This window comes from Cognatiluteimonas weifangensis (assembly GCF_003416885.1).
In the GTDB taxonomy this organism is placed as follows: Bacteria; Pseudomonadota; Gammaproteobacteria; order Xanthomonadales; family Xanthomonadaceae; genus Cognatiluteimonas; species Cognatiluteimonas weifangensis.
This window is the reverse complement of the sequence record NZ_QVPD01000004.1, coordinates 111,324-167,908: the sequence shown is the minus strand read 5'-3', so window position 1 is coordinate 167,908 and position 56,585 is coordinate 111,324. Positions and strand designations below refer to the sequence as shown.

At 70.6% G+C, this 56,585-nt stretch carries 50 protein-coding genes and 1 tRNA gene (1 of these 51 only partly in view); 32 read left to right on the top strand and 19 right to left on the bottom strand.

Translation table 11 applies throughout. From position 1 onward, the window contains the following. Together rlmN and ndk are read right to left on the bottom strand one after the other, a co-directional pair. A protein-coding gene (gene rlmN / locus D0Y53_RS05500; RefSeq protein ID WP_117202328.1) for a dual-specificity RNA methyltransferase RlmN crosses the window boundary here: on the bottom strand, window positions 1–64 show its beginning. It extends 1,133 nt beyond the left edge of the window; only the first 64 of its 1,197 coding nucleotides appear in the window; it begins with the start codon at window positions 62–64; its stop codon lies beyond the left edge, outside the window. Between the two features lie 70 nt (window positions 65–134). Next, a complete protein-coding gene (gene ndk / locus D0Y53_RS05495) occupies window positions 135–560 on the bottom strand; it encodes a nucleoside-diphosphate kinase (RefSeq protein WP_117202205.1) in 426 nt (141 codons plus the stop codon). Window positions 561–867: 307 nt separating this feature from the next. On the opposite strand from ndk, the gene D0Y53_RS05490 reads away from it, so the two are divergent. The 9 genes from D0Y53_RS05490 to D0Y53_RS05450 all read left to right on the top strand — a co-directional run bounded on the left by D0Y53_RS05490 (window position 868) and on the right by D0Y53_RS05450 (window position 10,481). Then, window positions 868–2,112, top strand: coding sequence for a sugar phosphate isomerase/epimerase family protein (locus D0Y53_RS05490; protein WP_117202204.1), 1,245 nt, complete (start codon window positions 868–870; stop codon window positions 2,110–2,112). Window positions 2,113–2,117: 5 nt separating this feature from the next. Continuing rightward, window positions 2,118–2,615, top strand: a complete 498-nt coding sequence (locus tag D0Y53_RS05485; RefSeq protein ID WP_233511671.1) for an S-ribosylhomocysteine lyase — start codon at window positions 2,118–2,120, stop codon at window positions 2,613–2,615. A gap of 14 nt (window positions 2,616–2,629) precedes the next feature. Continuing rightward, window positions 2,630–3,739, top strand: a complete 1,110-nt coding sequence (locus D0Y53_RS05480; RefSeq protein WP_233511670.1) for a sedoheptulose 7-phosphate cyclase — start codon at window positions 2,630–2,632, stop codon at window positions 3,737–3,739. A 1-nt stretch (window position 3,740) separates the two neighbouring features. Then, window positions 3,741–4,451, top strand: a complete 711-nt coding sequence (ubiG, locus tag D0Y53_RS05475; RefSeq protein WP_117202202.1) for a bifunctional 2-polyprenyl-6-hydroxyphenol methylase/3-demethylubiquinol 3-O-methyltransferase UbiG — start codon at window positions 3,741–3,743, stop codon at window positions 4,449–4,451. A 2-nt stretch (window positions 4,452–4,453) separates the two neighbouring features. Further along, window positions 4,454–5,350: a UbiA family prenyltransferase gene (locus tag D0Y53_RS05470; protein WP_233511669.1), complete on the top strand. Its 897-nt coding sequence runs from the start codon at window positions 4,454–4,456 to the stop codon at window positions 5,348–5,350. A gap of 124 nt (window positions 5,351–5,474) precedes the next feature. Next, the gene (locus tag D0Y53_RS05465) at window positions 5,475–6,104 is read left to right on the top strand and encodes a TetR/AcrR family transcriptional regulator (protein ID WP_117202325.1); all 630 of its coding nucleotides are present in this window, start codon (window positions 5,475–5,477) and stop codon (window positions 6,102–6,104) included. A gap of 23 nt (window positions 6,105–6,127) precedes the next feature. Continuing rightward, the gene (locus D0Y53_RS05460; RefSeq protein ID WP_117202201.1) at window positions 6,128–8,500 is read left to right on the top strand and encodes a 3-hydroxyacyl-CoA dehydrogenase/enoyl-CoA hydratase family protein; all 2,373 of its coding nucleotides are present in this window, start codon (window positions 6,128–6,130) and stop codon (window positions 8,498–8,500) included. Between the two features lie 127 nt (window positions 8,501–8,627). Further along, window positions 8,628–9,833, top strand: a complete 1,206-nt coding sequence (locus D0Y53_RS05455; protein WP_117202200.1) for an acetyl-CoA C-acyltransferase — start codon at window positions 8,628–8,630, stop codon at window positions 9,831–9,833. A 15-nt stretch (window positions 9,834–9,848) separates the two neighbouring features. Beyond that, window positions 9,849–10,481 (top strand): hypothetical protein, encoded by a 633-nt coding sequence (locus tag D0Y53_RS05450; protein ID WP_147319011.1) that lies wholly within the window; start codon window positions 9,849–9,851, stop codon window positions 10,479–10,481. Window positions 10,482–10,506: 25 nt separating this feature from the next. Here D0Y53_RS05450 and galU read toward each other — a convergent pair whose 3' ends face one another. From galU to cmk, 8 genes are all read right to left on the bottom strand, one after another. Further along, a complete protein-coding gene (gene galU, locus D0Y53_RS05445) occupies window positions 10,507–11,421 on the bottom strand; it encodes a UTP--glucose-1-phosphate uridylyltransferase GalU (protein WP_117202198.1) in 915 nt (304 codons plus the stop codon). After that, complete coding sequence (locus tag D0Y53_RS05440; protein ID WP_117202197.1) at window positions 11,421–13,325, bottom strand: polysaccharide biosynthesis protein; 1,905 nt, start codon at window positions 13,323–13,325, stop codon at window positions 11,421–11,423. The genes galU and D0Y53_RS05440 overlap by 1 nt, the downstream gene beginning before the upstream one ends. After that, the gene (locus tag D0Y53_RS05435) at window positions 13,322–14,323 is read right to left on the bottom strand and encodes an MraY family glycosyltransferase (RefSeq protein WP_233511668.1); all 1,002 of its coding nucleotides are present in this window, start codon (window positions 14,321–14,323) and stop codon (window positions 13,322–13,324) included. Before D0Y53_RS05435 ends, D0Y53_RS05440 begins: the two co-directional genes overlap by 4 nt. Before the next feature lie 2 nt (window positions 14,324–14,325). After that, a complete protein-coding gene (lapB, locus tag D0Y53_RS05430) occupies window positions 14,326–15,504 on the bottom strand; it encodes a lipopolysaccharide assembly protein LapB (protein WP_117202195.1) in 1,179 nt (392 codons plus the stop codon). Window positions 15,505–15,506: 2 nt separating this feature from the next. Continuing rightward, window positions 15,507–15,761: a lipopolysaccharide assembly protein LapA domain-containing protein gene (locus D0Y53_RS05425; RefSeq protein WP_117202194.1), complete on the bottom strand. Its 255-nt coding sequence runs from the start codon at window positions 15,759–15,761 to the stop codon at window positions 15,507–15,509. A gap of 93 nt (window positions 15,762–15,854) precedes the next feature. Continuing rightward, on the bottom strand, window positions 15,855–16,157 hold the full coding sequence (locus D0Y53_RS05420) for an integration host factor subunit beta (protein WP_117202324.1): 303 nt from the start codon (window positions 16,155–16,157) through the stop codon (window positions 15,855–15,857). Window positions 16,158–16,232: 75 nt separating this feature from the next. Next, window positions 16,233–17,933, bottom strand: coding sequence for a 30S ribosomal protein S1 (rpsA, locus tag D0Y53_RS05415; protein WP_117202193.1), 1,701 nt, complete (start codon window positions 17,931–17,933; stop codon window positions 16,233–16,235). A gap of 171 nt (window positions 17,934–18,104) precedes the next feature. After that, window positions 18,105–18,809 (bottom strand): (d)CMP kinase, encoded by a 705-nt coding sequence (gene cmk, locus D0Y53_RS05410; protein ID WP_117202192.1) that lies wholly within the window; start codon window positions 18,807–18,809, stop codon window positions 18,105–18,107. Window positions 18,810–18,941: 132 nt separating this feature from the next. Between cmk and ykgO the strand changes: the two genes are divergently transcribed. The 5 genes from ykgO (at window position 18,942) to D0Y53_RS05385 (ending at window position 23,034) form a co-directional block, all read left to right on the top strand. Next, window positions 18,942–19,067, top strand: coding sequence for a type B 50S ribosomal protein L36 (gene ykgO, locus D0Y53_RS05405; protein ID WP_005913193.1), 126 nt, complete (start codon window positions 18,942–18,944; stop codon window positions 19,065–19,067). A gap of 173 nt (window positions 19,068–19,240) precedes the next feature. Further along, entirely contained in the window at window positions 19,241–19,567 is a 327-nt protein-coding gene (locus D0Y53_RS05400; RefSeq protein WP_117202191.1) for a hypothetical protein, read from the top strand. A gap of 127 nt (window positions 19,568–19,694) precedes the next feature. Next, window positions 19,695–20,807 carry an agmatine deiminase family protein gene (locus tag D0Y53_RS05395; RefSeq protein WP_117202190.1) on the top strand — a complete coding sequence of 371 codons (1,113 nt, stop codon included), beginning with the start codon at window positions 19,695–19,697 and terminating at the stop codon, window positions 20,805–20,807. Window positions 20,808–20,924: 117 nt separating this feature from the next. After that, on the top strand, window positions 20,925–21,809 hold the full coding sequence (locus D0Y53_RS05390; RefSeq protein WP_117202189.1) for a carbon-nitrogen hydrolase: 885 nt from the start codon (window positions 20,925–20,927) through the stop codon (window positions 21,807–21,809). Next, window positions 21,802–23,034, top strand: a complete 1,233-nt coding sequence (locus D0Y53_RS05385; protein ID WP_117202188.1) for a TraB/GumN family protein — start codon at window positions 21,802–21,804, stop codon at window positions 23,032–23,034. Before D0Y53_RS05390 ends, D0Y53_RS05385 begins: the two co-directional genes overlap by 8 nt. 216 nt (window positions 23,035–23,250) lie before the next feature. Here D0Y53_RS05385 and D0Y53_RS05380 read toward each other — a convergent pair whose 3' ends face one another. From D0Y53_RS05380 to D0Y53_RS05370, 3 genes are all read right to left on the bottom strand, one after another. Then, window positions 23,251–26,343, bottom strand: coding sequence for an efflux RND transporter permease subunit (locus D0Y53_RS05380; RefSeq protein ID WP_117202187.1), 3,093 nt, complete (start codon window positions 26,341–26,343; stop codon window positions 23,251–23,253). 28 nt (window positions 26,344–26,371) lie between these two features. After that, the gene (locus tag D0Y53_RS05375; protein ID WP_117202323.1) at window positions 26,372–29,794 is read right to left on the bottom strand and encodes an efflux RND transporter permease subunit; all 3,423 of its coding nucleotides are present in this window, start codon (window positions 29,792–29,794) and stop codon (window positions 26,372–26,374) included. Between the two features lie 83 nt (window positions 29,795–29,877). Beyond that, window positions 29,878–31,020: an efflux RND transporter periplasmic adaptor subunit gene (locus D0Y53_RS05370; RefSeq protein ID WP_117202186.1), complete on the bottom strand. Its 1,143-nt coding sequence runs from the start codon at window positions 31,018–31,020 to the stop codon at window positions 29,878–29,880. A gap of 253 nt (window positions 31,021–31,273) precedes the next feature. Here D0Y53_RS05370 and D0Y53_RS05365 point away from each other — a divergent pair, with 253 nt between their 5' ends. Further along, entirely contained in the window at window positions 31,274–31,636 is a 363-nt protein-coding gene (locus D0Y53_RS05365; protein ID WP_117202185.1) for a c-type cytochrome, read from the top strand. A gap of 11 nt (window positions 31,637–31,647) precedes the next feature. Then, window positions 31,648–32,067: a c-type cytochrome gene (locus D0Y53_RS05360; RefSeq protein WP_117202184.1), complete on the top strand. Its 420-nt coding sequence runs from the start codon at window positions 31,648–31,650 to the stop codon at window positions 32,065–32,067. Window positions 32,068–33,138: 1,071 nt separating this feature from the next. Here the strand turns inward: D0Y53_RS05360 and D0Y53_RS05355 are convergent. Together D0Y53_RS05355 and D0Y53_RS05350 are read right to left on the bottom strand one after the other, a co-directional pair. After that, window positions 33,139–34,818 carry a hypothetical protein gene (locus D0Y53_RS05355; RefSeq protein ID WP_117202183.1) on the bottom strand — a complete coding sequence of 560 codons (1,680 nt, stop codon included), beginning with the start codon at window positions 34,816–34,818 and terminating at the stop codon, window positions 33,139–33,141. A gap of 24 nt (window positions 34,819–34,842) precedes the next feature. Further along, window positions 34,843–35,436, bottom strand: coding sequence for an NfuA family Fe-S biogenesis protein (locus D0Y53_RS05350; RefSeq protein ID WP_117202182.1), 594 nt, complete (start codon window positions 35,434–35,436; stop codon window positions 34,843–34,845). A gap of 112 nt (window positions 35,437–35,548) precedes the next feature. Between D0Y53_RS05350 and D0Y53_RS05345 the strand changes: the two genes are divergently transcribed. Then, entirely contained in the window at window positions 35,549–35,890 is a 342-nt protein-coding gene (locus D0Y53_RS05345; protein WP_117202181.1) for a 4a-hydroxytetrahydrobiopterin dehydratase, read from the top strand. 80 nt (window positions 35,891–35,970) lie between these two features. Here the strand turns inward: D0Y53_RS05345 and D0Y53_RS05340 are convergent, their stop codons facing one another. After that, window positions 35,971–36,936, bottom strand: a complete 966-nt coding sequence (locus tag D0Y53_RS05340; RefSeq protein WP_117202180.1) for an RluA family pseudouridine synthase — start codon at window positions 36,934–36,936, stop codon at window positions 35,971–35,973. Between the two features lie 466 nt (window positions 36,937–37,402). On the opposite strand from D0Y53_RS05340, the gene D0Y53_RS05335 reads away from it, so the two are divergent. Then, window positions 37,403–40,450, top strand: a complete 3,048-nt coding sequence (locus D0Y53_RS05335) for an Rne/Rng family ribonuclease (protein WP_117202179.1) — start codon at window positions 37,403–37,405, stop codon at window positions 40,448–40,450. A gap of 29 nt (window positions 40,451–40,479) precedes the next feature. Here the strand turns inward: D0Y53_RS05335 and D0Y53_RS05330 are convergent, their stop codons facing one another. Beyond that, window positions 40,480–41,127 (bottom strand): response regulator, encoded by a 648-nt coding sequence (locus D0Y53_RS05330; RefSeq protein WP_117202178.1) that lies wholly within the window; start codon window positions 41,125–41,127, stop codon window positions 40,480–40,482. 1,172 nt (window positions 41,128–42,299) lie between these two features. Here D0Y53_RS05330 and D0Y53_RS05325 point away from each other — a divergent pair. Continuing rightward, window positions 42,300–42,389 (top strand) — tRNA-Ser (locus D0Y53_RS05325). Here the strand turns inward: D0Y53_RS05325 and D0Y53_RS05320 are convergent. Then, window positions 42,390–43,352 (bottom strand): LysR family transcriptional regulator, encoded by a 963-nt coding sequence (locus D0Y53_RS05320; RefSeq protein ID WP_117202177.1) that lies wholly within the window; start codon window positions 43,350–43,352, stop codon window positions 42,390–42,392. Window positions 43,353–43,482: 130 nt separating this feature from the next. On the opposite strand from D0Y53_RS05320, the gene D0Y53_RS05315 reads away from it, so the two are divergent. From D0Y53_RS05315 to D0Y53_RS05255, 13 genes are all read left to right on the top strand, one after another. Then, window positions 43,483–44,061, top strand: a complete 579-nt coding sequence (locus tag D0Y53_RS05315) for an FMN-dependent NADH-azoreductase (RefSeq protein ID WP_117202176.1) — start codon at window positions 43,483–43,485, stop codon at window positions 44,059–44,061. Between the two features lie 278 nt (window positions 44,062–44,339). After that, window positions 44,340–45,743 (top strand): oxygen-independent coproporphyrinogen III oxidase, encoded by a 1,404-nt coding sequence (hemN, locus tag D0Y53_RS05310; RefSeq protein ID WP_117202175.1) that lies wholly within the window; start codon window positions 44,340–44,342, stop codon window positions 45,741–45,743. Window positions 45,744–45,774: 31 nt separating this feature from the next. Then, window positions 45,775–46,527, top strand: a complete 753-nt coding sequence (locus D0Y53_RS05305; RefSeq protein ID WP_233511666.1) for a helix-turn-helix domain-containing protein — start codon at window positions 45,775–45,777, stop codon at window positions 46,525–46,527. Between the two features lie 177 nt (window positions 46,528–46,704). Continuing rightward, a complete protein-coding gene (gene ccoN, locus D0Y53_RS05300) occupies window positions 46,705–48,153 on the top strand; it encodes a cytochrome-c oxidase, cbb3-type subunit I (RefSeq protein WP_233511676.1) in 1,449 nt (482 codons plus the stop codon). A 10-nt stretch (window positions 48,154–48,163) separates the two neighbouring features. Then, entirely contained in the window at window positions 48,164–48,778 is a 615-nt protein-coding gene (gene ccoO, locus D0Y53_RS05295) for a cytochrome-c oxidase, cbb3-type subunit II (protein ID WP_199492002.1), read from the top strand. 3 nt (window positions 48,779–48,781) lie between these two features. After that, window positions 48,782–48,949 carry a cbb3-type cytochrome oxidase subunit 3 gene (locus D0Y53_RS05290; RefSeq protein ID WP_117202174.1) on the top strand — a complete coding sequence of 56 codons (168 nt, stop codon included), beginning with the start codon at window positions 48,782–48,784 and terminating at the stop codon, window positions 48,947–48,949. Beyond that, entirely contained in the window at window positions 48,946–49,884 is a 939-nt protein-coding gene (gene ccoP / locus D0Y53_RS05285; RefSeq protein ID WP_117202173.1) for a cytochrome-c oxidase, cbb3-type subunit III, read from the top strand. Before D0Y53_RS05290 ends, ccoP begins: the two co-directional genes overlap by 4 nt. A gap of 10 nt (window positions 49,885–49,894) precedes the next feature. Further along, on the top strand, window positions 49,895–50,185 hold the full coding sequence (locus D0Y53_RS05280) for a hypothetical protein (protein WP_117202172.1): 291 nt from the start codon (window positions 49,895–49,897) through the stop codon (window positions 50,183–50,185). 10 nt (window positions 50,186–50,195) lie between these two features. Next, window positions 50,196–51,740, top strand: coding sequence for a 4Fe-4S dicluster domain-containing protein (locus D0Y53_RS05275; RefSeq protein ID WP_199492001.1), 1,545 nt, complete (start codon window positions 50,196–50,198; stop codon window positions 51,738–51,740). Further along, window positions 51,740–52,261: a FixH family protein gene (locus tag D0Y53_RS05270; RefSeq protein WP_117202171.1), complete on the top strand. Its 522-nt coding sequence runs from the start codon at window positions 51,740–51,742 to the stop codon at window positions 52,259–52,261. Before D0Y53_RS05275 ends, D0Y53_RS05270 begins: the two co-directional genes overlap by 1 nt. 7 nt (window positions 52,262–52,268) lie before the next feature. Further along, the gene (locus tag D0Y53_RS05265) at window positions 52,269–54,704 is read left to right on the top strand and encodes a heavy metal translocating P-type ATPase (protein WP_117202170.1); all 2,436 of its coding nucleotides are present in this window, start codon (window positions 52,269–52,271) and stop codon (window positions 54,702–54,704) included. After that, window positions 54,701–54,970 (top strand): cbb3-type cytochrome oxidase assembly protein CcoS, encoded by a 270-nt coding sequence (gene ccoS / locus D0Y53_RS13245; protein ID WP_117202169.1) that lies wholly within the window; start codon window positions 54,701–54,703, stop codon window positions 54,968–54,970. The genes D0Y53_RS05265 and ccoS overlap by 4 nt, the downstream gene beginning before the upstream one ends. Next, complete coding sequence (locus tag D0Y53_RS05255) at window positions 54,960–55,685, top strand: sulfite exporter TauE/SafE family protein (protein ID WP_117202168.1); 726 nt, start codon at window positions 54,960–54,962, stop codon at window positions 55,683–55,685. The genes ccoS and D0Y53_RS05255 overlap by 11 nt, the downstream gene beginning before the upstream one ends. Window positions 55,686–55,722: 37 nt before the next feature. On the opposite strand, the gene D0Y53_RS05250 is transcribed toward D0Y53_RS05255, so the two are convergent. Then, a complete protein-coding gene (locus tag D0Y53_RS05250) occupies window positions 55,723–56,490 on the bottom strand; it encodes a helix-turn-helix domain-containing protein (protein ID WP_117202167.1) in 768 nt (255 codons plus the stop codon). Window positions 56,491–56,585 lie beyond the last annotated feature (95 nt).

Genomic DNA, 56,585 nt, shown 5'->3' with positions numbered 1-56,585 from the left:
GGTCGAAGAGGTTGGTCTTCGGCCCCGTCGCCGCGACGGCGGGGCCGGATGCGGACGCGACCATCGTGCCGCTGCCGCTGGGGATGCCGGCGGCGGAGGGATTGTCGATGGCGTCGTCGCGGATCATGCCGGGCTCAGCGGGCGTAGACGTCGGTGGCCGGGAAGAAATACGCGATCTCGATCGCGGCGTTCTCCAGCGAGTCCGAGCCGTGCACGGCGTTGGCGTCGATCGAGTCGGCGAAATCGGCACGGATGGTGCCCGCCGCGGCGTCCTTCGGATTGGTGGCGCCCATCAGCTCGCGGTTCTTCAGCACCGCGCCTTCGCCCTCCAGCACCTGGATCATCACCGGCCCGGATGCCATGAAGTCGACCAGCGCGGCGAAGAACGGGCGTTCGCGATGCACGGCGTAGAAACCTTCGGCTTCCTGCCGGGACAGGTGCTTCATCTTCGCGGCCACGACCTTGAGGCCGGCTTTTTCGAAACGCGAGTAGATCTCGCCGATGACGTTCTTGGCGACGGCATCGGGCTTGATGATCGAGAGGGTGCGCTCCAGCGCCATGGGAATCTCCGCAATTGGCGGGCGTCCATGCCGGATCGCCCGAGGATAACAGAAAAAACCCGCGTGCTGGCGCGGGTTTGGCCGATATGGCTGCGGACAATTCTAACCGAAATGCCGGCCGCCCCGCACGACCCGAGCAACCGCCAATGCACGGGCTTGATGTGAGTCATGGCGGGCCGCGGGGGCAGCCAGCAGGCTTGACGGCCGAACGGACGCCCCCGGACTGGCGTCGCGCGCTGGCATCAGGCGGATGTCCGGGCAAGCGGCCTGCAACGCTCCCTTTCCCGCCCTCTACCGCGGCCCCGGCATGATCCAGCTCAGCTACAGCACCTTCGGCCTCACCAACCTGCCCTTCGGCGAGGCCATCGATGCGGTGGCGAAGGCTGGGTATGCGGGCGTCGAACTGGGCTTCCACCGCGACCAGTTCAACCCGTTCGAGCTCACCGACGCGGATCTGGATGCGGTGAAGCGGCGACTGGACCGGGCCGGCATCGCCGCCCCCTGCGTGGCCACCGCGTCGCATTTCTTCACCCCCCAGCGGCCGCACGAACCCTCGCTGCTGACCCTCGACCTGGCCGGGCGCAAGCGCCGCATCGACCTGGTCAAGCGCGGCATCCGCGTGGCCCGGCGCCTGGGCGTGAACCTGGTGACCTTCGGCAGCGGCTTCCGCCGCGACGACCACGCGCGCAACCCGTCGCTGGACCCGCGCGAGCTGCTGGCGGATTCGATCCGCGAGTGTCTGCGCGAGATCCGCGACGACGAGGACATCACGCTGCTGATCGAGCCGGAGCCCGGCATGGTCGTCGAAACCCTGGAGCAGGGGCTGGAGCTGCTCGACATGGTCGGCTCGAAGCGCTTCGGGCTGCACATCGACATCTGCCACGCCTACTGCTCCGAAGCCGATTACATCGGCGCGCTGGCCAAGGCCGCTCCCCATGCGCGCTACCTGCACATTTCCGACGCCCGCAAGGGCTACAACCTGAAGATCGTCGAGGACGCCGAACACCTCGAGCTCGACCTGGATTTCGCCAGCTATCTGGTGTACTTCCCGGCCACCGCAGCGTTCCTGCTGGTGGATCGCCGCCATCCGCGGTACTTCTGCGACGACACACCGACTGCCGCGCAGCGCGCGCGCATCGACGGGCACCTGACCCGCGCCGGCGTGGACGCCTCGCTGCTGCAGCTGGTCGACCATGCCGGCCTCTACGCAGGCAGCTCGCCGCTGGACGACGAGATCTTCACTTACCTGATTTCGGTGCCGGGACTCTCCTACGACGTGCTGGAGCGCGCCCGTCCGGTCATCGCCTTCCTGCGCGGCGTGCGCGGCCCGGCGCTGGTGCACGAGATGGTGGCCAACACCCTGACCGGCATCGCGCATTTCCACGAGATCCCGGGCGCGGGTACGCTGGATCTGGCGGCCAGCTTCAAGGCGTTGAACGACAACGGTTTCGACGGCTTCGGCTCGGTCGAGCTGTACCACCACGTCGAGTCCTGGCAGCAGGCGCTCGACGACAGCTACCGTCACCTGGCCGCGATTCCGCAATCGGCCTGATACAGATGCCGGGCAGCGCCATCATCGACCACGAAGCGCTGGGCTGGGCGCCCGGCACCGTCGGCGAACTGGATCACCACCTGCTGAAAGCGCCCAGCGTCAAGCTGCGCGGCGCGCATCCGGGGCCGGCCGGCGACACGGTCTACTGCATCGATCTGCGTCTGCGCCGACCCAACGCCGGCGAGTCCCTCGGCAGCGCGGAATCGCACTCGCTCGAGCACTTCCTGCTGGAAGGCTTCCAGCGCCTGCTGCCGCGGCATTTCATCGGCGTGGGCGTGATGGGCTGCCGCACCGGCTTCTACCTCACCCTGCACAACGAAGGCCGGCGCGCGCGCATCGAGGACGCGCTGGAAACCATCCTGCGCGGCGTGCTGGCGGCGACCGCCGTGCCCTACGCCCGCATCGACCAGTGCGGTCACTGGCGGGACCACGACCTCGCCCGCGCCCAGGCCGTGGCGCGCGAGGTGCTGGAGCGGCGCGCGGCGTGGCGGGACATCGCGTGAGCGGGGCAAGCGGCATGCGTTGGCAGGTCAGCCAGACGCGGCGGGTCGAATATGACCTGGTCAACGTCGAGGACGTGTTCGATCCCGGCAGCGAGGCCTTGCTGTCGATGGGGCGCGTGCGCGCGGGCCGCCGCTTCGTGGTGGTGGACGAGTGCGTGTACCGGCACCACGGGCCGCGCATCCACGCTTATTTCGCCCATCACCGGATCCAGGCGCGGATCGTGCCCTTCCCCGGCGGCGAGGCCGGCAAGACGGTGGAGCGCTGGCTGGGCCTGTTGCGCGAACTGGACGACTTCCCCATCCACCGCCGCGACGAGCCGGTCATCGCCATCGGCGGCGGCGCGCTGACCGACGTGGTCGGCTTCGTGGCCTCCAGCTACCGGCGCGGCGTGCCGCACATCAAGGTGCCGACCACGTTGATGGGCTATGTCGACGCCTCGGTCGGGATCAAGGCCGGGGTGAATTTCAACGACCGCAAGAACCGCCTCGGCAGCTTCGAGCCGCCACGCCGGGTATTGCTGGACCGCCGCCTGCTGGCCACCCTAGAGCCGCGCCACCTGCGCAACGGCCTGTGCGAAATCGTCAAGCTGGCCGTGATCAAGGATGCCGAGCTGTTCGGCCTGCTGGAGCGGCACGGCGCCACCGGCCTGCGCGCGGCATTCCAGGATGCGCATGGCGGCGACATCCTCGACCGCGCCATCGACGGCATGCTGGAAGAGCTGGCGCCGAACCTGTTCGAGGACGAGCTGGCGCGCAAGGTCGATTTCGGCCACACCTTCAGCTACGGCCTGGAAACCCGTTTCGAGGACCGCCTGCTGCACGGCGAGGCGGTGCTGCTGGACATCCTGGTCTCCACCGCCATCGCGCGCCATCGCGGCCTGCTGGCTGTCGGCCACGCCGCGCGCATCCTCGGCCTGGTCGGGCGGCTCGGCATCGCGCCGGCCCTCGAACTGCTGGATGTCGAGCTGATGTGGCAATCGCTGCAAGACCGCGTCGAACACCGCAACGGCCACCAGCGCGTCCCCCTGCCCGCCGCGATCGGCGAATGCGTGTTCGTCGACGACATCGCGCGTGCGGAAATCGCCGCCTCGATCGATACCCTGAAACAATGGACCAGGCCGTAACATGAACCAGTCGCAGAATGTTGATGCCGCGGAAATCGCCCACTTCAACCGCATCGCCCAGCTGTGGTGGGACCCGGCCGGCAAGATGGGCCAGCTGCACGCGATCAACGGCCTGCGCCTGCGCTTCATCACCGACCGCATCCCGGTGGCCCATCCGCGCGTGGTCGACGTGGGCTGCGGCGGCGGCATCCTGACCGAGGCGTTGCACAAGGCCGGCGCCCGGGTCACCGGCATCGACCTGTCCGAGCTCTCGCTGAAAGTGGCTCGCCAGCACGCCGAGCGCGGCGGCCTGGACATCGACTACCGCTACATGGACGTGGAAACCCTGGCGCAGGAAGAAGCCGGCAGCTTCGACGCCGTGACCTGCATGGAAATGCTGGAACACGTGCCGCGCCCGGACCGGGTCATCGCCGCCTGCGCGACGCTGCTCAAGCCCGGCGGCGTGGCGTTCTTCTCCACCATCAACCGCACCTTCAAGGCCTTCGCTTTCGCCATCGTCGCCGGCGAATACATCCTGGGCCTGCTGCCGCGCGGCACCCACAGCTACGGCAAGTTGATACGTCCCGGCGAATTGCGCGCCTGGGCCGGTGCCGCGGGACTGGAGTTCAGCGCCGTGGCCAGCCTCATGTACAACCCGCTGACGCGCAGATTCCGCGTCGCCCCGGACCGCGAAGACATCAACTACATGGCCGGTTTCATCAGGAAGGACTGACCATGCTGCGTCGCTTCCTCGCGCTCTCGCGCTCCACCCACGGGGTGCTGGACATCGCCATGCCCGGCTTCGCGGCGCTGCTGTGGCTGGGGCATTTCCCGCCCTGGCGGGTGCTGGGACTGTGCCTGCTGACGGCGCTGGCCGGTTATACGGCGATCTATGCGCTCAACGACCTGATCGGGGTGAAGGACGACAAGGAGAAGGTCGCCGGCGGCATCAAGCCCGGCTACGCGGTGGAAGCCTCGGAGCTGCGCTACCCGCTGGCGCAGAACCTGATCAGCATGAAAGGCGGACTGGCCTGGTTCGGCTTCTGGTTCGCGGTGGCCATGGTCGGCATCTGGCTGCTGAATCCCGCGATCCTCGTCATCCTGTTCGCCGCCGCCATGCTGGAGGTGGCGTACGTCAAGCTGCTCAAGGTCACCTGGTGGCGCACGGTCGTCAGCGGCCTGGTGAAGTCGGCCGGGCCGGTGGCGGCGGTGTTCGCGGTGGTCCCCGCACCGTCGTGGGCGGGGCTGGCGCTGATGCTGGCCTGGCTGATGCCGTGGGAAATCGGCGGACAGAACATCCCGGCCGACTGGAACGACATCGAGGAGGATCGCCGCATCGGTGCGCGCACCATCCCGCTGGTGTTCGGGCTCCGCGCCGCCGGAGCGATGGTGGTCGTGCTCCTGGCATCGACGGTCGGGCTGAGCCTGCTGCTGCCACGACTGTCGCCGCTGGCGCTGGGCTGGCCGTTCCAGCTGGCCCTGCTGGCGGCGGGCGCGGTTCTGTTGCTGTGGCCGGCGCTGCGCCTCGCACGCACGCTCGACGGACGCCAGGCTGCGCGCCTGTTCGACCGTGCCAGCCTGTACCCGCTGGCGCTGCTGGCCATCGTCACCGCCTTCGTCCTGTCGCGCTGAGCACGACCGCCGCGCCGGCACGCTTGCGGAGCCAGCGGCGGCACGGATCGCTTTCCACCAGCGTCGGTTGACGCGCCGCCTGTCGTGGCGCAGACTCAAACAAGCGTTTGATTCAGGAATGACGATGGCCGCCGTTGCCCCCTTCTCGACCAAGGACCGCATCCTCGGCGCGGCCGAGGAACTGTTCGCCCAGCACGGCTTCGCCGGCACCTCGCTGCGCCAGGTCACCACCCGCGCCGACGTCAACATCGCCGCGGTCAACTACCACTTCGGCAGCAAGGAAAACCTGGTCAACGAGGTCTTCCGCCGGCGCATGGACGAGATGAGCGCGCGCCGCCTGGCGCAACTGCAGGCGGCGCTGCAGCAGCACCCCGGGGAGCTGGAGCCGGTGCTCGCCGCCTTCGTCGAACCGGCGCTGGCCATGGCCCGGGACCGCCAGGGCGGCGGCGCCTTCATCCGCGTGATCGCCCGCGCCTACGCCGAGAAGAACGATAGCCTGCGCAAGTTCCTGTCCGACCGCTACGGCCACGTGCTGCGCGCCTTCGCCAAGGCGATCGCCGGTTGCGTGCCGGGGCTGGGCAAGGAGCAGTTGTACTGGCGGCTGGACTTCCTGTCCGGCGCGCTGACCTACGCCATGGCCGATTTCGGCCTGATCAAGCGGCCGGCCGGTCTGTCCGAGGCCGCGCATCGCGAGCGCGCTGCGCGGGAGCTCATCCGCTTCGCTTCCGCCGGCCTCAAGGCCGAGACGAACTGATTTATTTCAAAGGCTTGCAAACCATGTCTAATAAACTGCTTGTACGCAGGGCCGCGGTCCTCGGGGCCGGCGTGATGGGCGCACAGATCGCCGCCCAGCTCACCAATGCCGGGGTCGACACGGTGCTGTTCGACCTGGCCGCCAAGGACGGCGACCCGAACGGCGTGGCGCTCAAGGCCATCGCCAATCTCGGCAAGCTCTCCCCCGCCCCGCTGGCGAGCAAGGCGCTGGCCGCGTCGATCGCGCCGGCCAACTACGACACCGGCCTCGCGCTGCTGCAAGGCTGCGACCTGGTGATCGAGGCCATCGCCGAGCGGCTGGACTGGAAGCAGGACCTGTACCGGCGCATCGCCCCGCACGTGGCTCCGCATGCGGTGCTGGCCAGCAACACGTCGGGCCTGGGCATCAATGCGCTGGCCGACGTCCTGCCCGAGCAGCTGCGCCCGCGCTTTTGCGGGGTGCACTTCTTCAACCCGCCGCGTTACATGCATCTGGCCGAACTGATCCCGGCCCGGACCACCGACGCCGCGGTGCTGGAGGGCCTGGAGACGTTCCTGACCACCGCACTCGGCAAGGGCGTGGTCTACGCCCGCGACACGCCCAATTTCATCGGCAACCGCATCGGCGTGTTCTCGATCCTGGCGACGATGCACCACACCGCGGCGTTCGGCCTCGGCTTCGACACGGTGGACGCGCTGACCGGGCCGGCGATCGGACGGCCGAAGTCGGCGACCTACCGCACCGCCGACGTGGTCGGGCTGGACACGATGGCGCATGTCATCAAGACCATGGCCGACACCCTGCCGAACGACCCCTGGCATGCGTATTTCAAGACGCCCAAATGGCTCGAGGCGCTGGTCGCCAAGGGGGCGCTGGGACAGAAGACCGGGGCCGGCCTCTACACCAAGCGCGGCAAGGACATCCTGGTCCTGGACCTGCAGGCGCAGGATTACCGCGCCAGCGCCGGCGAGGTCGCGCCGGAAATCGCGGCGATGCTGAAAGAGAAGGATCCGGCGGCGAAGTTCGCGGCGCTGCGCGGCAGCGCGCATCCGCAGGCGCAGTTCCTGTGGGCGGTGTTCCGCGACCTGTTCCACTACAGCGCGTTCCACCTGGCCGACATCGCCGAGACCGCACGCGATGTCGACCTCGCGATCCGCTGGGGCTATGGCTGGTCGCTCGGCCCGTTCGAGACCTGGCAGGCCGCGGGCTGGAAACAGGTCGCCGGCTGGATCGCCGAGGACATCGTCGCCGGCAAGGCGATGAGCGCCGCGCCGCTGCCGGATTGGGTGTTCGACGGCCGCGACGGCGTACACGGCGCCGAAGGCAGCTACAGCCCGGCGAAGAACGCCAAGCTGCCGCGCTCCGCCCTGCCCGTCTACCGTCGCCAGCGCTTTCCGGACCCGGTGCTGGGCGAGCGTTCCGATCCGGGCGAGACCGTGTTCGAGAATGCCGGCCTGCGTGCCTGGCACGACGGCGACGGCGTGCTGGTGGCCTCGTTCAAGACCAAGCTGCACACCGTCGACGACCAGGTGCTGGCCGGGCTGCAGGAAGCCGTCGCCTGCGCCGAGCGCGATTTTCGCGGCATGGTGATCTGGCAGCCGCGGGAGCCGTTCTCGGCCGGCGCCGACCTGGCCGGCGCGCTGGGGTTGCTGCAGGCCGGCGACCTCAAGGGATTCGAGGCGATGGTCGCCGACTTCCAGGCCACCAGCCAGCGGATCAAGTATGCGCTGGTGCCGGTGGTCGCGGCGGTGCGCGGGCTGGCGCTGGGCGGCGGCTGCGAATTCCAGATGCATTCCGCACGCACCGTGGCGCATCTGGAAAGCTACGTCGGCCTGGTCGAGGCCGGGGTCGGCCTGCTTCCGGCCGGCGGCGGGCTGAAGGAACTGGCGGTGCGCGCCGCGCAGGCCGCGGGCCCCGGCGGCGACGTGTTCGCGCAACTGAAGAAGGTGTTCGAGACCGTGGCGATGGCCAAGGTCGGCACCTCCGCGGTCGAGGCGAAGGAACTGGGGCTGCTGCGCGCGGCCGACGTGGTCGCCTTCCACGCCCACGAGACCCTGCACATCGCCCGGCAGCAGGCGCTGGTGCTGGCCGAGTCCGGCTATCGCCCGCCGCTGCCGGCGCGCCGCATCCCGGTCGCCGGCGACGTCGGCATCGCGACCTTCAGGATGCTGCTGGTGAACATGCTCGAGGGCCGCTTCATCAGCGAGTACGACTACGAGATCGCCTCGCGCATCGCCACCGTGCTGTGCGGCGGCGAGGTCGACCGCGGCGCGCTGGTGGACGAAGACTGGCTGCTGCGGCTGGAGCGCGAGCAGTTCGTCGCCCTGGCGCAGCAGGAAAAGACCCAGGCCCGCATCGCGCACATGCTCAAGACCGGCAAGCCGCTGAGGAACTGATGCAAGCGCCCGCCATTCCCGCGGAGGCCGGAATCCGGCATCCCGTTTCCGAACGACAAAGGCGCCGCGCCCGCGCTTGCGCAGGGATGGCAACGCCACACCGTCGGCCTACGAATCGAGAACAATCATGAGCAGACAGATCCAGGACGCCTACATCGTCGCCGCCACCCGCACCCCGGTCGGCAAGGCGCCGCGCGGCGTGTTCCGCAATACCCGTCCCGACGACATGCTGGCGCACGTGCTGCGCAGCGTGATCGCGCAGGCGCCGGGGATCGACGTCAACCGCATCGACGACGCGATCGTCGGCTGCGCGATGCCCGAGGCCGAGCAGGGCATGAACGTGGCGCGCATCGGCGTGCTGCTGGCCGGGCTGCCAAACACGATCCCGGCGCAGACCATCAACCGCTTCTGCTCCTCCGGCCTGCAGGCGGTGGCGCTGGCGGCCGACCAGATCCGGCTGGGCAACAGCGACCTGATGCTGGCCGGCGGTACCGAGTCGATGTCGATGGTGCCGATGATGGGCAACAAGGTCGCGCTGTCGCCGTCGGTGTTCGAGGACGACCACATCGCCATCGCCTACGGCATGGGCATCACCGCGGAGAAGGTCGCCGAAGAGTGGAAGGTCTCGCGCGAGGACCAGGACGCGTTCGCCCTGGCCTCGCACCGCAAGGCGCTCGCCGCGATCGCCGCCGGCGAGTTCCGCGACGAGATCTCGCCGCTGGAAGTCGTCGCGCGCCTGCCGGACCCGGCCGGCAATGCCGTGCGCCTGAAGAAGCTGCTGGTCGACACCGACGAGGGCCCGCGTCCGGACACCTCGCCCGAGGGCCTGGCGAAGCTGCGCCCGGTATTTCGCAACGCCCAGTTCGGCGGCAGCGTGACCGCCGGCAACAGTTCGCAGATGTCCGACGGCGCCGGCGCGGTGCTGCTCGCCTCCGAACAGGCGATCAAGGACTACGGCCTGACCCCGCTCGCCCGCTTCGTCAGCTTCTCCGTCGCCGGCGTGCGCCCGGAAGTGATGGGCATCGGCCCGATCGCGGCCATCCCCAAGGCGTTGAAGCAGGCGGGATTGACAAAAGACCAGCTCGACTGGATCGAGCTCAACGAGGCCTTCGCCGCGCAGGCGCTGGCGGTGATCCGCGACTGCGAACTCGACCCGGCCAGGGTCAACCCGCTGGGCGGCGCGATCGCCCTCGGTCACCCGCTCGGCGCCACCGGCGCGGTGCGTACCGCGACCATCCTCCACGGCTTGCGCCGGCGCAAGCAGAAGTACGGGATGGTGACGATGTGCATCGGTACCGGCATGGGCGCCGCCGGCATCTTCGAAGCGCTTTGACCTGCGCGGCTTGAGTTGCCGCGCGCGGCGGCGCACCGGCGGCATGCCTGCGGTGGGCGCGATGCCGTGTGTGCTGCGCGACGGCACCTGGCGCCGACGACGGCAACCGCGCCGCCGGCGGCGTCGACACGCACCGGCCCGCCTGCGATGCGGACGGCAGCACGCGAGTCGCCGACCGGCGGACTGGACAACCCGGCCGCTGCCGAGTTTGATGCAGCGATGGAAATCCATCGCGCCGACCCGTCCTACCGCAGCCGCACCCTGTTGCTGCTGGCTTTCACCGTCCTGTTGTGCGCCGTCCTGCTGTTGCTGCTCGAAGCCTGGCTGGGGCGGATCGACGGACAGCTGGCGCAAAGCGATCCGGATACCGTGCGGCGCTGGCTGCGCGGATTGCTTGCCGGGCTCGGCATCGGGTTGGCGGTTCCGGCCGCACTGCTGGGTGCCGGTTTGCGCCGGCTCGGGCTGGCGTCGCGGATCGAGGGCCGGTTCCCGCCCCGGGCCTGGAAAACCCTGCGCGATGTCCGCGTGTTGCGCGATGCCGCAGCGCTGCGCTGGGCACGCCGAGCCGAACGCGCCGGTCTGGCCGCGATCGCGCTGGCGGCATCGCTGTTGCTCTGGGCCGCGTGGGCCTGGTGGCGGTTCGGCTAAGTGCCCGCGCGGGCCCCACCCGCAGCTACAGCTCGACCACGCCCATCTCGCCCAGCGCGTCCTGCATCATGACGCGCGCGGCGTCGCTGAGCATCTCGTGGTCCAGCGCGTAGCGGATCGTCGCCTCGACCAGGCCGATGTGGGTGCCGCAGTCGAAGCGCGTTCCCTGGAAGCGATAGGCCAGCACCGGCTGTTCGCGCAGCAGCGCCGAGATCGCGTCGGTGAGCTGGATTTCGCCACCGGCTCCCGGCGTGGTGGCCTGCAGCAGGTCGAAGATGCGCGGCGACAGGACATAGCGCCCGACCACCGCCAGGGTGCTCGGGGCGACCTCCGGTTCCGGCTTTTCCACCATCGCCGTCACCCGCCCCTGGCGCCCGCTGAAATCCTCGGTAGCGACGATGCCGTAGCTGCCGGTCTTGGCGCGCGGCACGTCCTGGGTGGCGATCACGCTGGCGCCGGTGGCCTGCGCCACATCGGCCATCTGCTTCAGCGCCCCCGGACCGCGGTTCCAGATCAGGTCATCCGGCAACAGCACCGCGAACGGCTCGTCGCCGACGACCGGTTGGGCGCACAGCACCGCATGCCCCAGGCCCAGCGCTTCGGCCTGGGTCACGAAAACCGCCCGCACGCCATCGGGCAACACGTGGCGCACCAGTTCCAGCTGCTCGGTCTTGCCGGCACGCTCGAGCTTGTGTTCCAGCTCGTAGGCCTTGTCGAAATAATCCGCGACCGCGTGCTTGTAGCGATTGGTCACGAATACCAGCGTGTCGCAACCGGCCTCGATCGCTTCATCGACCGCGTACTGGATCAGCGGCTTGTCGATGATCGGCAGCATCTCCTTGGGCACGGTCTTGGTAGCGGGCAGGAACCGGGTGCCCAGGCCGGCCACCGGGAACACCGCCTTGCGGATGCGGCGATTGCCTTGAGGGATCTGGCCCATCATGTTTTCCGGGCGTTGCGGGCGGGAAACGCGACCACGGTGGCGGCTTCGGCCACGGCGGCGCCGGCGGGCGCGAACTCGGGGACCGTCTCGCGCAACAGCAGCGCCAATTCGTCCAGGTCGTAACGCGCGACCGCATCGCGCAGACGCGCGCTGGCTTCCGCGATGCGCTCCGCCGCGACCTCGCGCGCCTCGGCCTGCAGGATCTTGGGATGCATGGTGGGCCGGTAGCGTTCGTCGGCGTGGAACAGGGTTTCGTGCAGCTTCTCGCCGGCGCGCAAGCCGGTGTAGACGATGGCGATGTCGCGCTCGGGCTGCTTGCCGGCCAGCCGGATCATCTGTTCAGCGAGCAGCTTGATCGCGATCGGCTCGCCCATGTCCAGGGTATAGACCGCGTGCTGCGAACCGGAGGCCGCCGCCTGCAGGATCAGCTGGCAGGCTTCCGGAATGGTCATGAAGTAGCGCGTCACTTCCGGATCGGTCACGGTCACCGGCCCGCCGTTGCGGATCTGCTCGCGGAACAGCGGGACCACGCTGCCGGCCGAATCCAGCACGTTGCCGAAACGCACCGTCACCGAGCGGGTGACGCCGGGCCCGGCCAGCGCCTGGCACACCATTTCGGCCAGGCGCTTGGTCACCCCGAGCACGTTGACCGGATCCACGGCCTTGTCGGTGGAAATCAGCACGAAAGTGCCGACCCTGGCACGCTGGCTTTCCCGAGCCACCGTCTCGGTGGCCAGCACGTTGTTGCGGACCGCTTCGCGCAGTTGCGTCTGCAGCAAAGGCACCTGCTTGTAGGCGGCGGCGTGGAACACGGCCTCGGGCGAGGACTGTGCCAGTGCGTGGCGCACCGCCGCCGGGTCGCCGCAGTCGCCGAGTACCGGCACGCAGCGGATCTGGGGGAAGTCGCGACGCAATTCGGTCTCGATCGTGCTCAGCGCCAGTTCGTCGATTTCCAGCAAGGCGATCTGGCGGGCGCCGTGGCGCGCGCACTGGCGGCACAATTCGGAGCCGATCGAGCCGCCGGCGCCGGTGACCAGCACGCTGCGCCCGCCCAGCCAGCCGCGGATCGCCTTCCAGTCGGGGGTGACGGGTTGCCGGCCGAGCAGATCCTCGATCGCTACCTCGCGCAATTCGCCGGGCAGCGAGCGTCCTTCGAGCAGGTCGTCGAGCCGCGGCACCCGGCGGAACGGCAGGCCGGTGCGTTCGCAGATGGCCACGATGCGACGCATCGCCGTCGCGTCGAGCGACGGCATCGCGATCACCAGCAGCCCGGCCGCGGTTTCCGGCGCGATCCGCCCGACCTCATCGATCCGGCCCAGCACCGGCACACCCTGCAGCTGGCTGCCGTGCAGGCTGCTGGCGTCGTCGAGGAAGCCGACCGGCTGGTAGGCGCCGGTGCGCCGCAGGTCGCGCACCAGGGCCTCGCCCGCCTGCCCGGCCCCCAGGATCAGCACCCGCAACGCGGTACGGTCGGAGCTGGACAGCTGATGGTCCTTCCAGGCGCGGTACAGCAGCCGCGGCATCCCGAGCAGCGCGGTGAGCACGATCGGGTACAGCACCAGGACGGTCCGGGGCACCTGGTCGAGCCGGTTGTACAGAAACAGGCCGGCGACGATCGCCAGCAGGCCGAACACGCAGGCCTTGAGGATGTTGACCAGGTCGGGAACGCTGGCGAAGCGCCAGATGCCGCGGTACAGGCCGACCCGCCAGAACACCAGGCCCTGCGCCAGCAGCACCAGCGCGATCTCGGTCGACCAGGGCGACAGCGGCGAAACCTCTGCCCGCATCGCGTAACGGAACAGATGCAAGCCGGTCCAGGCCAGCCACACCATGCACAGGTCGTGCACGACCACGGCGACACGCGGCAAGCCGGCGCCGACCCGCTCCTTCCAGCCGATCATCCCTTGTCCTCCATGGTCCTTCCGGCCATCCCTTGCAGTCGCCACCACGCTACGCAGGCGGCGAGATACACGCCCCCGACCGAGGCCATGATAACCACTGTCGGTTGCGAGCTCGCGGCAAGCATGATCGCCCCCGCCGCGAACGTCCAGCCTGCATAGCCCGCGGTCACCCCGGCGTGCCCGCCCCTGCTCCGCGCCCAGCGCTGATAGGCGTGCTGGGTATGCGGCAACCACCAGCGTTCCCCGCGCAGCATGCGCGCGCCCAGTGTCAGCGCCGCGTCAACTGCGAATGCGCACAGGGGGAGGAGCAGGAGTGGTGCCCGCCGGCCTTCGACCCCCAGCAGCAACATCGAGACCAGCGCCGCCAACGCGAACCCGATCGCGCCGCTGCCGACATCGCCCAGGAAGATCCGCGCCCGGGGCAAGTTGTAGGGCAGGAAGCCGGCGCAGGCCGCCGCCAACGCCAGCCCCAGCCAGAACACCGGGCCATTGCCGGCGAGCAAGGCATAGGCCACTGCTGCCAGTGCCGCCTGGCTCGCCGCCAGACCATCGATGCCATCCATGAAGTTCCAGACGTTCACCAGCACCAGAGCAAGCATGAAGGCGCCCGCGGCGACCAGTGCACCGCCCCCGGCGGCAAAGATCGCCCCGGCCAAGAGCGCTGCGGCCATCGCATGCATGGCCAGGCGCAGCCACGGCGACAGCGGGCGGTGATCGTCGAGCCAGCCGATGCCGGCGACCAGCGACAGCCCGGCACCGATTGCGGCATGCAACGGCGCGTGTTGCGGATCGGCCAGCGCCAGCCATGCCAGCGCCAGCAACAGGGCCGCCACGATCGCGATCCCGCCGCCGCGCGGGGTCGGCACGGCATGGCTGCGCCGCGCTCCCGGCTGGTCGATCAAGGCGTGCTGCAATGCGTAACCACGTGCGAGCCAGGTGCCGATGAGGCCGACCGCGCAATGCAGCGCAAGCCACCCTGGCAGGCCGGCGCCGGGCACGCTCACACCACCGCGTAGTTGAGCAGCGGCTTGACCGTGCCCCATTCCTTGCAGCTGGGGCACTGCCAGTGGTGGCTGCGCGCACCGAAGCCGCAGCGGCTGCAGCGGTAGCTCGGATTGCGCACCAGCAACTGGTCGGTAATGTGCTTGAGATCGTGCAGGGTGGCGACCGGATCGGCCTGCTCGATCAGGGTCAGGTCGATCAGGGCCGCCTCGCCGCGGACCGAGGGCCGGTCCTTGAGCTGTTGCGCCAGGTAGGCGCGCGCCGAACCGGCGCCCTCATCGGCCTCGACCAGCCGGGTCAGGGCCAGCACCGGCGACACTCCGCGGTAATGCTCGGCCATCTCGGTCAGGAACGCGCGCGCACCGGTGCTGTCGCCCACGCGGGCATAGCTGGACAGCAGCGACGGCAGGATCTCTGGCAGGTAGTCGGGATCGTGGCGTGCGGCGCGCTCGAAGGCGCGGATCGCGGCGGCGTCGTTGCCGGCATCGACTTCGATGCGCCCCTCCAGCAGGCCCGCGCGTACCGCCGTGGAATCGGCGGCGTAGGCGCGCGCGATCGAGTCCCGCGCGGCGGCGATGTCGCCGGAGGCGCGCTGGCGGTCTGCCAGCTCGCATTCGAACTGCGCGACCAGCTTGCCCATCGGCTCGCCGGTCACCGCTTCATAGCGCGTGGCGTTCTCGATCGCCTTGGCCCAGTCGCGCTCGGCCTGGTAGATGCCGATCAGATGGCGCAGCGCCTGCGGCGCACGCTGGTCGATCCGAGCCAGGTCCGTGAACACCGTCTCGGCGCGGTCGAGCAGCCCGGACTTCATGTAGTCCTCGCCCAGCGCCAGCAGCGCCTGCACCTTCTGCTGGTCGGTCAGGTCGGGGCGCTGCACCAGCGCCTGGTGCAGGCGGATGGCGCGGTCGACCTCGCCGCGGCGGCGGAACAGGTGGCCGAGCGCGACCTGGGTCTCGAAGGTGTCCTTGTCCAGCTCGGCGATGTGCAGGAACAGCTCGATCGCCTTGTCGGGCTGCTCGTTGAGCAGGTAGTTCAGGCCGCGGAAATAGGTGGTGGAGAGCTTGCTGACCTGGCTGTCGCTGTGGCGCTCGCCGCCGCGACGGCCGATCACCCAGCCGCTGAGCGCGGCCAGTGGCAGCAGCAGCACGAACCAGAACCACTGGTCGAGGAAAGCCATGCTCAGCGCTCCGGCTTCGCGGCCGCGGACGCGAGCGCGCGGCGCAGGCGCTGGCGCAGCGGCAACACCACGGCTGTGGTCAGTACCAGCCCACCCACGACGACGCCGACCAGCAACCCCGCCAGCACGCTGACGCCCAGCGTCGCGCGCAGCGAGGCGATGCCCAGGTCCAGCACCACGGGCTGCGGGTTGAGTCCGCCGATGGCCAGGCCGGCGACGAGGAAGAGGATCGCGATCAGGAGGCGGATCAGGCGCATCGTTCGGCTCCGGGTGCGTGTGCGCGCCAGCTTAGCCGAGGCGTCCCGCCTTGTTCAGCCATGCCGGAGCCGGCGGCCCTGGCGCGGGACATTCTAGTCGTCGGCGGCGACCGGCATCGCGCCGCTGACGCGCTCGCGCAATTCCTTGCCCGGCTTGAAGTGCGGGACGTACTTGCCAGGCAGGGCCACCGCATCGCCGGTTTTCGGATTGCGGCCGGTGCGCGGCGGACGGTAATGCAGGGAGAAACTGCCGAAACCGCGGATCTCGATGCGTTCGCCCCCGGCGAGCGCACCCCCCATCATTTCCAGCAGCGACTTGACCGCCAGATCGACGTCCTCCGCCTTCAGATGCCCCTGACGCCGGGTGAGGATCTCGATCAGTTCGGACTTGGTCATGGACACGCGGCCGGCTCGGGTGCGGCAGACGGCCCGGCGATGGAGCGCCGGGCCGCTGCAGGGTGCCTACGGTACTTACTCGGACTTGTGCTCGAGTTGCTCGCGCAGCAGCGCGCCGAGCTTGGTGGTGCCGCTGGAGGCGTCCGCTGCGGACTTGTTGTACTCGGCCAGGGCCTCCTGGGTCTCGGCCTCGTCCTTGGCCTTGATCGAGAGCTGCATCAGCCGGCTCTTGCGGTCGGTGCCGACGATCTTGGCCTCGATCGCGTCGCCGACCTTGAGCCGCTGGCTGGCGTCCTCGACCCGCTCGTGGGCGATGTCGCGCGCGGCCAGGTAACCCTCGACGCCATCGCCCAGGTCGATGGTGGCGCCGCGGGCGTCGACTTCCTTGACCGTGCCCTTGACGATCGAGCCGCGGGCGTTGGTGGCCTGGAACTGGCCCATCGGATCCTGCTCGAGCTGCTTGACGCCCAGCGAGATGCGCTCGCGCTCCGGATCCACCGCCAGCACCACGGCTTCCAGGGTGTCGCCCTTCTTGTAGTTGCGGGCGATGTCCTCGCCGGTGGAGTTCCAGCTGATGTCGGACAGGTGGATCAGGCCATCGATGCCGCCTTCCAGGCCGATGAAGATGCCGAAGTCGGTGATGGACTTGATCTGGCCCTCGACCTTGTCGCCCTTCTTGTGGATCGCGGCGAAGGTCTCCCACGGGTTGCTGGTGACCTGCTTGATGCCCAGCGAGATGCGGCGGCGCTCCTCGTCCACGTCCAGGACCATGACCTCCACCTCGTCGCCGACCTGCACGACCTTGGACGGGTTGACGTTCTTGTTGGTCCAGTCCATCTCGGACACGTGCACCAGGCCCTCGACGCCCGGCTCGATCTCGACGAACGCGCCGTAGTCGGTGACGTTGGAGACCTTGCCGAACACGCGGGTGTTGGCCGGGTAGCGGCGGCCGATGTTGTCCCACGGATCCTCGCCCAGCTGCTTCAGGCCGAGGCTGACGCGGTTGCGCTCGCGGTCGTACTTGAGCACGCGCACGTCGAGCTCCTGGCCGACTTCCACCACTTCCGACGGATGGCGCACGCGCTTCCAGGCCATGTCGGTGATGTGCAGCAGGCCGTCGATGCCGCCGAGGTCCACGAACGCGCCGTAGTCGGTCAGGTTCTTGACCACGCCCTTGAGCACGGCGCCCTCGACCAGCTTCTCCAGCAGCGCCTCGCGCTCCTCGGAATGTTCGCTCTCGACCACCGCGCGGCGCGAGACCACCACGTTGTTGCGCTTGCGGTCGAGCTTGATGAGCTTGAACTCCAGCTCCTTGCCTTCCAGGTACACCGGGTCGCGGACCGGGCGCACGTCGACCAGCGAGCCCGGCAGGAACGCGCGGACGTCCTTGATGTCGACGGTGAAGCCGCCCTTGACCTTGCCGCTGATGCGGCCGGTGATGGTCTCGTTCTTCTCGAGCGCTTCCTCGAGTTCGTCCCAGACCATCGCGCGCTTGGCTTTCTCGCGCGACAGCACGGTCTCGCCGAAGCCGTTTTCGAGCGCGTCCAGCGCCACCTTGACGGTGTCGCCGATGCCCACGTCGATCTCGCCGGCGTCGTTGCGGAACTGTTCGATCGGGACGATGCCCTCGGACTTGAGGCCGGCGTTGATGACGACCACGTCGGAGCGCACGTCGACCACGACGCCGCTGACGATGGCGCCGGGCTTGAGCTTGGCGATGTGGGCCTGGCTCTGTTCGAACAGTTCGGCGAAGGATTCGGTGGTTGCAGGAGTCATGAAAAATCTCTGGTGGATACACGGGCCGGGGCCGCCGGCATTGGCGGTGCGTCCGACCCACCTGGGGTGTGGCGCGGCGCTTCGAAGGAAACCGGGATCGAAACTGGCGCCATGTGCGAGGTGGATGACCCGGCCGCGGTTGCGGGCGGGGGCTGGTCTGCGGCGCGAGCGCTAGTCCCGGCGTGCCGGCAACAATGCCAGCACGCGTTCGACGACCGCGGCGATCGGCAGGCCGGTGGTGTCGATGCGCACGGCGTCTTCGGCCGGTCGCAATGGCGCCACCGCGCGGCTGGCGTCGCGGGCGTCGCGGGCCAGAATCTCCCGCAGCAGACCGGCCAATGTAACGGAAACCCCTTTGTCCTTCAACTGCTTATAGCGTCTTTCCGCCCGTTCTTCGGCGCTGGCGGTGAGAAACACCTTGAACCGGGCATCCGGGAAGATGACCGTGCCCATGTCGCGGCCGTCGGCCACCAGCCCCGGCGGCTGGCGGAAGGCGCGCTGCCGGTCCCGCAGCGCCGCCCGCACCTCGGGGATGGCGGCGATGGCCGAGGCCGCGGCGCCGGCGGTTTCGGTGCGCAGTTCGTCGGTGGCGTCGTGGCCGTTGACCAGCACCCGCAGTTCGCCGTCGGCGGCCTCGCGGAAGGCGATGTCGGTGTCGAAGGCGCAGCGCACCAGCGCGCCGGCATCGTCCAGATCCAGCCCCGCCCAGCCGGCGGCGACCCCCACGGCGCGATACAGGGCGCCCGAATCCAGGTAATGCCAGCCCAGCGCGCGGGCGACCAGCCGGCTGACGGTGCCCTTGCCCGAGCCCGAGGGGCCGTCGATGGTCAGGACCGGGATCGCCGGATCGGTCGCCGGATTGGTTTCGTCGGACATGCCGCCCCCAGGGTTCGCGGGGATTGTAGCGGGACGCCTGGCCGGGTCCCGCAAGCACTTGAATGGACGAAGAAAAGCACGCTAGAATGCACGGCTTCGTTGTCCCCGCCCATTTTTTGCCGAGGTTCCGCCATGAAGGTCCTGTCCTCCCTGAAGTCGGCGAAGACCCGTCACCGCGACTGCAAGGTGGTCCGCCGTCGTGGCAAGGTCTTCGTGATCTGCAAATCCAATCCGCGGTTCAAGGCGCGCCAGCGCTGAGTTCGGCAGGTTTGCCCGCACCCCGGTGCGGGGCCCGAAAGGCCGCAGCGATGCGGCCTTTTGCATTGGCGCGCCCCGGTGGCGGCGCTGGCCCGTCGCCCTCGCCGTTGCGGCGTAGCCTGTCGCCCTGGCGATCTGCTACAACCCACGTCCACCGCTCGAGGAGTCGCGCCATGAACCGCCTTCGCACCGTTTCGCTGCTGGCCCTGTTCGCGCTTGCCGGTACGGCCACGGCCGAAACCCTGTTGATCGATCGCGTGCAGCAGGAGAACCCGGCGGCGCTGCCGACCCGCGGCATGACCATGGCCCAGGTCGAAGCCCGCTTCGGCGCCCCGGCCGGGCGCCTGGAGCCGCGCGGCGGACAGAAACGGCAATGGCCGACCATCCACCGCTGGAGCTACCCGGCCTTCACCGTGTATTTCGAGCACGGCCACGTGATCGATGCCGTCGCCAACCAGGCGGACGCCGCCGAAATCGGCCCCAAGCCGGCGATCCGTTGATGATGGCACCCCGCCCCGGCCGGAACCCGGGCCGCTCCCGTTGCGGCCCTCCCCACCGGCACCGGCGCGAACCCGGCCCACAGGCCGGCGCAGGTGCGACCGCCGCAAGCCGCGCGGCGCTGCGCCGATGACCGCATCGCTGCGTTTTCCCGCGGAATGGGAACCCCAGTCCGCGGTCCTGATCGCCTGGCCGCACGCCGGCACCGACTGGGCCGAGCGCCTGGCTGCGGTCGAGGACACCTACATCGCGCTGGTCGCCGCCATCGTCCGCTTCGAACCGGTGCTGGTCTGCGTCGCCGACGACGCCGTGGAAGCCCATGCCCGCGCCCGCCTGGTCTCGGCACGGGTCGACATGGCCCGCGTGCGCTTCGTATCCGCGCCTTACGACGATACCTGGCTGCGCGACAGCGGCCCGATCACGCTGGTCGCCGCAGGCGGCCCGCCAGCCTCCCCGTCTCCGCCGGCGGAAGAAAAGGAGCCTGCGCAGCCGGCGGCCGAGGCGCCGCGGTTCCACCTGCTCGACTTCCGCTTCACCGGCTGGGGCGGCAAGTTCGATGCCCGCCGGGACGACCGCCTGGTCGAGCGCCTCCAGCAAGCGGGAATCTTCATCAAGAGCAAGCGCCATAGCATTGATTTTGCACTGGAAGGTGGCGCAATCGAGACTGACGGGGCCGGCACGCTGCTGACCACCTGGCGCTGCCTCCACGAGCGTCACCCGCAGACGACGCGGGAGACGCTGTCGAACCGGCTCGCCGGCTGGCTCCGGCAGGAGCGCGTGCTGTGGCTGGACCACGGCTACCTCGAGGGCGACGACACCGACGCCCACATCGACACCCTCGCCCGCTTCGCCGCCACCGATGCGATCGTGTTCCAGGCCTGCGACGATCCCGCCGATACGCACCATGCCGAATTGCAGGCCATGGCCGCCGAACTCGCCGCCCTGCGCACCCGCGACGGCCGCCCCTATCGGCTGTTTCCGCTGCCCTGGCCGCGGCCGATCCACGACCACGGCCGGCGCCTGGCAGCCAGCTACGCCAACTTCCTGATCGTCGACGGTGCGGTGCTGATGCCCGCCTACGGCCTGACCGCCGAGGAAACCCGCATCGACGCCGCCGCCGCCGCAGTGCTCGCGGACGCTTTCCCGGGCCGCGAGATCGTGCCGGTGCCGTGCCGGCCGCTGATCTGGCAAAACGGCAGCCTGCACTGCCTCACCATGCAGCTGCCTGCCGGCCTGGTGTAAGGCAGGCAGTTCCTCCCGAATGCCGCCAGGCCCGTCGCGAGCAGGTCGCCGGATGCGCTGCGGCGGGTCGCGCAAACCCCGCAAGCCCGTGGCCCCACGCCCCCCTACAATGCCCGCATGACGACGAAGACACTCCCGGTAGCCCTGGTACAGGAAACCAACCACGGCGACCCCGCGGCCAACCTGGCGGTGATCGCGCAACGCGTGGCTGAAGCCGCGCGCCAGGGCGCGAAGCTGGTGCTGCTGCAGGAACTGCACAACGGTGCCTACTTCTGCCAGCACGAAGCGGTGGCCGAGTTCGACCGCGCCGAACCGATCCCCGGGCCCACCACGCAACGCCTGGGCGAACTGGCCCGGCAGCACGGCGTGGTCCTGGTCGGCTCGCTGTTCGAGAGGCGTGCGCCCGGGCTGTACCACAACACCGCGGTGGTGCTGGACGCCGACGGCCGGCTCGCCGGCACCTACCGCAAGATGCACATCCCGGACGATCCCGGTTTCCACGAGAAGTTCTACTTCACCCCCGGCGACCTCGGCTTCACCCCGATCGACACCAGCGTCGGGCGCTTGGGCGTGCTGGTGTGCTGGGACCAGTGGTATCCGGAAGCCGCGCGCCTGATGGCGCTGGCCGGCGCGGAACTGCTGCTGTACCCGACCGCGATCGGCTGGGATCCGGACGACGATGCGGCCGAGAAGAACCGGCAGCGCGACGCCTGGATCCTCAGCCACCGCGGGCACGCGGTCGCCAACGGCCTGCCGGTGCTCTCGTGCAACCGTGTCGGCCACGAACCCTCGCCACTGGAGGCCTCCGGCATCGACTTCTGGGGCAACAGCCATGTGCTCGGCCCGCAGGGCGAGTTCATCGCCGAAGCCGGCGGCGAGCCGCAGCTGCTGCTGGCCGAGGTCGACCTGCAGCGCAGCGAGCACGTGCGCCGGATCTGGCCGTTCCTGCGCGACCGCCGCATCGATGCGTACGGCGATCTGACGAAGCGTTACCGTGACTGACGCCGCCGCCGCGAACCCGGCCGCACCGCAGGACTGGCGCACGCAGCCGCATGCGCTGGTCGAGCGCGATGGCGTGCGCTACACGCTGCTGGGCACCGCGCACGTCTCCAGCAGCAGCGTCGCCGCGGTGCGCGCGGCGATCGACAGCGACGCCTTCGACACCATCGCCGTGGAGCTCGATCCGCAACGGCTGCAGTCGCTGACCGATCCCGATGCGCTGGCCCGGCTGGACCTGGTGCAGGTGATCCGGTCCGGCAAGACCGCGCTGTTCGCCGCCAATCTCGGGCTGGCTGCCTACCAGCGCCGGCTGGCCGAGCAGCTCGGCATCGAGCCCGGCGCCGAGCTCAAGGCCGCGGCACTGGAGGCGCGCGGGCGCGGGTTGACGCTGCACCTGATCGACCGCGACGTCGGTCTGACCTTCCGGCGCACCTCGCAGCGGCTGGGCTGGTGGGGCCGGGCGAAGCTCGCCGGCGGCCTGGTCGCGGCGCTGTTCGGCGACGAGGAAGTCGGCGACGCCGAGATCGAGAAGCTCAAGCAGGGCGACCTGCTGGAAGCCAGCTTCGGCGAGTTCGCCGCCGACAATCCGGCCCTGTACGACACCGTGATCGCCGAGCGCGACCGCTACATGGCCGCGCGCCTGCGCGAATCGGCCACCGCGGCCAGCGGCGCGCGCGAGGTGCTGGCGGTGGTCGGTGCCGGCCATCTGCAGGGGCTGGCGCGACACCTGCGCGAGGACACGCAGGCGCCGGCGACGGTTCGCGCCGAGCTGGAAACGCTGCGGCAGAAGTCGCCGATCCCGTGGTTCACGCTCGCCCTGGCGGCATTCGTGCTGGGCGGGTTCGCCTGGGGCTTCTGGCACGGCGGCGTCGATGTCGGCGCCGACCTGCTGCTGTACTGGGTGCTGCTCACCGGCAGCCTCGGCGCCGTCGGCTGCGCCGCGGCCGGCGGCCATCCACTCAGCATCCTCACCGCGTTCATCGCCTCGCCGGTCACGCCGCTGCATCCGGCGCTGGCCTCCGGCACGCTCAGCGCGCTGGTGGAAGCCTGGGTCCGCAAGCCGACCTACGCCGATTTCATGGCCTTGCGCAACGATGTCGCCAGCGTGCGCGGCTGGTGGCGCAACCGCGTGGCGCGGGTGCTGCTGAACTTCTTCCTCACCAGCCTGGGCACCGCCATCGGCGTGTGGCTGGGCGGCGCCAGGATGCTCGGCAAGCTCCTCGCCTGAGGGCGTTGCTTCGGGCCCGGGGGCGGGAATCGCGGCGGGGGTAGCGCGCTCGGCCCCCGTCGCCCAGATCGATATCGCGGACGCAGGCCACCCGTGGTCCTGCCTGCATGCCCACTGCGATCCCTTCCGCCGCACGGCAACCGCAGCGCCGGCCGGGCGGCGTGTCGACGCGCGCGCGGCCGGGGCGAGGCAGGGCCGGGACGGCCCCGCCAGGACTCAAACGGCGGGAGACGGAAGCGGATCGCCGCGGCGGCGGCGCGCGTGCTGCAGCAGGCGCGCGGTACCGTGGCTCAGGTCGTCCAGGATCGCGTAGATGGTCGGCAGGAACAGCAGGCTCACCACCGTCGAGAACGCCAGCCCGCCGGCGATCGCGCGCGCCATCGGGTAGTAGGCCGGGCCGTCGCCGGCCAGCTGCGTGTTGCCGATCGCGATCGGCACCATCGCCAGGATCGCGGTGCCCATCGTCATCAGGATCGGCCGCAGCCGTTCGCGTCCGCCGGTGACCAGCGCCTCGGTGCGGCCCATGCCGCGCCGGCGCAGGTTGTTGATGTGCTCCACCAGCACGATGCCGTTGTTCACCACCACGCCCATCAGCACCAGGATGCCGATGAAGGCCATGATGTTGAACTCGGTACCGGTCAGCCAGAACAGCCAGTACACCCCGAACACCGAGAACAGCACGCCGCTCATGATCGCGGAGGGGAACAGCAGCGATTCGAACACCGCCGCCATCACCACGTAGATCATCACCAGCGCGATCGCCAGGTTGAACAGCATCTGCTGCATCGCCTCCTGGTCGTCCTGGAAGCCGCCGCCTTCGAAGCTGTAACCGTAGCCGGCCGGGAACGTCAGCGACTGCAGCGTCTGCTCCATCGCCTTGCGCGCCTCGGGCATGGTCACGTCCTTGCCGAGGCTGGCCTGGATGGTGAGCGTGGTCTGGCGGTCGTTGCGCTTGATCTGGGTCGCCGCGGGCCGCAGCGTCACATCGACCATCGCCAGCAGCGGCACGCTGCGGCCGTCGGGCGCGCGCACGCTGAAACTCTCCAGGTCCTTGGCGCCGAAGTCGTCGGCGCCGGCGAAGCGCACCCATACCGGCAACTCGTTCTCGCCCTGGCGGAATTCGCGCAACGGCGCGCCGCGCAAGGCCAGCCCGACGAAGCGCGCCACCTCCTGCGCGCCGAACCCGAACGCCGCCGCGCGCTCGCGGTCCACGCGCACCGTGAGCTCGCTGCTGCTGTCGCCGGTGTCCACGCGCACGTCCTGCAGCTGCTTGCGACGCGCCAGGATCGGGACCACCTCGTCGGCGAGTTCCTGCAGGGTCCGGGTCGAATCGCCGACCAGCCGCACCTCCACCTTCTGCCCGGGCGCGCCGCCGCTGCCGGCGCCGCCCTGGTCGCCGATGCCGAGGTTGGCGCGGGCCGACTTGGGCAGGCCCTTGCGGATTTCCTCCACCAACGGGCCGGTGACCGCCGGGTCCTTGCTGTCGAACTTGACCTCGGTGCGGGCCCAGCCCTGCTCGCTGAAGCGCGAGTACACCTGGGCGACGCGGAAGCGCTCGCGGTTGGCGTCGATGTAGCGCTCGACCCGACGCACCTCGTCGGACATCTGCTCGCGGGTGTAGGAACCCTTCCACTGGTAGTAGATGTCGGCCTCGCCGGCCTCGTCGCCGCCGAACATGTTGGTCTTGGTCAGGGTCATCGGCACGATGCTGACCGCCACGATCAGCGCGATGCCCAGCACGCTCCAACCGCGGTGCTCCAGGGTCCAGCGCAGGATCCGGGCGTAGCGCTGCTGCATGCGCACGATCAGGCCGCGCTCGTCGCGCACCGCCGGCGGCGTCTTCAGCTTGGCCGACAGCATCGGGATCAGGCTGACCGCGACCAGCCAGGAGGCCAGCAGCGACACCGAGATGGTGATCGCGATCTGCGCCAGGTAGATGCTGAGGAAGTTGCGGTCGCCGAACAGCGTCGGCACGAACACGATGCAGTGGCACAGGGTGCCGGCCGACAGCGCGATGGCCACGTGCCGGGTGCCGACCACCGAGGCCAGCCGCGGCTGCCCGGGCATGCGTTCGCGCTCCTGGTAGATGCTCTCGACCACCACCACCGCGTTGTCGACCAGCATGCCGATCGCCAGCAGCAGGCCCATCATCGACAGCACGTTGAGGGTGACCCCGGCGAAGTACATGAAGCCCAGCGTGATCACGAAGCAGATCGGGATCGCCAGCGTCACCATCAGGGTCGAGGCCCAGTGGCGCAGGAAGAAGAACAGCACCGCGATCGACAGCAGCAGGCCGATGGTGCCGGCTTCGGCCAGTTCCCGCAGCGAGCTGGTGACGTTCTCGCCCTGGTTGTCGGTGACGTCGATGTCGATCCCCGCCAGCGCCGGCTCCCTGGAGATGGCCTCGACCTCGGCCAGCGCCACGCGCGACATCGCCACCAGGTTCGCGCTGCGCTCCTTGTAGATGTCCACGCCGACCGACGGGTGGCCGTCGACGCGGCGCTCGTAGGTCATCCGTTCCGGTTTCAGTCGCACCTGGGCGATGTCGCCCAGGCGCAGGCCGTCGTCGTCGATCACCAGCCCGCGCAACTGGTCCAGGTCGCTCAGCTCGCCGATCGGGCGCACCCGCAGGCGGCGCCCGGCGTCGTCGATCTGCCCGGCGGAGACCGAGAAGTTGACGCTCTGCAGCCGCGTGGTCAGGGCGTTGAGATCGAGGCCGTGCGCGGAGAGGCGATCGGGGTCGATCGCGATCTCCACCTCGTTTTCCGGCACGCCCTCCACTTCCACCCGCGCCACTCCGGGCAGCCGCTCCAGCCGGCGCTTGAATTCGCGGTCGATCAGGTCGTGCTGGCCGGTCATGTCGGTCGCGCCGGTCAGGCGCAGGCTCAACGCCGGCTGGTCGTTGGTGGACCACTTGAACACGTTGTAGCGCTGCAGGTCGTCCGGCAGCTCGCCGCGGATCGCGTCGATGCGCTCGCGCGCCTCCGAGGCCGCGATCGCCGTGTCGCGTTCCCAGTCGTTGAACATGATGAAGATGCCGGCGTTGTCCGAACGCGCGGTGGACTCCATCGACTTGATGCCGCTCATCGTCGCCAGGGTGTCCTCGACCGGGCGCAGCAGGCTGCGCTCGACCTCGTCCGGGGTGGAACCTGCGTACGGCAGCGACACGAAGATGAACGGCGGCGTGACCTCCGGGAACGATTCCAGCGGCAACCGCACCGCCGCGATCAGGCCGATCACGAACAGCGACACGAACAGCATCACCGTGGTGACCGGCCGCCGGATGCTGCGCTCGGCGATGGTGGTCATGGCGCGGCCGCCCCCGGGATCGCGGTCCTCATGCCGACCCCGCGTCGGCCAGCGGATCCTGGTCGTGCCGCAGGCGCTCGGCGGCAGCGACTGACTCCACGCGCACGCGGCGGGCGCGCTCGCGGTAGTACGCGTCCGGGCGGCGGTCGAGCAGGTCGTACACCACCGGAATCACCACCAGCGTCAGCAGCGTGGACACCAGCAGGCCGCCGATCACCGTGATCGCCATCGGCGAGCGCACCTCGGCGCCTTCGCCGAACGCCAGCGCCAGCGGCAGGAAGCCGAACAGCGTGCACAGCGTGGTCATGACGATCGGCCGCAGGCGCGAGCGCGCGCCCTCCACCAGCGCCTCGCGCTTGGCCACCCCGGCCTCGCGCAACTGGTTGACCTTGTCGATCAGGATGATCGCGTTCTTGACCACCAGCCCGACCAGCAGGATCAGGCCGATGAACACCACCACCGACACCGGCGAGCGCGTCAGCAGCAACGCCAGCACCGCGCCGACCAGCGCCAGCGGGATGGTGAACAGGATCACGAACGGATGCAGCAGCGACTCGAACTGCGAGGCCATCACCAGGTACACCAGGAAGATCGCCAGCCCGAACGCGAACAGCAGCGAGCGGATCGATTCCGCCAGCTCCTCGCCCTGGCCGCCGATGTGCATGCCGACCCCGGCGCCGAGCGGGTCGGCGGCGACCATGGCGTGGACTTCGTCGACCGCGGTACCCAGGTCGATGTCGCGCAGGTTGGCCGAGACGATCGCCACGCGCACCTGGTCGGCACGGTGGATCTCGCTGGGGCCGGTGGTGGCGACGATCTCGGCGACCGACTCCAGCCGCACCGGACGCGCGCTACCGGGATTGACGATCAGCTGGCGGATGTCCTGCAGCGAGGCGCGATCGGATTCGCGCGCGCGCACCAGCACGTCGATCTTGCGGTCGCGGAAGCTGTAGCGGGTGGCGACGTCGCCCTTGACCTTCTTCACCACGATGTCGGCGATCTGCCGCGTGGTCAGTCCGAGCGCGCCGGCGCGCTCCTGGTCGAAGCGGATCTGGATCTCCGGGAAGCCCTGCTCCACGGTCGACTTGACGTCGGCGTAGTGCGGGTTGCCGCGCAGCAGCGTGGCCATTTTCTGCCCGGCGACGCGGATCGTCTCCAGGTCCTGGCCGCGCAGCTCGATCTCCAGCGGCGTCGACAGGCTGACCAGCTGCGGGCGGCTGAAGTCGACCTGTGCGCCGGGGTGGGCGCGCATCGAGGCGCGCAGCTTCTCGGTTTCGCTGGCCTCCAGCTCCTCGCTGCCGCCGTCTTCCATCACCACGGTGAGTTTGCCGATGTTCTCGCCGGACTCGGTCGGGTTGGCGTCCAGCCGCGTGCCGCTGCCGCTGACGCCGTACAGCGCGCGGATGCCGGGGTCCTTGCCGTGCGCGCGCTGCAACTGCCGCACCAGCGCATCGGTTTCGGCCAGCGGCGTGCCCGGCGGCAGCTTGACCGTCATCTCGAAGCGGTCCTGCGCCAGCTGCGGGATCAGGTCGGCGCCCAGCAGCGGCACCACCAGCACGGTCGCCGCGAACGCGGCCGCCGCAAAGCCCAGCACCAGCCACGGCCGCCGCAGCGCACCCGGCAGCAACTTGAGGTAGCCGCGTTCGGCGCGCGCGTACGGTGCCATCGCCAGCTCGCTGGCCTCGCGCATCAGCGGGCCGACCACGGCCACGAGGCCGCGCCACAGGCGCACCGCGGCCCAGGCGACGCCGAAGAAAACGCCGCGCACGAGTCCGCCCAGGCCACGCCCGGTCGTCGCCAGCGGTTTCTGCCAGCGCGCGCCCGGCTGCCAGCGCGGATGCGCGGGCTCTTCCGGAAACGCCATCGGCGGCCGCCCCTTGAGCGCGCTGAGCATCGGGATCAGTGTCATCGCCACGGCCAGCGACACGCCGATCGCCAGCGCCACGGTCAACGCCTGGTCGCGGAACAGCTCGCCGGCGATGCCCTGCACGAACACCAGCGGCAGGAATACCGCAACCGTGGTCAGGGTCGAGGCCATCACCGCCATGCTGACCTCGCGGGTGCCGGCGATCGCCGCCTCGAGGATGCCGAGGCCGCGCTCGCGCGCCTTGGCGATCGACTCCAGCACCACGATCGAGTCGTCCACCACCAGCCCGGTGGCCAGCGCCAGGCCGCCCAGCGACATCACGTTGAGGCTCAGCCCGAGCTGGTCCATGAAGAAGAACGTGGTGACGATCGAGACCGGCAGCGACAGCCCGATCACGAACGTGCTCCAGCCGTCGCGCAGGAACAGGAAGATGATCAGGATCGCCAGCACGCCGCCGATCACCGCGTCGGTCTTGACGTCGCTGATGGCGTGGCGGATGAACTGCGACTGGTCGTCGATGGTGGTCAGTTCGACGTCCGGCGGGATCTGCGTCCGGATCTGCTGCAGGCGTTTTTCGATCGCGTCGGCGGTGGCGACGGTGTTGGCGTCGCCCTCCTTGTAGATCGCCAGTTCCACCGCTTCCCTGCCGCCCAGGCGGATGATCGCCTCGCGCTCCTTGTAGCCCTGGCGCACGCTGGCGACGTCCTTGAGCCGCACCGGCACGCCGCCGGCCGCGGCGCTGCTGTCGGCCGCGGATGCGCTCTGCACCGAGGCGGCCGCGGCCATCGCGCTGGCGTCGCCGGTGGCCGCGGCCACCCGCGCCATCTGTTCGGCCGCGCTCGCCGCCGCGCCGCCGCCGGCCGCCTGCGTGGTGACCAGCATGTTGCGGATTTCCTCGACGCTGGCGAACTGGTTGACGGTGCGCACCAGATAGCGCTGCGAGCCCTCTTCCAGGCGTCCGCCGGAGATGTTGATGTTCTCCTGCTGCAGGCGCTGGATCACGGTGTCGATCGGCAGGCTGAGCTGCGCCAGCTTCTGCTGGTCGATGTCGACCTGGATCTCGTCCTCCAGGCCGCCGCCGACCTTGACCGCAGCGACCCCGGCGACCGGCTCGAGCTTCTTCTTCAGGTCGTCGTCGGCGTAACGGCGCAATTCGATCAGCTGCCGCCGTGCCTCGGCCGCGCTCGTGCCCGCGTCTTTGGCCGACAACGCCAGACGCATGATCGGCTCGGTCGAGGGATTGAAGCGCAACAGCACCGGCGCCTTGGCCTCCAGCGGCAGTTGTAGCGCCTCCATCTTGTCGCGTACCTCCAGGCTCGCCTGGTCCATGTCGGTGCCCCAGGCGAACTCCAGCACCACGTCGCTCTGCCCGGTGCGCGATACCGACTTGAGCTTGCGCAGGTTCTTGACCACGCCGAGCGCTTCCTCGACCGGCTCGGCGATCAGGGTCTCGATCTCCGACGGCGCCGCGCCGGTGTATTCGGTGCGCACGGTCAGGGTCGGATAGCTCAGGTCCGGCAGCAGGTTGACCTTGAGGTTGCCCAGCGCGATCAGGCCGAACAGCACGAAGGTCAGCGTCACCATCGCCACCGTCACCCGGCGGCGGGTGGCGAACTCGACCAGCTCGAACCCGGGCACCGGCCCCGGGGCGCCGGAGACGGGCGAACTCACTGTTTGGCGCCCGTGGCAGCGGCGGGCCGGGCCGCGGCCGGCGCGGCCGGCGCGCCGATCACCTGCACCGGACTGCCTTCGCGTAACGCGACCTTGCCTGCGGTGACCACCGGTTCGCCCTGCTTCAGGCCGCCGCGCAGCTCGACCCATTCGCCGTCGACGTAGCCCAGGCTTACCGGCACCCGCACCGCCTTGCCGGCGCGCACGGTGTACACCGCCGGCTGCGCCTCGTCGTCGAGCAGCGCGCCGCGCGGGATCGCCAGCGCATCGGCGCGGTGGTCGTAGTCGATCTGCAGACGCCCGAACATGCCCGGCTGCAGCACGCCGTCGCCGGCAAAGGCGCAGATCACGCGGAAGGTGCCGCTGCCCGCATCCACCACCGGCGCGACCCGGTCCACGCTGCCGGCGAAATCCCGCCCCGGCAGCGCGTCCACGCGCAGCCGCACCGGCAACCCGGCCTTGAGCGTGGCCAGTTCGCGCTCAGGCACGTTCAGGGTCGCCTCCAGCCGCGAGGTATCGACGATGCGCAGGATCGGGGTGTTGATCTGGACGAAGTTGCCCGGCTTGATCGAACGCTGCGCGACCACGCCGGAGATCGGCGCGACGACGTTGGCGTAGGACAACTCGAGGTTGGCCAGGCGATTGGCCGCGCGCGCATTCTCCAGGTCGTAGCGGATCTGGTCGATGTCGTTGGCGCTGATCAGCTTCTGCTCGGCGAGTTGCAGCGAACGCGCGTAGTTGCTCTCCAGCTTGCGCATCTGCGCCGCGGTCTGCGCGGCCTGCAGCGCGGCGCGCGCCGAATCCAGCCGCACCAGCACCTGCCCGGCGCGCACCTGCTGGCCTTCCTCGACCAGCACGCTCAACGCCACTCCGGAGGTCTTGGCGACCACCTGCGACTCGGCGCGCGCTTCCAGCGCCGCGGTGCCGGCATAGCTGGCGGCGATCGCCCGCCGGCCGACCGCGACGACTTCCACCGGCACCGCTTCGGGCCCCTTGTCGGCGTCCTTGCCGGCAGCCTGCGCGCCGTCGCCGCCGCGCTTGCAGGCGCCCAGCGCGAACACCGCGGGCAACAGCACGCACAGCAGCAGCGGCGCCAGCAGGCGCGATCGGCCGCGGGCGGGGTCGGTCGGGAGGATCATGGGAAGGCTCGTCGTAGGGGTGTTGTATCTAGGTATATCACCCACGGCAAAAAGCCCAAATCCGCCAGAGGTCATGGTGCATTTTTTCCGGGGACCCGCGGCCGCGTCCGTTCGCCGGAGCGGCGGCCGCGCCGGCGACAGCCAGCCTTGCGCTTGGGCTTGTGAACGCGACGTCGCTATACTGGACGAATCGTGCGCTGCGGGTTGCACAGCCGGCGCACTCCCGATTCGTCTTCCGACAGCGGACAAGCCCATGATCCGATCGTTGTTGATTGCCTCCAGCCTGGCCCTGGCCGCCACCGGCGCCATGGCCCAGGAACCCGCCGCGGCGCCTGCCGCCACCGCGACGCCGCCCGCGGCCGCGGGCGATGCCCTCGCCCGCGGCAAGCAGTTGGCCTACACCTGCCAGGGCTGTCATGGCGTGGTCGGCTACAAGAACGCCTACCCCAACTACCACGTGCCCAGGATCGGCGGACAGTCGGCCGAGTATCTGGCCAACGCCCTGACCGAATACCGGCAGGGCAAGCGCAAGCACCCGACGATGCAGGCCCAGGCCGGCAGCTTTTCGGAGCAGGACATCGCCGACATCGCCGCCTTCCTGTCCAGCCTGAAGTGAGCAGACCTCCCATGACGAAATCGCCTCTCCTCGCCATCGCCCTGCTCGCCGCCACCGCCACCCTCGCCGCCTGCAGCCCGGGCGACCAGGCCGCCAGCGGGCACGCCGCGGCCGAAGCTCCCGCCACTTCCTCCGCCGGCCTGCCGGAGGGCCATGCCGCCGCCGGCGAGCAGCTCGCCACGACCTGCACCGCTTGCCACGGTGCCCAGGGCAACGCGCCGATCACCCCGGCCTATCCCAAGATCGGCGGCCAGTACTCCGACTACATCGCCCACTCGCTGCAGATGTACCGCAGCGGCCAGCGCGGCGGCAGCCCGACCGCCGACATCATGGCGGCCCAGGCCAAGGCCCTCACCGACCAGCAGATCGCCGACCTCGCCGCGTACTTCGGAGCGCAACCCTCGCAGTTGCGCGACCTGCGCGGGCTGTAGCCACCCGCTTCATCGAGCCGCGGGCATCCGCGCGACCGACACCAAAACCCGGCTCCGGCCGGGTTTTTCGGTTCTTCCGCCAAGCACGGGAATCTCCGCGGGGTAGCCGGTAGCTTGGCCTGTGCAGGACATGCCGCGAATGCATGCTTCAAGTGCGGGAACCTCCGCGAGGAAGCCGGCGGCCCGACCTGTGCGGGGCCCGCCGTGAATGCATCCTTCAAGTGCGGAAAAAAACCCTCTGTAGGGAAGCCGGCGGCTGTGCGGGGCGCGGAAGAAGCCGCTGTGAATCCGTCTCCGAGCGCGGAAGCTTCCGTGGGGGGAAGCCGGCGGCCCGGCCTGTACGGGACACGCCGTGAATACGTCCCTGTAGGCTCCTCGGCGGCATCCATGCCGCCGACGGTCCCGCACAGGCCGGGCCACCGGCTTCTGGCAAGTGAGTCGGCGCTTGCAGAAAAAACCAGCCGAAGCGACGAACCTCCAATCTCACGCAGTCGCCGGCCGACGGGCTGGGGGTGCGGAGAGTGGACCATGGAGGGTCCACGACCCGACTTGAAGACAGGAGGTTGTCAGGAGGCGCAGCACCCCCAGCCCGCCGGGCGGCGACTCCCTCCGAAGCCGATCTCAAGATTGCAGGCGTGACGGCACGTTAGGGCATGCATGGCCCACGCCCCGACTTAAAGACAGGAGGTCGTCAGGAGGGCGCAGCACCCCCAGCCCGCCGGACGGCGACTCTCTCCGAAGCCGATCTCCAGATTGCAGACGTGACGGCCCGTTAGGGCATGAATGGCCCGCGCCCCGACTTGAAGACAGGACGTCGCCGGGAGGGCGCAGCACCCAGCCCGCAGGGCGACGCCTCCTGCCGAAGCCGATCCCCGAAAAGGGGGGCGACCGCTCCCGTCAAGCAACGAGGCAGGTTCTGGCCCTCCTTGCGCACGCAAATCGGTAACGCCGCTTCGCGCGGGCGACTGTGGCCGTCGAGGCGACGGTGGTCGCTTCGGGTCGCCCGGCCGGCCACCGGGGCTGTGCGCCGGCGAGCGACGCCGATGCCGCAGGGGCATCGGTGAAACGCGCTCACTTGTCCTGCAATTCCGGCTTGAACGGAACGTCCGGCGGCGGGCGGGCGCCGGCTTCCTGGTCCTGCAGGTTCGGGTCGGTGATGCCGCAACCGCCGCCCAGCTGCAGCAGCGAGACCACGCAGCGCAGCTTCTTCGAGGTGCCGGGAATCGGAATCGAGACCTCGCGGATGTTGCGTCGCACCCACTCCTCCAGCAGCGTCTCGCCAGGTATCCAGAACCGGTCGAAGCGGGTCGGCGTGTAATCGATCGGCGGCCGTCGGAGCCAGGTGCCGGCGCGATCGAGATTGGCGATCCTTTCCTCGACCGCGCCCGGTGGCAGGCCTCCGCCCGGCGCCTGCTGGCTGCCCGGCGGCAGGCGCGGACGGCCGTCGCCATCGAACAGCCCGGGCTTGCCCGCCTGTGCCCCGGGGCGATTGCGGTCCGACAGCCCCCAGTCGTCGCCGGCTTGCGCACTCGGCCAGCCGCCGGGCCGGGCCGCCGGCTCGGGGCCGGTACCGGTACCCGTCGCCGCAGCCTGGCTGCCGCTGCCCGGCGCAGGCGGGCCCCCGGACTGCGTCGCGGCCGCACCCGGAACCGCCCCGGACGCGGGGGCGGCACGGTCCGCCGCAATGCCGGCGGTGCCCGGAGCCCGATCTGCCGCCGCAGCGTCGGCCGCGACCGCATTGGCGGCTGCCGCGACCGGCAACGCAGCAGGCGCCGGCAGGCTCGGCACCGTCAGCTGCGCCTGCGGGATCTGCACCTGCCGCGCGCTGGCGTCCGGCAAGGGCACCGGCGCCGGCAACGCTTCCACCCGGGTGTGCAGTTGCGGGACCGCGACCTGCGCGGCGGGCAGGCGGGGCTGGATCCGCTCGACCGGCTTCGCGGCGGGGGCCGGCGCCTCCGCCACTTCGAGCGTGCGTACCGGCTCTCGCAGTTCCGGCACCGTCAACTGCGGCTGCCGCAACACCGGCACCCGCGGCACCGGCGCAGGCAACAGGAACGTGCTGTCGGGCTGCGGCGTCTGCGTCACCTGCAGCGGCTGCGCGAGCGCGGCCGCCACTTCCGGCGCCGGCGCGGGCGGTTCGGCGGCCGTCACCGGCGGGGCGGCCGGCGCTGCAACCGATGGCGACGGCGGCGGCTGCAACTGCGGCTGCGGGGCCGGGGCCTGGCGTGCGGTGGCCCCGGGCCGGGCCGGCGCCGCCGCAGCCCTGGTTTCCACCTGGCCGCCGGGCGCCCCGCCCCCCGGTACCTGCGGCGTGCCCTCGCCGATGAACTCGACCTGCACCACATCCTCGCCGCGCGGCGCCGGCTCGCCGGCGAAGCGTACTTCGGCCAGCCACAACAGCGCGATCGCCAGCACCAGGTGCACCACCACGGTGATGGCGCCGGCAGCGATGCGCTGGCGCCGGTCCTCGGGTTCCGGCGGCTGCCACTGCTGCCGCCACAGGCTCGCGAAGGCTTGCCAGTGGCTGAGTTCAGGGCTGCGCCGGGGCGGTGGCCGCGGCGTGCGCTGCAGCAGGAGCGCGACGATCGCCTCGGCGCGGGCACCATGGACGCCGCCAACGCTGCGGGGCATCGCCGCGAACCAGTCGCGCCAACCCGGCGGGAATTCGCCCGGCGGCCGCTCCGGGCGCAGCGACCTGCGCAGCCGCCGGCGCAAGGCCTCGATCAGTTCGGCGGAGGAGAATGCCGTCACGGGCCGCTCGCGCCGGTGCCGCGCCTACGCCGTGCTGCGCGGCGCGTAGGGGTTCTTGCCACTGTCGTGGTCGGTGACATCGCGCACCCCGGTCACCCCCGGCGCCCTGGCGAACAGGGTCTTCTCGATCCCGTTCTTGATCGTGTTGTCGACCTGGCCGCAGCCGTGGCAGCCGCCGCCGAACACCAGCACCACGATGCCGTCCTCGGTGACGCCCTCCAGCTCGACGTGGCCGTGGTGCATGGCCAGCTGCGGGTTGATTTCGTGCTCGATCAGCCACGCCACCCGGTCGGTCAGCGGCGCCGAGGGATCCGGCTCCTTGCTCTTGATCCCGGGCGCACGGATCTGCAGCCGGCCACCGGTGGCCTGCTGCTCGTAGTCGATCTGCGCCCCGTCCAGGTAAGGCGCGCTGGCCGCGTCCACCCAGAGCGTGAACCCGGCGTACTGCACCGCCTGCTCGTCGCCCTCCAGGTCGGCCGGCTCGGCGAACGCCAGCCGCACGTCGGCCTTGGTGGTGCCCGGCAGATAGGCGGCCAGGCGCACGCCCAGGCCCGGCAGGTCTTCGCGCTCGATCAGCTTGCGGAAATGCGCCTGGGCGGACTCGGAGATCTGGATCATGCCGTTATTCTAGCGGCAGGCGCGCCGGGTATCGCGCGCCTGCACCCGCCAGCGACGACCGATGTGCTTGGGTGCATCGGTACCCCCTCCCCGGGCCCAGCAGGAGCCAGCCATGTCCGACCTCATCCCCCTCGCCCAGGCCCACTGCATCGCGCGCCACGGCAGCGAACACCGGCTGCCCGAAGCCCGCATCCGCGAGTTGCTGCCGGACGTGCCCGACTGGGAACTGGCGGAAGACGGCAAGGCGCTGACCCGGACCTTCGGTTTTGCCGACTACTACCGCACGATCTCCTTCGTCAACGCGCTGGCGCACATGGCCAACCGCGAGAACCACCATCCCGACCTGTCGGTGCACTACGACCGCTGCGTGGTGCGCTATTCCACCCACGACGCCGGCGGCCTGTCGGAGAACGACTTCATCTGCGCGGCCCGGGCCGACACGCTGTTCGCGTAGGCGCGTGCCGGGCGCGACGCCTGTGAGGATTGCGCCGGGAAGGATCGCCCCCTCCGCCGCGCGGTCGCGCCAGCCACGCCCTACAGGCGATCCAGCGCTTCGACCAATTCCGGCGCCAGCGGCGCGTTGAGGACGTAGGGCGTGCGGCCGTCCAGCGCGAACTCCAGCGACGCGGCATGCAGGAACAACCGTTTCAGCCCGATCTGCTCGCGCAGCCGCCGGTTGACCGCCGGATCGCCGTACTTGTCGTCGCCGGCGACCGGGTGACCGATGTGCGCCGCGTGCGCGCGGATCTGGTGGGTGCGGCCGGTTTCGATCCGCACCTCGCAGTAGGAGTGGCCGCCGCGGCGCTCCAGCACCCGGAAGTGGCTCAGCGACGGCTTGCCGGCGGCGCTGACCTGCACGTGGCGCTCGCCGCCCTGGCGCAGGCCCACGTGCAGCGGCGCCTCCACGCTCATCACGCCGTCGGGCATGCGGCCGACGAGCAGCGCCAGATAGCGCTTGCGCAGGCTGCCGGCCCGCTCCGCGCCCTCGCGCATCAGCGCCTGCAGTTCGGCCAGCGCCGAGCGCTTCTTCGCCACCAGCAGCAGGCCGGAGGTGTCGCGGTCCAGCCGGTGCACCAGTTCCAGCGACTCGCGCGGCCGCAACGCGCGCAAGGTTTCGATCGCGCCGAAGGAGATGCCGCTGCCGCCGTGGCTGGCCACGCCGGAAGGTTTGTCGATCGCCAGCAGCCGGGCATCCTCGAACACGATGCTGGCCTCCATCGCCTCCAGCAGCCCCCGGGCCGGGGTGCCCTTCTCCCCGGGCGCGGGCAGGCGCAGCGGCGGGATCCGGACTTCGTCCCCGCCCTCGAGCCGGCGTTCGGCCTTGGCGCGGCCGCCGTTGACCCGTACCTGGCCCGAGCGCACCAGCTTGTAGACCAGGCTGCGCGGGGCGCCTTTAAGGTGGCCGAGCAGGAAGTTGTCCAGGCGCTGGCCGCCCCGGTCTTCCGGAACCCGGACAATGCGGGCGCCGGGCGGGTGCTCGGTCGGATCGGAATGAGCCATGGGGCCGCCTGTGATCTGCTACACTCGCCGGGCGAGATAAAGGTTTGATTTCGCAGGGAGTTGCCCACGGGGTGCCATGGCATCCGGGAACCGGGCAAACCGGGCCGAAAGCCCCCTCCCATGCGATTCCGGCTGCAGTGCGCGACCACCGCCCCCGGGGCGGCCATGTTAGCGGCTCGCCGGCAAGCCCGGCCATCGCCCGGCGCGTCAGACGCCGGCGCTGAACACGACCCGCGTGTCGCGCTTCGCAGCGCGACGCCGGCCCGGCAACACTGAAAACGAGAACAAGCGCTCCCGCGGCCCGCCGTGGTGTCGTAGCGCTGGAAATTGAAGCCCCGCCGCGCGCGGGCGGTCCGCCGCCCGTCACCGGCTCGACCAGGTCGAGATCGCGCAGCGACGGCTTGCGGTGTCCAGAGGCGAAACGCCCACGGCGTGGTCGCGTGCAGGAGCGCGCGAGGAACGCCACATGAAGCGCATGCTGATCAATGCGACCCAGGCCGAAGAGCTGCGGGTCGCGATCGTCGATGGCCAGACCCTGTACGACATCGACATCGAGCAACCCGCCAAAGAGCAGAAGAAGTCCAACATCTACAAGGGCCGCATCACCCGGCTCGAACCTTCGCTGGAGGCGGCCTTCGTCGAGTACGGCGGCCAGCGCCACGGCTTCCTGCCGTTGAAGGAAATCTCCCGCGACTACTTCCAGGCCGGGGTCGACCCGCACAAGGCAGGGCTGAAGGAACTCCTGCGCGAAGGCCAGGAGGTCGTGGTCCAGGTGGACAAGGAGGAACGCGGCAACAAGGGCGCCGCGCTCACCACCTACATCTCCCTGGCCGGCCGCTACATGGTGCTGATGCCCAACTCGCCCACCGCCGGCGGCGTCTCGCGCCGGATCGAAGGCGAGGACCGCGCCGAGCTCAAGCGCGCGATGGACGCGCTGGCGATTCCCGACGAAATGGGCGTGATCATCCGCACCGCCGGCGTCGGCCGCGATGCCGAAGAGCTGCAGTGGGACCTGGACTACCTGCTGAGCGTGTGGAAGGCGGTCGCCGACGCCGCGCTGAGCAAGCCGGCGCCGTTCCTGATCTACCAGGAGTCGCGGCTGATCATCCGCGCCCTGCGCGACTACATGCGTCCCGACATCGGCGAGATCCTGGTCGACACCCCGGAAATGTACGAGGAGGCGCGCGAGTTCGTGCAGCAGGTGATGCCGCACAACCTGCGCAAGCTGCGCCACTACACCGACGACGTGCCGCTGTTCAACCGTTTCCAGATCGAGTCGCAGATCGAGGGCGCCTACGAGCGCGAGGTGCGCCTGCCCTCCGGCGGCGCGCTGGTGATCGACCAGACCGAGGCCCTGACCGCGGTCGACGTCAACTCGGCGCGCGCCACCAAGGGCGGCGACATCGAGGAAACCGCATTCAACACCAACCTGGAGGCGGCCGAGGAGGTCGCGCGCCAGATGCGCCTGCGCGACCTCGGCGGGCTGGTGGTGATCGATTTCATCGACATGGCCTCCAGCAAGCACCAGCGCGAGATCGAGAACCGCCTGCAGCACGCGCTCAAATCCGACCGCGCGCGGGTGCAGCTGGGCCGGATTTCCCGCTTCGGCCTGCTGGAACTGTCGCGCCAGCGGCTGCGGCCGTCGCTGGGCGAATCCAGCCAGATCGTATGCCCGACCTGCGAAGGCCACGGCCGCATGCGCAGCGTCGAGTCGCTGGCGCTGTCGATCATCCGCGTCGCCGAAGAGCACGCGATGAAGGACAACACCGGCCAGGTGCTGGTGCAGGCGCCGGTGGAGATCGCCAACTACCTGCTCAACGAGAAGCGCCGCGCGCTGGCGGAGATCGAACAGCGCCACGACGCGCCGATCGTGATCGTCGCCGACGACCAGCTGCAGACCCCGCACTACGAAGTCACCCGGATCCGCGAGAACGAGCTCGGCGAGGAAACCGGCAAGCCCAGCTACCAGCGCGGCACCCCGCGCAAGCTGGCGACCATCGCCCTGAGCAAGGCCAACCTCAACGTGCCGCCGGCGCCGGCGGTCACCAACGTGCGCCCGGCGCAGCCGGCGCCGATCCGCGAACCGCGCGAGGAACCCGCGCCGGCCCCGGCCCCCGCACCGGCCGCCGCCGCACCGGCGCAGCCGGCCGGGCTGGTCGCACGCGTGCTGCGGTTCTTCCGCGGCGGCGACGGCGCTCCGGCCGCAGCGGCGCGACCGCAGCCGGCCGCGCCGCAGGACGATCGCGGCGGCCGTGCCGAGCGCGGCGGTTCGCGTCGGGACGGCCGTGGCGGCAAGCCCCGCGACGGCCAGCGCCGCGACGAGGGACGCCGCGGCAGCCAGGCCGCAGCCCAGCCCCGGCAGGACAAGCCGCGTGGCGAGCAGGCGCCGAAGCCGCCGCGGCAAACCCCGCCGAAGCAGCCCAGGGCGCCGCGGCCCCCGCGCCACGAAGCGGCCGCCAGCGATGCCCGGTCGCCGCAAGCCACGATGACCGAAGCCGCCGTTCCGACCGCCGCGTCGATCGCCACGCCGACCGCTCCGGCGCAGGACACCCCGGCGCTGACGATCGCCGCTGCGGCCGCTGCCACCCCGGTAACTGCCGCCGCCGCGCCGTCCGCGCCGCAGCCGGTGGAGCCCGCCGGCAGCGCGACCGCCACCGTTCCCGGAGACACCGGCACGGAAGCCGCCGGTGAAACGGGCCGCCGCCGCCGTGGCCGTCGTGGCGGCCGCCGCCGCCGTCGCGGGGGCGGCGAGGCCGGCGCCACCGCCGAAACGGCGCAGGACGCCAGTCTGGAGCACGACGAAGCCTGGTCCGGCGACGTCGCCGCCGCGCAACGCTCGCAACCGGAGTTCGATTTCGAGGACGAGGAAGCGACCCCGGCGCCGGCGTCGCAGGCTCCGGGATCGCAAGCGGAGTCCACACCCGCACAGCCGGCCACCGGGGCCTCTGCCTCGAGCCCGGTACAGCCGCCGGCACCCGCTGCCGTGCCGAGCCCTGCGCCCGAGGCTCCGGCCACCTCCGCGCCGACCGCGCCGTCCGCTGTCGTCGTCACGCCCGGGCCCGCGGCCGAGTCCGCGGGCACCCCGGAACCGAGTGCAGCGCCTGCCGACATCACTGTGCCCGCGCCGGTGAGCGTCGTCGCGGCCCCCCCGGAGCCGGCAGCGATTCCCGCTGCCCCTCCCCGTGAGCAGACGCCGGCCTCGGCGTCCGCGGAGGCGCCCAGGCCGCCCGCGGCCGCAACCGAACCGCAGGCCGAGATCACGGCTTCCTCGGTGGAGGAATCCCTGGCGGCGGAACCCGAAATCGACACCCGGATCGCGATCGCCGCACCCGGCATCGCTGAGCCGGCGGCGCTCGACGGCGAGCCGACGGCGCCGGGGCTGTTCGACGCCCTGCCCGACACCGCGCCAGCCACCGAGGAACCGTCCGCGGCCGATGCCGCGGCCCGGTTCGCGGCCGACGCCGGCGCCGACGACGCGGAGCAGGTCGACCGCCACCGCTCGCCCGACGCCTGAGGCGACGACGCCTTACCCGCGCCCGCGACTCACAGCGCGTGCGCGGGATTGGCCAGCCCGTACTGTCCGGCCAGGCGCGCCAGCGCGATGGCGTCGTGGATGCCGAGTTTTTCGAACAGACGCGACTTGTGCGTGTTGACGGTCTTGGCGCTCAGGCTCAGGCGCTTGGCGATGTCTTCCTGGCGCAGGCCCTGGGTCAGCAGCATCGCCACTTCCAGCTCGCGCGGCGACAGCGCGTCGAACGGCGATTGCCCGCCGCCGATGCCCGACAGCGCCAGGCTCTGGGCGATGTTGCTGGCCAGGTAGCGCTTGCCGCGGGCGACATCGCGCACCGCACGCAGCAATTCCCCGGCATCGCCGCCCTTGCCGACATAGCCGGAAGCGCCGGCCTCGAGCAGGCGCTTGGGCATCGGCCCGTCCTGCAGCATCGACACCACGATCACCCGTGTGCCGTGGTCGCCGCGGACAATGCGCTCGGTCACTTCCAGGCCGCTGACGCCGGGCAGATGCAGGTCGCACAGCACCACGTCGGGCTTGAGCCTGCGGATCTGCGGCAATGCGTCCTCGCCGGATTCGGCCTCGCCGACCACCTCGATGTCGGTCTCGCCGGACAGGATCATGCGCATGCCGGCGCGCACCAGCGCGTGGTCGTCGACCAGGAAGACACGGATCGTCATGGCAGCCCCCTACCCGCTCCCCCGAGCGGTCCGGACCAGCCTAAGCGCGGCCACCGGCAGCCACAAGCACGGGAACCCCGCACCGGCGTGTCGGTAAATTCCGATGTGCGCCGAAAGACCACGCCAACGGCGCCAGGCTGGATGTGATCTTTCAGCAGGCTGCTGCGGAAACCTGCGCGGAGGAGCCGGCAGTCCTGCCTGCGCGGGATACGCCGTGAATACATGCTTCAAGTGCGGAAACCTTTGTGGGGGAAGCCGGCGACCCGGCCTGTGCGGGACACGCCGTGAATCCCCGCTACGCGGGTCCGGCCCGGCGGCATAGCCTCCAGGCGCTCAGCGGTGCGCGAAGCAGTGCTTCGCAAGCACACCGCTTCGCCCCTGCAGGCTCGGCGGGGGCTTGCTCGTCTGCGCACTCCTGCGCAGGCGGCAAGACCGGGGTGGGCCTTCCCTGGCCCACCCGTCCGGCGCAATGCGCCGGACCCATGCCGCCACGGTCCCGCACAGGCCGGGCCGCCGGCTTCTAGCAAGTGAGTCGGCGCCTGCAGAAAAAAGCCGCCCGAAGCGATGACACCCAATCCCTCGAAGTCGCCGCCCGGCGGGCTGGGGGTGCGGAGAGTGGACCATGGAGGGTCCACGACCCGACTTAAAGACAGGAGGTCGTCAGGAGGGCGCAGCACCCCCAGCCCGCCGGGCGGCGACTCCCTCCGAAGCCGATCTCCCGAGTGCAGGCCATGACTTGAGGTCAGGCCAGGCATGGCCTGCAACCCAATTTGAAGAAAGCACGCCATCAGGATGGCGCAGCACCCCCAGCCCGCCGGGCGGCGACTCCGTCCGAAGCCGATTTCCCAAGCGCAAGCCATCGATGGCTTGCGACCCAACTTGAAGAGGACGTCGTCATGAGGGTGAAGCACCCCCCGGTTCGTCGGGCTGCGACTCCGGCCGAAGCCGATCTCCAGATTGCAGACGTGACGGCCCGTCAGGCATGCATGGCCCGCGCCCCGACTTGAGGACGGGAGGTCGTCAGGAGGGCGCAGCGCCTCCAGCCCGCCCGGGCGGCGACTCCCTTCGAAGCCGGTTCGTGCCTCGTTTCCGACGGCTTCAAGACGCGACGCTGGGTCCCTATCTCGCGCGCATCTCTGAGCAATGCGGTACACAGCTAGAATGCGGCGGTCGGAGAGGTGGCCGAGCGGTTTAAGGCACCGGTCTTGAAAACCGGCGTGGTAGCGATACCACCGTGGGTTCGAATCCCACCCTCTCCGCCACTATTTGCGTGTCGCCCGCGTCCCGCTCTGCCCCGCGCACTCTTCACAATCCAGCTGTGCCGCCTGCAGCAACGGCGGCAGTTTTTCGGCGAGGAAATCGATCAGCACCCGTACCGCCGGCAGCAGGCCGCGGCGCGAGGCGAACACGGCATGGCAGATGCCCTGCGGCAGGCGCCACTGCGGCAGCACCACTTCCAGTTCGCCGGCCCGCACCAGCTCGGCGCATAGGGTTTCCGGCAGCAGGGTGATGCCCACGCCCTGCCGCGCCAGCGATCGCAGCATCGGGAAGTCGAAACCGGCCACGCGCGGCTTGAGCTCGATCCGGCGCACCTCGTCGTCCGGTCCGTGCAGTTCCCAGCGCTGACGCGCCTCGTCCTCACCCATGCTCAGGGTCACGTGCCCGGCGAGCTCGTCCGGGTCCCGCGGCCGCCCCATGCCGTCGAGGTACTTCGGGCTGGCCACCAGCAATTCCTGGATCTGGCCGAAGCTGCGCATCACCAGGCTGCCGTCGTCGTCGAGCCGGGAGCGCACGCGCAGGGCGACGTCGAAGCCTTCGTTGATCAGGTCCACGCGCCGGTTGCTGACCGACAGCTGCAGCCGCACCTCCGGGTAACGGGCAAGGAACTCGGGCAGCAGCATCGGCATCTGCTGCTGCGCCAGGCTCACCGGCAAGCTCACCCGGACCACGCCGCGCGGGGTCGCGCTGAGCCGGTCGACCACATCGCGCGCGGCCTGGGCCTCGGCCAGCATCGTCTGCGCGTGGCGGTACACGCTGTTGCCCACGTCGGTGACCGCGAAGCGGCGGGTGGAGCGCTGCAGCAGGCGCACGCCGAGGTCGGCCTCGAGCTGGGTGATGCGCCGGCTCAGGCGCGATTTGGGGATGCCCAGCGCACGTTCGGCCGCGGCGAACCCGCCATGGTCCACGACCATGGCGAAGTAATACAGATCGTTGAGGTCCTGCATGGGCGTCTCGATCGCAATTAGTTCCATATCCGGAACGATGCGTGGTATTTGACTAGCTTTATTCCAAATTGGCAACAACCTACCTTGGTTCGGTCGCGGCGCCCTGCCGCATCCGTCCGAGGCACACCGCATGCAACTCCTGCACATCAATTCCAGCATCCTGGGCCAGAACTCGGCCAGCCGCGAACTCAGCGCCGCCATCGTCGCGCGCTGGCGGGCGGCGACGCCGGGGCTGCACGTGACCTACCGCGACCTGGACGCCGCGCCGCTGCCGCACCTGCGCAGCGGCTCGCTGGTCGCGGCCGACCCGGCCGAGGCCGCCGCCGCGGCCCAGGCGCTGCAGGAGTTCCTCGACGCCGACGTGGTGGTGATCGGCGCGCCGATGTACAACTTCGGCATCGCCTCCACGCTCAAGGCCTGGATCGACCGCCTGGCAGTGGCCGGCAAGACCTTCCGCTACACCGACCAGGGCGCGCAGGGCCTGGTCGGCGGCAAGCGGGTGATCGTGGCCAGCGCCCGCGGCGGTTTCCACCAGGGGGCGCCCTCGGATTTCCAGGAGCCCTACCTGCGTTTCCTGTTCGGCTTCTTCGGCATCGACGACATCGAGTTCGTGCGCGCCGAGGGCCTCGCCATCTCCCCCGGGCAGCGCGCTGCGGCGCTGGAAGCGGCGCACGCCGATATCCGCGGCCCCCTCGCCGAAGCCGCCTGAGCGGGCGCGCAGCCACCGATGCGGCCTGGCAGCACGGTCGCCGGCATGATGCCGGCGACCGTGCCCGCGCGCACCGCTCGCGGCGTGCCCGGGCGGGAGTCGCGGCTTGCGGCGGCCACGCGGGAAGCCGGAAGCTACGCCACGTCCGCGCTCGCGCACTCCGGATTGCGGCGCCCGCATCGGAGCCGCGAAGCCCCGCCAACGAGGCGGTTCGGCAGGAAGCGCAGGATTGACCGGGGTCAAGGCATTCACGCCGGCGCCTCCGTAGCCTGCGATGCATGTTCGCCAATCCCCGCTTCGACGCCGAGCTGCTGCGCCGCTACGACCGGCCCGGCCCGCGCTACACCTCCTATCCGACCGCGCCGCAGTTCAGCACGGGCTTCGGCGAGGACGCCCTGCGCGCCGCGGCAGCGGCCAGCAACGGCGACCCGATCCCGCGCCGGCTGTCGCTGTACGTGCACATTCCGTTCTGCATGAGCCCGTGCTTCTACTGCGGCTGCAACCGCATCATCACCCGCGACCTCGCCCGCGGCGAGGCCTACCTGGTGCGCCTGTACCGCGAGATCGCGCTGGCCGCGACCCTGTTCGACCGCGACCGCGAGGTGATCCAGCTGCACTTCGGCGGCGGCACGCCCAACTTCCTGTCCCCGGTGCAGCTGCGCGAGGTGGTCGACACCCTGCGCCGGCATTTCCACTTTTCCGACTCGCCCGAGCGCGACCTGTCGATCGAGCTGGACCCGCGCTTCACCAACCCGGCCGACATCGGCGCGCTGGGCGCGATCGGCTTCAACCGCGCCAGCCTCGGGGTGCAGGATTTCGACCCGGTGGTGCAGGAAGCGGTCAACCGCATCCAGAGCGTGGAGGAAACCCGCGCAGTGGTGGAAGCCTGCCGCGAGCACGGGTTCCGCTCGGTCAACATCGACCTGATCTACGGCCTGCCCAAGCAGAATCCCGAAGGCTTCGCGCGCACCCTGGACACGGTGATCGCGATGCGCCCGGACCGCCTGGCCGTGTACAGCTATGCGCACCTGCCGGAGATGTTCAAGGCGCAGCGCCAGATCGACCCTGCCGACCTGCCCGATCCGGCCACCAAGCTGTCGCTGCTGCAGCTGGCGATCGAAAAGCTGACCGCGGCCGGCTACGTCTACATCGGCATGGACCATTTCGCCCTGCCCGACGACGACCTCGCCCGGGCCCAGGCGCGCGGCAGCCTGCACCGCAACTTCATGGGCTACACCACCCACGCCGACAGCGACCTGCTGGGCATGGGCGTGAGCGCGATCAGCCACATCGGCGACAGCTTCAGCCAGAGCCCGCGCGACCTGCCCAGCTGGCAGATCGCGCTTGACGAGGGCCGCCTGCCGGTGTTCCGCGGCATGCGCCTGGACGAGGACGACCTGCTGCGCGCCGACCTGATCCAGCAGCTGATGTGCCAGGGGGAAATCCCGGTGGCCGCGCTGGAGCGGCGCTACGCGATCGATTTCGCGTCGTATTTCGCCGACGCGCTGGAAAAGCTGCAGCCGCTGGTCGCCGACGGCCTGGTGCGGCTGGAGCGGGGGCGGATCGTGGCCACTACGCAAGGCCGGCTGTTGTTGCGTAATATTGCCATGTGCTTCGACCGGTACCTCGACCCGCCAGCGGACAGCAACGGAACCCAGCCCCGGTTCTCGCGGGCGATCTGACCCCCAGGCAGGCGCTGACGCGGGGACATCCGTGACCGGTACCGCATTTCCGCGGCTGGATTCCAGCGTCCTGGCCGACGATGGCGACGAGCTGAACTTCTGCTCCACCTGCGCGTTTTCGCAGGCCTGCCTGTCGCAGGGCATGGACAAGGCCTCGCTCAAGGACCTGCACATGCTGGTGGAGCACGTCGGCCCGCTGCACGCCGGCGACCACGTGTTCCGCGAAGGCGACCCGTTCGAGGCGATCGCCGCGGTCCGCGCCGGCACGGTCAAGACCTACATCGTCGACCGCGAAGGCCGCGAGCACGTGCTCGGCTTCCACCTGCCGGGCGAAGTGATCGGGCTCAACGCGATCGACGGCGAGACCTACCCCTGCAATGCCGTGGCGCTGGACACGGTGATGCTGTGCCGGTTCTCGTTCCCGCGGATCTCGGTGCTTGCCACCCGCGTGCCGGGGCTGCAGCAGCACCTGTTCCGGCTGATGAGCCGCGACATCGGCAACGCCGCGCTGCTGGCCGGCGACTGGTCGGCGGACCAGCGCATGGCTTCGTTCCTGATCGGCCTGTCGCGGCGGTTGGCGGCGCGCGGCTTCTCGGCCGACCGCTTCCAGCTGACGATGGCGCGCACCGACATCGCCAATTACCTGCGGCTGGCGCCGGAAACCGTCAGTCGCGTGCTCAAGCGCTTCCAGGACGACGGCCTGCTGAAGGTGGACCGGCGCGAGCTGGAACTGGCCGCCCGCGACAAGCTGGAAGCGCTCGCCGCGCCGGTGCTGCGGCTGTAGCGCGGCGCCCGCGCGACCGGCCGGCAGGCGCGCGGCCGCGCCATACGCACGGCGCCAGCCAGGTACGGTTTGATCGAAATCAAGTCGCGGATGTCCCCGCTCCGCGAAAATGACGCGACAACACCGCAGGACCCCCACGTGACCCTCGAAGCCCCAGCGGCGCCCGCCGGCGCGCCGATCTCCGGCCAAGCCGACCGCGCGCACTTCTACAACGACAAGGTCGTGCATCAGTTCACGATCGCCACCGTGTTCTGGGGCATCGTCGGCATGGCGGTAGGCGTCTACGTCGCCGCGCAGCTGTACTGGCCCGCGCTCAACTTCGACACCCCGTGGCTGACCTACAGCCGGCTGCGCCCGCTGCATACCAACGGCGTGATCTTCGCCTTCGGCGGCTCGGTGCTGTTCGCCACTTCGCTGTACGTGGTGCAGCGCACCTGCCACGTGCGGCTGATCTCCGACCGGCTGGCGGCGTTCGTGTTCTGGGGCTGGCAGGCGGCGATGGTCGGGGCGGTGATCACGCTGCCGCTGGGCATTACCCAGAGCAAGGAATACGCCGAACTCGAATGGCCGCTGGACCTGCTGATCGCGGCGGTCTGGGTCGCCTACGGCTGGCTGTTCTTCGGCACCATCGCCAGGCGCCGGGTCAAGCACATCTACGTCGCCAACTGGTTCTACGGCGCCTACGTGATCGCGGTCGGGCTGCTGCACATCGTCAACAACCTGGCGATTCCCGCCACCCTGACCAAGTCCTACCCGCTCTACAGCGGCGCGGTCGACGCGATGGCGCAGTGGTGGTACGGCCACAACGCGGTGGCGTTCCTGCTCACCGTCGGCTACCTGGCGATGATGTACTACTTCGTGCCCAAGCAGGCGCAGCGGCCGATCTACTCCTACCGCCTGTCGATCGTGCACTTCTGGGCGCTGATCTCGATCTACATGTGGGCCGGCCCGCACCATCTGCACTACACCGCGCTGCCGGACTGGGCGCAGTCGGTGGGCATGGTGTTCTCGGTGATCCTGCTGGCGCCCAGCTGGGGTGGCGCGATGAACGGCATCCTCACGCTCTCGGGCGTGTGGCACAAGCTGCGCACCGACCCGATCCTGAAGTTCCTGATCGTGGCGATCAGCTTCTACATGATCGCGACCTTCGAGGGCCCGCTGCTGTCGATCAAGACCGTCAACTCGCTCAGCCACTACACCGACTGGACCATCGGCCATGTCCACGCCGGCACCCTGGGCTGGGTGGCGATGATCTCGATCGGCTCGCTGTATTCACTGTATCCGCGCCTGCTGGGGCTGGAGAAGATGTACTCCACCCGGCTCATCGACGTGCATTTCTGGCTGCACACCCTGGGCGTGGTGTTCTACATCGTCTCGATGTGGATCGCCGGCATCACCCAGGGCCTGATGTGGCGCGCCACCAACGCCGACGGCACCCTGACCTACAGCTTCGTCGAATCGCTGGTGGCGACCTACCCCTATTACCTCGGGCGCCTGTTCGGCGGCCTGCTGATCCTGGCCGGCATGGGCCTGATGGCCTGGCACATGTGGCGCACCCGGCAACTGGCGCGCGCACCGGCACCGCACCCGGTGCTGGCGCCGGACGCCGCCGAAGCCCGGGCCTGAGGACGCACGCATGGGAATCGCACACGAGAAAATCGAGAAGAACGTCGGCCTGCTCGCGGTCCTGATCGCGGTCGCGGTGTCGCTGGGCGGCCTGGCGGAGATCGTGCCGCTGATGTTCCAGGCCGAGGCGATCCAGCCGCTGCCGGGCGTCAAGCCGTATCCGGCGCTGCAGCTGGCCGGACGCGACGTCTACGTGCGCGAGGGCTGCTACGGCTGCCACTCGCAGATGGTGCGCACGCTGCGCTTCGAGACCGAACGCTACGGCCACTACTCGCTGGCCGGCGAGTCGGTCTACGACCGCCCGTTCCAGTGGGGCTCCAAGCGCACCGGGCCGGACCTGGCCCGGGTCGGCGGGCGCTATTCCGACGACTGGCACCGGGTGCACCTGGTCGATCCGCGCGCGGTGGTCCCGGAATCGAACATGCCGGGGTTCCCGTGGCTGGAGAGCAACCGGATCGACGGCGCCGCCCTGACCGCGCACATGCGTGCGCTGCAGCGCATCGGCGATCCGTACACCGACGCCGACATCGCCGGTGCGGCGGCCGAAGTCGCCGGCAAGACCGAACTCGACGCCGTGGTGGCCTACCTGCAGGCGCTCGGCAAGCACGCCCCGCGCGGAGACTGAGCGATGCTGTCCGGAATCGTTTCACTGCTGCTGATGCTGCTGTTCGTCGCGATCTGCGCCTGGGCCTGGCAGCCGCGGCATCGCCACGACTTCGACGCCGCCGCGCGCCTGGCGCTGGATGAGGATCCCGCCATGGCCGGCCGCGACAACCACAGGGAGCCGCGCGCATGAGTCCCGGCTGGTCCTGGTACGTCATCGTCCTGGTGGCGTTCAACATTCTCGGTGCCGCCTGGCTGCTGTGGTGGACCGGCAAGCGTCGCCCCGGCGACCCGCTGCCGGAGGACACCAGCCATTACTGGGACGGCGACATCACCGAGTACAACAAGCCGATGCCGCGCTGGTGGATCAACGGCTTCTACATCGCCATCGCCTTCGGCATCGGCTACCTGCTGTGGTTCGGCGGCCTGGGCAGCTACGCCGGCCTGGGCGACTGGAGTTCGCAGGGCGAGCACGCGCGCGACAAGGCCGCGGCCGACGCCCGGCTCGAGGAGACCTTCAAGCCCTATCGCGACCAGCCGCTGCCGGCGCTGGCCGCCGACCCGGCTGCGCTCGCGCTGGGACGCTCGATCTTCGCCAACACCTGCGCCACCTGCCACGGCTCCTCGGCGCAGGGCGCGATCGGCTATCCCGACCTCAGCGACGACATCTGGCACTGGGGCGGCGCGCCCGAGCGCATCCTGCAGACGGTGCTCGACGGCCGCGAGGGCGTGATGCCGCCGTGGGGCCAGGTGCTGACCGGGATGGGTGGCGAGAACGCGGTCGACTACGTGATCGCCTACGTGCGCGCGCTGCGCGACCCCGCGCTGATGCGCAACAACTTCATGGCCGCGCAGGGCAAGCAGCTGTACGACGGCGTGTGCGTGGCCTGCCACGGCATCGACGGCAAGGGCAACCCCGAGATGGGCGCGCCCGACCTCACCGACGGCTACTGGCTGTACGGCGACGACAAGCAATCGTTGCGCAAGACCATCACCGAAGGCCGCCATGGCATCATGCCGGCGCACCGCGGGCTGCTGGGCGAGACCCGCGCCCGCCTGGTCGCCGCCTACGTCTGGTCGCTGTCGCACAAGGGCGACGCCGCGGAGGGCGCCACCCCGCCACAGTGAGTACCGCCGCATGAACACGTCCACCGCAGAAATCGACTATCCGCCGCGTCCGCTGGTGCAGCGGATCGGCGCGATCCTGTGGCCGAGCTTCTTCGCCGCGGGCGTGGCGACGATGGTGTTCTTCGCCTTCGTCGACCCGCTGGACCTGCGCGACATCACCTTCCCGCACGTGCCGCTGACCCGCGGCATGGGCTACACCATCGGCTTCTTCACCTTCTGGCTGGCGACGGCGTCCTCGAGCCTGTTCACCTGGCTGCTGCTGCGGCCGGCAAGCCGGTTCAACCGGTCGCTTCCGAAGTAGGCAGTACGCAGTGAGCAAACCCATCGACATCGATCTGCTGGACGGCGGCGGCGACTCGCTGTACGTCAGCGAGCGCAAGGTCTATCCGCGCGACGTTTCCGGCCGCTTCGACCGCCTGCGCAAGCTGGCCGTGGCCTGGCTGCTGGGCATGTACTACGTGTTCCCGTGGCTGACCTGGGACGGCCGCCAGGCGGTGCTGTTCGACCTGCCGGCGCGCAAGTTCCACGTCTTCGGGCTGACCTTCTGGCCGCAGGACTTCAGCCTGCTGGCGCTGTTGCTGATCATCCTCGCGCTGACCCTGTTCTTCGTCACCGCGCTCGCCGGGCGGCTGTGGTGCGGCTATGCCTGCCCGCAGACGGTGTGGACCGAGTGCTTCCTGTGGATGGAGCGCTGGACCGAGGGCGACCGGCAGAAGCGCATGAAGCTGGATGCCGGCCCGTGGAACCGCGAGAAGCTGCTGCGCAAGGGCAGCAAGCACTTCCTGTGGCTGGCGTTCGCGCTGTGGACCGGCTTCACCTTCGTCGGCTTCTTCACCCCGATCGTCAGCCTCGGCGCGCGCCTGGTGCCGTTCGACTGGAACGGCTGGGAGACCTTCTGGGTACTGTTCTACGCCCTGGCCACCTGGGGCAACGCCGGGGTGCTGCGCGAGCAGGTGTGCAAGTACATGTGCCCGTATGCGCGCTTCCAGAGCGCGATGTTCGACCGCGACACCCTGATCATCGCCTACGACCCGATGCGCGGGGAACCGCGCGGCCCGCGCAAGCGCGGCCTGCCCAGCGTGCTGCAGCGCGCCCGCGGGCTGCTGGACATGCGCACCGCGTACGACTACGTGTTCCGCGCCAGCAAGCACCCCAGCGCCGCGCAGAACCGGCTGCAGGCGGCCGGCACGATCACCTTCGACGTCGGCGCCGAGGCCGCGCCGTTGCCGAAGTTCGCCCCGGACGAGCTCGGCGACTGCATCGACTGCACCATGTGCGTGCAGGTGTGCCCGGTCGGCATCGACATCCGCAACGGCCTGCAGTACGAGTGCATCGCCTGCGGCGCCTGCATCGACGCCTGCGACGACGTGATGGGCAAGATGGGCTACCCCCACGGCCTGATCCGCTACTCCACCCAGAACGCGATCGACGGCAAGCCGAGCAAGGTCGCGCGCCCGCGCATCTTCGTCTACGGCGCGCTGCTGCTGGCGCTGGTCGTCGGCTGGACCTGGGGCGTGGCCGCCCGCAGCCCGCTGATCGCCGACGTGCTGCGCGACCGCAACGCGCTGTACCAGCAGACCGCTGCGGGCATCGCCAACAGCTACACCCTGAAGCTGGTCAACAAGACCGATCGGCCGCAGACCTATCGGGTCTCGATCGAATCGCAGACCCCGGATCTGGCGCTGCGCGGCGGCACCCAGCGGGTGCAGGCGCGCGCCGAGCAGGTGTTGTCGCTGCCGCTGCAGGTCGGCGCTCCGGCCACGCTGCGGGGCCGCCATGCGCTGCGCTTCGTGATCGAAACCAGCGACGGCAGCGCGCGCCAGAGCGTCGACAGCACCTTCTTCGGACCGATGTGATGGACAACGACGATCCTTCCCGCACGCCGGCCTCGCCCTGGCGCCAGCCGGTGGTGTGGCTGATCGTGGCGCTGCTGGCGGCCGCGGTCGCGGGCGGCGTGATCATGGTCTACGTCGCCGGCGGCGACGGCGCCACCGACACCGCGCCGGACACGGTCCGGCGCACCGCCCAGATCCAGGACGCCGACCTGGGCCCGGACGCGAGCGCACGGCAGCGCAAGCTCAGCGCGATCGTGCGCGTGGATGCCAAGCGCGAACTGGTGCAGGTACTGCCGGTCAGCGGCGACTTCGACCGCAGCGCCCCCCTGCGGCTGTCGCTGCGGCACCCGGTGCGCTCGTCCGCCGACCGGACCCTGCTGCTGCCGCCCTCGGCGCTGGGCTGGCAGGCGCCGGCGCGGATCGACGGCGGCCACGACTGGAACCTGCAACTGGACGCCGGCGACGGGCAGTGGCGCCTGCGCGGTCGCCTGCCCCAGGGCCAGCAGGCCGCGCGTCTGGCGCCGGCACTGCAGGCGCCCTAGGCATGCGATGGCGGCGTCGCTGAGCCCCGGCCCGGCCACTCCCGGCGCCCCCGCGGGCTGCTATCACTGCGGCGAAGCCCTGCCCGCGGACCCGGCCCGGGTGACCCTGGACGGCGCCCCGCGGGCGTTTTGCTGCAGCGGTTGCGCGACCGCGGCGCAATGGATCCGCGACGCCCGCCTGGACGACTACTACCGCCTGCGCAACCGACCCGCGACCCGGGTGGGCACCGAGCCGATCGACCTCGCGCTCTGGGACCGCGAGGAGCTGCTGGCCGGGCACGCACGCGAGCTTGCGCCTGTCGACGGCGTCGCCGGCCGCGAGATCACCGTGCTCAGCGACGGCATGCGCTGCGCCGCCTGCGCCTGGCTGATCGACCGCGTGCTGGCGCGCGAGCCCGGTGTGCTGGAGGCCAGCGCCAACGCCGTCACCGGCCGCATCCGCATCGCCTGGGACCCCGCGGCGACGCCGCTGTCGCGGCCGCTGGGCAAGCTCGCCGCGCTCGGCTACCGGCCGTACCTAGCCACCGGCGAGGCCCGCGAACGCGCGCGTCGCAGCGAGCGCAACCGCGCCCTGCTGCGCATCGGCCTGGCTGGCCTGGGCGCGATGCAGGCGATGATGTTCGCCGAGGCGCTGTACCTGGACACCCGCGGCGAGATGCCGCTGCCCACGCGCGACTTCTTCCGCTGGATCACCTTCCTGGTGTCCACACCGGTGGTGTTCTGGGCCGGCTGGCCGTTCATCGCCGGCGCCTGGCGCGAACTGCGCGAGCGGGTGCTGGGCATGGATACGCTGGTCGCCGGAGCCACCCTGCTGGCCTACGTCGCCAGCGTCTGGGGCACCGTCACCGGCGCCGAGCACGTCTGGTACGACGCCGCGGTGATGTTCGTGTTCCTGCTGCTGGTCGCGCGCCAGCTGGAGCAGCGCGCGCGCGGCATCGCCAGTGCCCAGGTCGATGCGCTGGCGCGGGCGCGGCCGGCGTTCGCCAGCCGCGAGCGCGCCGACGGCAGCCGCGAGTCGGTACCGATCGCCACGCTCCAGGTCGGCGACGTCGCCTGCGTGGCAGTCGGGGAGTCGGTCCCCGCCGACGGCGTGCTGCTCGATCCGCATGCGCGCTTCGAGGAGGCGCTGCTCACCGGCGAATCCAGCGCCGTGGACAAGCGTGCCGGCGATCCGGTGTACGCCGGCACCGCCTGCCGCGAGCACCCGGCGCGGCTGCGCGTCACCGGCACCGGCAGCCACACCCGGCTGGCGCAGCTGGCGCAACTGGTGGAACAGGCGCAGGCGCACCGTCCGGCGCTGGCCGCCAGCGCCGAGCGCATCGCCAGCGGCTTCGTCGCCGCGCTGTTGCTGATCGCGGCGCTGGTGTATGCCGGCTGGCGCGTGCACGACCCGGCGCGCGCGCTGGAAGTGACCCTGGCGCTGCTGGTGATCAGCTGCCCCTGCGCGCTGTCGCTGGCGGTGCCGGCGGCACTGGCCGCCGCGCACGGCGCGCTGGCCCGGCTCGGCGTACTGGCAGTGCGCCCGGACGCGCTGGAACGGCTGGCCCGGGCCAGCGACGTGGTCCTGGACAAGACCGGCACCCTCAGCGACGGACAGCCCACGTTGACCGCGATCGAAGCCGGCGACGGCTGCGAGCCGGGGCAGGCTTTGCGCATCGCCGCGGCACTGGAGCGCGACAGCGGCCATCCGCTGGCGGCCGCCTTCGCGCAGGTGACCGATGTGCCGCCGGCGCTGCAGGTGCGCGCGGTGCCCGGCCAGGGGGTCGAAGGCACGGTCGCGGGCCGCCGCTGGCGCCTGGGCCAGGCCGGGTTCGCCGCCGCCGGCACGCCCGACGACGGCGCGCTGTGGCTGGGCGACGGCACCCGCGCCCATGCACGCTTCCTGATCGGCGAAGCCGAGCGCCTGGACGCGCGTGCGGCGGTCGCCGCGCTGCACGGCCAGGGTCTGGTCCTGCACCTGTCCAGCGGCGATGGCGAGGCCGCGGTGCAAGGCTTCGCCCGGGCGCTGGATATCGACACCGCGCATGCCCGGCAATCGCCCGAGGACAAGCTCGCCTACGTCCGCCGCTTGCAGCGCGACGGCCGGATCGTGGCGATGGTCGGCGACGGCCTCAACGACGCGCCGGTGCTGGCTGGCGCCGACGTCTCGCTGGCGGTGGGCGAAGGCGCGGCGCTGGCGCAGCGCGCCGCCGATTTCGTGCTTACCGGGCGCTCGCTGGCGCGCTTGCCGGCGGCGATCGAGGTCGCCCGCCGCACCCGCCGCATCATCCGCCAGAACCTGGCCTGGGCGCTGGGCTACAACCTGCTGGCGCTGCCGCTGGCCGCCGCCGGGCTGGTGACGCCATGGCTGGCAGCGCTGGGCATGGCGCTGTCCTCGCTAGCGGTCACCGCCAATGCCCTGCGCCTGACCCGGGTACGCAACGTGGACGGCCCGGCGCCATGAATATCCTGTTGCTGCTGATCCCGCTCAGCCTGCTGCTGCTCGGCGCGGCGGTGTGGATGTTCGTGTGGGCGGTGCGCCGGGGCCAGTTCGAGGATCTGGACACGCCGGCGCTGGACATCCTGCGCGAGGACGCGCACGACCGCCCGCTGGCGCCCGCCCCCGTCGAGGGCGGCACCGATGCCGGCGCTGGCGGCAACGACGGCGGCGCCGGGGCCGGCGGCGACCCCGGCACCAATGCCAGCCAGGGCGGCGGCGATGCCGGTTGACTGGCTGACGCTGGGCGCGGCCTGGCTCACCGGGGTGCTCGGCGGCGTGCACTGCGCGGCGATGTGCGGCGGCATCGCCACCGGTTTTTCGGCGATGGCGCCGCGTGGCGGCTGGTGGCAGGCGTTGCAGCCCAACCTCGGGCGCGTGCTCGGCTACACCCTGGCCGGTGCCATCGTCGGCGGCATCGGCCACGGCCTGCTCGATCTGGCGCGGATGCAATGGCTCGCCAATGCCTTGCGCGCGGCGGTCGGGCTGGTGCTGGTGGTCGCGGCCTTGCGCCTGCTCGGTTTCGGCAGGCAACTGGGCTTCCGCGCCACCCCGGGCGCGGGCCTGTGGCAGCGGCTGCGTCCGCTGCAGCGGCGGCTGCTGCCGGCCGACAGCGCCGGCAAACGCATCGCGCTGGGCATGCTCTGGGGCTGGATGCCGTGCGGCCTGAGCACCACCGTGCTGGCGGCCGCCTGGCTGCAGGCCGACGCCGGCAACGGCGCCCTGACCATGGCCGCGTTCGGCCTCGGCACGTTGCCGATGATGCTGCCGCTGACCTGGTCCGGCGCGCGCCTGGGGCAGCGCCTGCAGCGTGGCGGCTGGCGGGCCGCCGCTGGCCTGCTGGTGCTGGCGGCCGGCCTGCTGACCCTGGCCGCGCCCTGGCTGATGCAGGTGCCGGCATTGCACGGCGTGCTGGCCGCGCTGGGCTGCCTGCCGCGGCAGATCTGAACCAGTTCCTCCGCCGCCCGCCTGCGGCCGGGCGCCGTCAGCGCGCGGCGCGTCCGGCCTGTTTTTGCGGCGGCGGCTCCTGGCCGTGGGCCAGGCGCTCCAGTTCGACCGGATCCAGGATCTGCACGCGGCGACCGCTGACCGCGATCACGCCGTCGTCCTGCAACCGGGTGAAGCCGCGGCTGACCGTTTCCAGCGCCAGGCCGAGGAACCGGGCGATGTCCTCGCGGCTCATCGGCAGGGTGACGTCCTCGCCGGAACGCCCGATCAGGCGCAGGCGCGCGCCCAGGCCGTGCAGGAACAACGCGATCCGCTCGTTGGCCTGCCGGCGCACCAGCATGTCCAGATGGTCGCGGTCGCGATCCACGCTCTGCCCGATCACCCGCAACAGCCGCTGCTGCAGGCCCGGCAACTGCTGCGCCACCGCGACCAGGCTTTCGAACGGCACCTCGCACACCTGGGCCGTGGTCAGGGCGACCGCCTCGCAGCGGTGCGCGCCGGAGCCCAGCGCATCCAGGCCCATCAGCTCGCCCGGCAGGTGGAACGCGACGATCTGTTCCTCGCCCGCCTCGTTGCCGGTGATCGTCTTGAACGCGCCGTCGCGCGCGACGTACACCGCTTGCAGCGCGTCGCCGGCGCGGAACAGGCGCTCGCCGCGCGCCACCGGCCGCCGCCGCTTCACGATCCGCTCCAACTGCGCCAGTTCCGCCGCATCGATGCCCGCCGGCAGACAGAGCTGCTGCAGGGAACACTGCGAGCAGCCGCGCCGCAGCTGCGCGAGATCGAAAACCGTGGGGCTGGCCATGGGGCAATGGTGCCATGCCGGCGTCGCACGCGCGTGGTTTCCGCCCCCTGGCCGGGCGCGAGGCCCGATTCGCAGCCCCCGCGACCGCGGCGGCC

Coding starts and splice junctions, on each gene's coding strand:
- ccoS (WP_117202169.1), top strand. CDS start 54,701: ATGAATATCCTGTTGCTGCTGATCCCGCTCAGCCTGCTGCTGCTCGGC.
- D0Y53_RS05250 (WP_117202167.1), bottom strand. CDS start 56,490: ATGGCCAGCCCCACGGTTTTCGATCTCGCGCAGCTGCGGCGCGGCTGC.
- D0Y53_RS05280 (WP_117202172.1), top strand. CDS start 49,895: ATGAACACGTCCACCGCAGAAATCGACTATCCGCCGCGTCCGCTGGTG.
- ccoP (WP_117202173.1), top strand. CDS start 48,946: ATGAGTCCCGGCTGGTCCTGGTACGTCATCGTCCTGGTGGCGTTCAAC.
- D0Y53_RS05480 (WP_233511670.1), top strand. CDS start 2,630: ATGCGTTGGCAGGTCAGCCAGACGCGGCGGGTCGAATATGACCTGGTC.
- D0Y53_RS05440 (WP_117202197.1), bottom strand. CDS start 13,325: ATGATCGGCTGGAAGGAGCGGGTCGGCGCCGGCTTGCCGCGTGTCGCC.
- D0Y53_RS05485 (WP_233511671.1), top strand. CDS start 2,118: ATGCCGGGCAGCGCCATCATCGACCACGAAGCGCTGGGCTGGGCGCCC.
- galU (WP_117202198.1), bottom strand. CDS start 11,421: ATGGGCCAGATCCCTCAAGGCAATCGCCGCATCCGCAAGGCGGTGTTC.
- rpsA (WP_117202193.1), bottom strand. CDS start 17,933: ATGACTCCTGCAACCACCGAATCCTTCGCCGAACTGTTCGAACAGAGC.
- D0Y53_RS05455 (WP_117202200.1), top strand. CDS start 8,628: ATGAGCAGACAGATCCAGGACGCCTACATCGTCGCCGCCACCCGCACC.
- D0Y53_RS05465 (WP_117202325.1), top strand. CDS start 5,475: ATGGCCGCCGTTGCCCCCTTCTCGACCAAGGACCGCATCCTCGGCGCG.
- ndk (WP_117202205.1), bottom strand. CDS start 560: ATGGCGCTGGAGCGCACCCTCTCGATCATCAAGCCCGATGCCGTCGCC.
- D0Y53_RS05390 (WP_117202189.1), top strand. CDS start 20,925: ATGACGACGAAGACACTCCCGGTAGCCCTGGTACAGGAAACCAACCAC.
- D0Y53_RS05425 (WP_117202194.1), bottom strand. CDS start 15,761: ATGCGCCTGATCCGCCTCCTGATCGCGATCCTCTTCCTCGTCGCCGGC.
- D0Y53_RS05400 (WP_117202191.1), top strand. CDS start 19,241: ATGAACCGCCTTCGCACCGTTTCGCTGCTGGCCCTGTTCGCGCTTGCC.
- D0Y53_RS05365 (WP_117202185.1), top strand. CDS start 31,274: ATGATCCGATCGTTGTTGATTGCCTCCAGCCTGGCCCTGGCCGCCACC.
- ccoO (WP_199492002.1), top strand. CDS start 48,164: ATGGGAATCGCACACGAGAAAATCGAGAAGAACGTCGGCCTGCTCGCG.
- D0Y53_RS05345 (WP_117202181.1), top strand. CDS start 35,549: ATGTCCGACCTCATCCCCCTCGCCCAGGCCCACTGCATCGCGCGCCAC.
- D0Y53_RS05470 (WP_233511669.1), top strand. CDS start 4,454: ATGCTGCGTCGCTTCCTCGCGCTCTCGCGCTCCACCCACGGGGTGCTG.
- D0Y53_RS05290 (WP_117202174.1), top strand. CDS start 48,782: ATGCTGTCCGGAATCGTTTCACTGCTGCTGATGCTGCTGTTCGTCGCG.
- D0Y53_RS05395 (WP_117202190.1), top strand. CDS start 19,695: ATGACCGCATCGCTGCGTTTTCCCGCGGAATGGGAACCCCAGTCCGCG.
- D0Y53_RS05460 (WP_117202201.1), top strand. CDS start 6,128: ATGTCTAATAAACTGCTTGTACGCAGGGCCGCGGTCCTCGGGGCCGGC.
- D0Y53_RS05335 (WP_117202179.1), top strand. CDS start 37,403: ATGAAGCGCATGCTGATCAATGCGACCCAGGCCGAAGAGCTGCGGGTC.
- ubiG (WP_117202202.1), top strand. CDS start 3,741: ATGAACCAGTCGCAGAATGTTGATGCCGCGGAAATCGCCCACTTCAAC.
- D0Y53_RS05380 (WP_117202187.1), bottom strand. CDS start 26,343: ATGACCACCATCGCCGAGCGCAGCATCCGGCGGCCGGTCACCACGGTG.
- D0Y53_RS05265 (WP_117202170.1), top strand. CDS start 52,269: ATGGCGGCGTCGCTGAGCCCCGGCCCGGCCACTCCCGGCGCCCCCGCG.
- D0Y53_RS05370 (WP_117202186.1), bottom strand. CDS start 31,020: ATGATCCTCCCGACCGACCCCGCCCGCGGCCGATCGCGCCTGCTGGCG.
- D0Y53_RS05420 (WP_117202324.1), bottom strand. CDS start 16,157: ATGACCAAGTCCGAACTGATCGAGATCCTCACCCGGCGTCAGGGGCAT.
- D0Y53_RS05350 (WP_117202182.1), bottom strand. CDS start 35,436: ATGATCCAGATCTCCGAGTCCGCCCAGGCGCATTTCCGCAAGCTGATC.
- lapB (WP_117202195.1), bottom strand. CDS start 15,504: ATGGCTTTCCTCGACCAGTGGTTCTGGTTCGTGCTGCTGCTGCCACTG.
- D0Y53_RS05375 (WP_117202323.1), bottom strand. CDS start 29,794: ATGGTGACGCTGACCTTCGTGCTGTTCGGCCTGATCGCGCTGGGCAAC.
- D0Y53_RS05315 (WP_117202176.1), top strand. CDS start 43,483: ATGCAACTCCTGCACATCAATTCCAGCATCCTGGGCCAGAACTCGGCC.
- D0Y53_RS05360 (WP_117202184.1), top strand. CDS start 31,648: ATGACGAAATCGCCTCTCCTCGCCATCGCCCTGCTCGCCGCCACCGCC.
- D0Y53_RS05340 (WP_117202180.1), bottom strand. CDS start 36,936: ATGGCTCATTCCGATCCGACCGAGCACCCGCCCGGCGCCCGCATTGTC.
- hemN (WP_117202175.1), top strand. CDS start 44,340: ATGTTCGCCAATCCCCGCTTCGACGCCGAGCTGCTGCGCCGCTACGAC.
- D0Y53_RS05255 (WP_117202168.1), top strand. CDS start 54,960: ATGCCGGTTGACTGGCTGACGCTGGGCGCGGCCTGGCTCACCGGGGTG.
- ykgO (WP_005913193.1), top strand. CDS start 18,942: ATGAAGGTCCTGTCCTCCCTGAAGTCGGCGAAGACCCGTCACCGCGAC.
- D0Y53_RS05330 (WP_117202178.1), bottom strand. CDS start 41,127: ATGACGATCCGTGTCTTCCTGGTCGACGACCACGCGCTGGTGCGCGCC.
- D0Y53_RS05270 (WP_117202171.1), top strand. CDS start 51,740: ATGGACAACGACGATCCTTCCCGCACGCCGGCCTCGCCCTGGCGCCAG.
- D0Y53_RS05320 (WP_117202177.1), bottom strand. CDS start 43,352: ATGCAGGACCTCAACGATCTGTATTACTTCGCCATGGTCGTGGACCAT.
- cmk (WP_117202192.1), bottom strand. CDS start 18,809: ATGTCCGACGAAACCAATCCGGCGACCGATCCGGCGATCCCGGTCCTG.
- D0Y53_RS05490 (WP_117202204.1), top strand. CDS start 868: ATGATCCAGCTCAGCTACAGCACCTTCGGCCTCACCAACCTGCCCTTC.